Origin of the sequence: Anaerobutyricum hallii DSM 3353 (genome assembly GCF_000173975.1) — a bacterium.
In the GTDB taxonomy this organism is placed as follows: Bacteria; Bacillota; Clostridia; order Lachnospirales; family Lachnospiraceae; genus Anaerobutyricum; species Anaerobutyricum hallii.
In genome coordinates this window covers 1-43,533 of the sequence record NZ_ACEP01000084.1, presented here as the reverse complement: position 1 = coordinate 43,533, position 43,533 = coordinate 1, and the positions used below count along the sequence as shown (strand labels likewise).

37 protein-coding genes are annotated in these 43,533 nt (G+C 38.3%); 5 read left to right on the top strand and 32 right to left on the bottom strand.

Annotated elements, in window-relative coordinates; translation table 11 throughout:
- Positions 1-102: 102 nt before the first annotated feature.
- The 3 genes from nagA to EUBHAL_RS08215 form a co-directional block, all read right to left on the bottom strand.
- A complete protein-coding gene (gene nagA / locus EUBHAL_RS08225; protein WP_005347827.1) occupies positions 103-1,464 on the bottom strand; it encodes an N-acetylglucosamine-6-phosphate deacetylase in 1,362 nt (453 codons plus the stop codon).
- A gap of 242 nt (positions 1,465-1,706) precedes the next feature.
- Positions 1,707-2,540: a MurR/RpiR family transcriptional regulator gene (locus EUBHAL_RS08220; RefSeq protein WP_005347822.1), complete on the bottom strand. Its 834-nt coding sequence runs from the start codon at positions 2,538-2,540 to the stop codon at positions 1,707-1,709.
- Between the two features lie 3 nt (positions 2,541-2,543).
- Positions 2,544-3,233 carry an N-acetylmannosamine-6-phosphate 2-epimerase gene (locus EUBHAL_RS08215; protein WP_044922672.1) on the bottom strand — a complete coding sequence of 230 codons (690 nt, stop codon included), beginning with the start codon at positions 3,231-3,233 and terminating at the stop codon, positions 2,544-2,546.
- Positions 3,234-3,629: 396 nt separating this feature from the next.
- Here EUBHAL_RS08215 and nagB point away from each other — a divergent pair, with 396 nt between their 5' ends.
- A complete protein-coding gene (gene nagB, locus EUBHAL_RS08210; RefSeq protein ID WP_005347820.1) occupies positions 3,630-4,355 on the top strand; it encodes a glucosamine-6-phosphate deaminase in 726 nt (241 codons plus the stop codon).
- Positions 4,356-4,748: 393 nt separating this feature from the next.
- Here nagB and trpS read toward each other — a convergent pair whose 3' ends face one another.
- The 11 genes from trpS to gpr all read right to left on the bottom strand — a co-directional run bounded on the left by trpS (position 4,749) and on the right by gpr (position 19,996).
- Positions 4,749-5,810, bottom strand: coding sequence for a tryptophan--tRNA ligase (gene trpS, locus EUBHAL_RS08205; RefSeq protein ID WP_005347818.1), 1,062 nt, complete (start codon positions 5,808-5,810; stop codon positions 4,749-4,751).
- Positions 5,811-6,299: 489 nt separating this feature from the next.
- Entirely contained in the window at positions 6,300-7,268 is a 969-nt protein-coding gene (gene prmA / locus EUBHAL_RS08200; protein ID WP_005347813.1) for a 50S ribosomal protein L11 methyltransferase, read from the bottom strand.
- 11 nt (positions 7,269-7,279) lie between these two features.
- The gene (dnaJ, locus tag EUBHAL_RS08195; RefSeq protein ID WP_022169587.1) at positions 7,280-8,452 is read right to left on the bottom strand and encodes a molecular chaperone DnaJ; all 1,173 of its coding nucleotides are present in this window, start codon (positions 8,450-8,452) and stop codon (positions 7,280-7,282) included.
- A gap of 178 nt (positions 8,453-8,630) precedes the next feature.
- On the bottom strand, positions 8,631-10,502 hold the full coding sequence (dnaK, locus tag EUBHAL_RS08190; protein ID WP_005347808.1) for a molecular chaperone DnaK: 1,872 nt from the start codon (positions 10,500-10,502) through the stop codon (positions 8,631-8,633).
- Positions 10,503-10,549: 47 nt separating this feature from the next.
- Positions 10,550-11,149, bottom strand: coding sequence for a nucleotide exchange factor GrpE (grpE, locus tag EUBHAL_RS08185; RefSeq protein ID WP_005347806.1), 600 nt, complete (start codon positions 11,147-11,149; stop codon positions 10,550-10,552).
- Between the two features lie 15 nt (positions 11,150-11,164).
- Positions 11,165-12,214 (bottom strand): heat-inducible transcriptional repressor HrcA, encoded by a 1,050-nt coding sequence (gene hrcA, locus EUBHAL_RS08180; RefSeq protein ID WP_005347803.1) that lies wholly within the window; start codon positions 12,212-12,214, stop codon positions 11,165-11,167.
- Positions 12,215-12,393: 179 nt separating this feature from the next.
- Positions 12,394-13,551: a radical SAM family heme chaperone HemW gene (gene hemW / locus EUBHAL_RS08175; protein ID WP_005347800.1), complete on the bottom strand. Its 1,158-nt coding sequence runs from the start codon at positions 13,549-13,551 to the stop codon at positions 12,394-12,396.
- A gap of 556 nt (positions 13,552-14,107) precedes the next feature.
- Complete coding sequence (gene lepA / locus EUBHAL_RS08170; RefSeq protein WP_005347790.1) at positions 14,108-15,922, bottom strand: translation elongation factor 4; 1,815 nt, start codon at positions 15,920-15,922, stop codon at positions 14,108-14,110.
- Between the two features lie 104 nt (positions 15,923-16,026).
- Positions 16,027-17,037 (bottom strand): anthranilate phosphoribosyltransferase, encoded by a 1,011-nt coding sequence (trpD, locus tag EUBHAL_RS08165; RefSeq protein WP_005347784.1) that lies wholly within the window; start codon positions 17,035-17,037, stop codon positions 16,027-16,029.
- Positions 17,038-17,672: 635 nt separating this feature from the next.
- Entirely contained in the window at positions 17,673-18,896 is a 1,224-nt protein-coding gene (gene spoIIP / locus EUBHAL_RS08160; RefSeq protein ID WP_005347780.1) for a stage II sporulation protein P, read from the bottom strand.
- A 161-nt stretch (positions 18,897-19,057) separates the two neighbouring features.
- Positions 19,058-19,996, bottom strand: a complete 939-nt coding sequence (gpr, locus tag EUBHAL_RS08155; protein ID WP_005347777.1) for a GPR endopeptidase — start codon at positions 19,994-19,996, stop codon at positions 19,058-19,060.
- A gap of 246 nt (positions 19,997-20,242) precedes the next feature.
- Here gpr and rpsT point away from each other — a divergent pair, with 246 nt between their 5' ends.
- Positions 20,243-20,506: a 30S ribosomal protein S20 gene (gene rpsT / locus EUBHAL_RS08150; protein ID WP_021906734.1), complete on the top strand. Its 264-nt coding sequence runs from the start codon at positions 20,243-20,245 to the stop codon at positions 20,504-20,506.
- 527 nt (positions 20,507-21,033) lie between these two features.
- Here the strand turns inward: rpsT and holA are convergent.
- From holA to argC, 11 genes are all read right to left on the bottom strand, one after another.
- Positions 21,034-22,017 (bottom strand): DNA polymerase III subunit delta, encoded by a 984-nt coding sequence (holA, locus tag EUBHAL_RS08145; protein ID WP_005347771.1) that lies wholly within the window; start codon positions 22,015-22,017, stop codon positions 21,034-21,036.
- Between the two features lie 68 nt (positions 22,018-22,085).
- Positions 22,086-24,536, bottom strand: coding sequence for a DNA internalization-related competence protein ComEC/Rec2 (locus EUBHAL_RS08140; protein ID WP_005347769.1), 2,451 nt, complete (start codon positions 24,534-24,536; stop codon positions 22,086-22,088).
- 18 nt (positions 24,537-24,554) lie between these two features.
- Positions 24,555-25,553 carry a GerMN domain-containing protein gene (locus EUBHAL_RS08135; protein WP_005347767.1) on the bottom strand — a complete coding sequence of 333 codons (999 nt, stop codon included), beginning with the start codon at positions 25,551-25,553 and terminating at the stop codon, positions 24,555-24,557.
- A gap of 12 nt (positions 25,554-25,565) precedes the next feature.
- Positions 25,566-26,930 carry a sensor histidine kinase gene (locus EUBHAL_RS08130; RefSeq protein WP_005347764.1) on the bottom strand — a complete coding sequence of 455 codons (1,365 nt, stop codon included), beginning with the start codon at positions 26,928-26,930 and terminating at the stop codon, positions 25,566-25,568.
- Positions 26,931-27,009: 79 nt separating this feature from the next.
- Positions 27,010-27,699, bottom strand: coding sequence for a response regulator transcription factor (locus tag EUBHAL_RS08125; protein WP_005347762.1), 690 nt, complete (start codon positions 27,697-27,699; stop codon positions 27,010-27,012).
- A gap of 8 nt (positions 27,700-27,707) precedes the next feature.
- Positions 27,708-28,319: a helix-hairpin-helix domain-containing protein gene (locus tag EUBHAL_RS08120; protein WP_022169340.1), complete on the bottom strand. Its 612-nt coding sequence runs from the start codon at positions 28,317-28,319 to the stop codon at positions 27,708-27,710.
- 141 nt (positions 28,320-28,460) lie between these two features.
- Positions 28,461-28,901, bottom strand: coding sequence for a DMT family transporter (locus EUBHAL_RS08115; RefSeq protein ID WP_005347757.1), 441 nt, complete (start codon positions 28,899-28,901; stop codon positions 28,461-28,463).
- 282 nt (positions 28,902-29,183) lie between these two features.
- Complete coding sequence (locus EUBHAL_RS08110; protein ID WP_005347756.1) at positions 29,184-30,386, bottom strand: aspartate aminotransferase family protein; 1,203 nt, start codon at positions 30,384-30,386, stop codon at positions 29,184-29,186.
- Positions 30,387-30,620: 234 nt separating this feature from the next.
- The gene (gene argB, locus EUBHAL_RS08105) at positions 30,621-31,517 is read right to left on the bottom strand and encodes an acetylglutamate kinase (protein ID WP_242648766.1); all 897 of its coding nucleotides are present in this window, start codon (positions 31,515-31,517) and stop codon (positions 30,621-30,623) included.
- A 197-nt stretch (positions 31,518-31,714) separates the two neighbouring features.
- A complete protein-coding gene (gene argJ / locus EUBHAL_RS08100) occupies positions 31,715-32,941 on the bottom strand; it encodes a bifunctional ornithine acetyltransferase/N-acetylglutamate synthase (RefSeq protein WP_005347754.1) in 1,227 nt (408 codons plus the stop codon).
- Positions 32,942-33,055: 114 nt separating this feature from the next.
- Complete coding sequence (gene argC, locus EUBHAL_RS08095) at positions 33,056-34,096, bottom strand: N-acetyl-gamma-glutamyl-phosphate reductase (protein ID WP_044922665.1); 1,041 nt, start codon at positions 34,094-34,096, stop codon at positions 33,056-33,058.
- A 273-nt stretch (positions 34,097-34,369) separates the two neighbouring features.
- Here argC and EUBHAL_RS08090 point away from each other — a divergent pair, with 273 nt between their 5' ends.
- Together EUBHAL_RS08090 and EUBHAL_RS08085 are read left to right on the top strand one after the other, a co-directional pair.
- Positions 34,370-35,599 (top strand): argininosuccinate synthase, encoded by a 1,230-nt coding sequence (locus tag EUBHAL_RS08090; RefSeq protein ID WP_005347751.1) that lies wholly within the window; start codon positions 34,370-34,372, stop codon positions 35,597-35,599.
- A 321-nt stretch (positions 35,600-35,920) separates the two neighbouring features.
- Entirely contained in the window at positions 35,921-36,769 is an 849-nt protein-coding gene (locus tag EUBHAL_RS08085) for a PD-(D/E)XK nuclease family transposase (RefSeq protein WP_044922648.1), read from the top strand.
- 205 nt (positions 36,770-36,974) lie between these two features.
- Here the strand turns inward: EUBHAL_RS08085 and EUBHAL_RS14835 are convergent, their stop codons facing one another.
- Entirely contained in the window at positions 36,975-40,118 is a 3,144-nt protein-coding gene (locus tag EUBHAL_RS14835) for a leucine-rich repeat protein (RefSeq protein ID WP_135960921.1), read from the bottom strand.
- A gap of 238 nt (positions 40,119-40,356) precedes the next feature.
- On the opposite strand from EUBHAL_RS14835, the gene EUBHAL_RS14830 reads away from it, so the two are divergent.
- A complete protein-coding gene (locus EUBHAL_RS14830) occupies positions 40,357-40,665 on the top strand; it encodes a hypothetical protein (RefSeq protein WP_005347747.1) in 309 nt (102 codons plus the stop codon).
- Between the two features lie 265 nt (positions 40,666-40,930).
- On the opposite strand, the gene EUBHAL_RS08070 is transcribed toward EUBHAL_RS14830, so the two are convergent.
- From EUBHAL_RS08070 to EUBHAL_RS08045, 6 genes are all read right to left on the bottom strand, one after another.
- Entirely contained in the window at positions 40,931-41,338 is a 408-nt protein-coding gene (locus tag EUBHAL_RS08070) for a recombinase family protein (RefSeq protein WP_044922645.1), read from the bottom strand.
- A 147-nt stretch (positions 41,339-41,485) separates the two neighbouring features.
- Positions 41,486-41,764 (bottom strand): DUF4160 domain-containing protein, encoded by a 279-nt coding sequence (locus EUBHAL_RS08065; protein ID WP_005347744.1) that lies wholly within the window; start codon positions 41,762-41,764, stop codon positions 41,486-41,488.
- Positions 41,748-42,020 (bottom strand): hypothetical protein, encoded by a 273-nt coding sequence (locus EUBHAL_RS08060; protein ID WP_005347742.1) that lies wholly within the window; start codon positions 42,018-42,020, stop codon positions 41,748-41,750. Before EUBHAL_RS08060 ends, EUBHAL_RS08065 begins: the two co-directional genes overlap by 17 nt.
- A gap of 134 nt (positions 42,021-42,154) precedes the next feature.
- A complete protein-coding gene (locus EUBHAL_RS15915) occupies positions 42,155-42,292 on the bottom strand; it encodes a hypothetical protein (RefSeq protein WP_167534396.1) in 138 nt (45 codons plus the stop codon).
- Positions 42,293-42,351: 59 nt separating this feature from the next.
- Complete coding sequence (locus EUBHAL_RS14825) at positions 42,352-42,894, bottom strand: helix-turn-helix domain-containing protein (protein WP_005347738.1); 543 nt, start codon at positions 42,892-42,894, stop codon at positions 42,352-42,354.
- 58 nt (positions 42,895-42,952) lie between these two features.
- Positions 42,953-43,360, bottom strand: coding sequence for a putative ABC transporter permease (locus tag EUBHAL_RS08045; protein ID WP_005347736.1), 408 nt, complete (start codon positions 43,358-43,360; stop codon positions 42,953-42,955).
- Between the last annotated feature and the right edge of the window lie 173 nt (positions 43,361-43,533).

Genomic DNA, 43,533 nt, shown 5'->3' with positions numbered 1-43,533 from the left:
ACTTTTAATGTCGGCCTTTTCATAGAAGACGATTTCTCGTAGCGACTAAAGTCACAAATATAGGATATCGTATCTCTTCGCGGGCGTCTGTCTCTTAATGAATTAAATAGTAACCCCATCTTTAATTACTGTTTTTAGGGTGAGGTTTTTGTCCAGGAGGAGGATATCTGCTTTTTTCCCCACGCTGATAGATCCTCTTTCATCATAGATTCCAAGGCTGATTGCCGGATTTTTTGTGGCACAAGCTATGGCTGTTTCTAATGGAATCCCCATTTTTGTTATAGCTGTACGCATGCAGTCTGCAAGATTTGTGACGGAACCCGCTAGTGCACCATCTGAAACTAGAGTTGCCCGGTTGCCTCTTACTTTTACATCCAGTCCGCCTAATGTATACTGTCCGTCTGGCATTCCGGTTGCTCTCATGCTGTCACTGATAAATATCATTCGGTTCGCACCCATCATTTTAAATGCAGCACGCACCATTGATGGATGAATGTGTACACCATCACAGATAATTTCTGCCATTACATGTTCACTGTCAGATACTGCACCAACAACACCTGGTTCTCTATGGGTAAATGCAGGCATGGCATTAAATAAATGTACAGCATGATTGGCTCCGGCATCAAATGCTGCTTTTGCTGATTCGTAATCGGCATTTGTGTGAGCTAAAGAAATATTGACTTTATCTTTCATATTTTTAATGAAAGAAATTGTATTTTCATTTTCTTCTGGTGCAATTCCTATGAATTTTACAAGATTATCAGAAGCATCTAAAAATTTCTGAGCAATCTTTTCATTACATGGAATAATGTTACGTTCGTCCTGTGCACCTTTTTTCACAGGGCTGATAAACGGGCCTTCCATATTGATTCCAACAAAATCTGCTCTCTTTTTATTTTTTACCTTTGCCGAAACTACAGTGGCCTTTAAAGCGTCACAAGCTTCATCTGTTATATTCTGCTGTTTTGCTTCCATATTTTGTGCTTGTTCATCTTCGTCTTTCATTTTCTCACCGATACAGACAAAATCCTCTTCATATTCTTTTTTATAAGCAGCCGCTGTTTTTAAAATATTTTCAAGTTCTGCTACTGGCAGAGTCATTGTTGCAGGGGCAATCGCTGTTACACCGACACTTACCTCGTATTCTGCTATACGGCGAATCGCTTCTTTATCCCCGTCGCAAAAATCATCTCCCACACAGCCATGAAAATGCAGATCAATAAGACCAGGAATTGCATAAGCGCCCTTTCCGTCTAATACATTGTCTATATCATTCTTGGCAGAATAATCTTGTACTGAACATTGAGCTGCGGTATGTTCGGTTTCCATATTCATTTTTTTGAATATATTTTCTTTTTCTGCTTCGGTATAGATTTCTGTGATTTTATCTCCCTGTGTAATAATTCCGCCTGAAACAAAAGTACCTGCTTCAGTATAGATTTTTACATTATCAATTATCATTGTTATATTGTCTCTCTCTTTCTCTGCTATCTATTTTTTCAATATATATTCTTTTGCATTTAATATCTATATCTATCCGGAAACTACAAGTTCTATTTATTTTTATCAATCTATATTTCCACTTCTATAATTTTCATTGCTTACCCTTATCAAGACATATTTTTCATATACACTCTGATTCTTTTAAACCTTCTCATTACCAAACAAATAACATATTGAAAAAAGCATCTGTTTTCTATTACTTATTCTGCCTTTTCTGTGTAGGTCTCCTCTAAAGCTTGCACTGTCCGATCATGTAATATCTTTTTCTTCGTCTTATCCTGTTCTACATAATAAGAATAAATGATATCAATCATGATAAGAATCGGAAACTGAGGCGAGATTACATTTCCATGATTCAAATGACGCAAAGAGGGAATCAGCAAGACTTCTGTACAGAATTCTTTATAATCGTCTCTATTATTCGCAGTAAATAAAACAGTTTTCGCCCCTCGCTTTTTTGCCTCTTTTAACAGGAAAATGACTTCTTCTTTCTGACCTCCGATACTGAATCCGAATACAAGACTGTTTTCATTTTGAAATACTGCCTGCATACGCATTAAATCTGTATCTGTAATTGAATCTACATCTACACCGATACGCATAAAACGGATTTCCATTTCTCTTGCCGCAAGACCAGAACTTCCCTTTCCACATACAATTACTTTCTTAGTTGCATTTAGATAATTTCCAATTCTTTCGATTTGTTTTTCATCCACAAGACTGTACGAGCGATTTAATAATTCTTGATAAGCATTCAAAATCATCAATGTATTGCCTGTCATAAATTCTTTCTTTTCGACAAAGCTTTCTTCATACTGGTAAATAAATTCTCTATAGCCCCGATATCCACACTTCTGGGCAAATCGTGACAGAGAAGCTTCTGAAACAAAAAGCTTTGCTGCCACCGACTTTGCAGAAAAATTGATTTTCTTTTGATTATTTATAAAAAAATCTGCAATTGTCTTTTCTACCATTGTGAACTTATTATAGTTTGATTCTATGACCGGAATAACTGACTTAATATAATATTCCATCTCTTACTTTTCAATCGCTTCTACAAAAGATTTTGTGATAAGCTGTGGTCTTGTGATAATCGAACCAACGACAACACTGTATGCACCCAGTTCCAGTACTCTTCTGGCTTTTTCTGGTGTATTAATATTTCCTTCTGCAATTACTTTGTGATTTACTTTAGAAACAATTTCTCTTAAAATTTCAAAATCATTTTCTTCGATCTTATCTCCTTCACTCTGTTTCGTATATCCGACCATTGTTGTTCCAATAAAATCAAAGCCCAGTTCATCTGCGTGAAGCGCTTCTTCTATAGTAGAACAATCTGCCATAAAAAGCTGTTCTGGATATTTTTTCTTTACCTCATGGAAAAATTCATCCAAAGTCTTTCCTTCTGGTCTTGTAGAAATGGTTGCATCCATTGCTATAATCTCCGGTTTTACTCCCATTAATTCATCGATTTCCTTCATGGTAGGTGTGATGTAAATCTCACTATCCTCGTAATCTCTCTTCACGATACCGATAATCGGAAGATCTACCTGTGTCTGAATCTCCGCAATATCTTCCTTAGTATTCGCACGGATTCCACTGGCTCCACCAATCTTTGCGGCTAATGCCATTCTTCCCATAATAAAAGGGGAATGTAACGGCTCGCTTGGAAGTGCCTGACAGGATACGATTAACTTTCCTTTTAAATTTTCGATTTTTTCATTTATGCTCATCATTTTTCCTCCATTGATAAATTATTACTATTTAATTGATTAAGAACAGACGAATCATTGAATAGTATAAGCCTTTTTGAAATCATTTTCAATTTTTTTTCTTTCTTTTGAAAGTACTTTTAAATTAAACGTCTTTTTTGTGTCTCTTTTCAACAAAATCTGAAAGTAGCTCCCGTATCCTTCTATTCTATTGATTTTTACTTTTTTCCGGGTATACTAAAGGCACGAAGAGACAAAAACAAAAATAATTTATGGTAAAGAAGCGATTACGGTTTTTGTTTTCTTATATCTGAATAAATAGATAAGATGCCAGTAAACATTTCTTTTGTACTATGTACTTTAAAATAATCACTGACTGGCGGAATAAAATATAAAAGTGAGGTATATATTATGAGAATTTACAAAGCAACCGATTATAACGATATGAGTAGAAAAGCTGCAAACATTATTTCCGCACAGATTATTATGAAACCAGACTGTGTTCTTGGTTTAGCTACTGGTTCTTCTCCAGTAGGAACTTACAAACAGTTAATCGAATGGTACAATAAAAATGATCTTGATTTTTCTGAAGTAACAAGTATCAATCTTGATGAATATAAAGGATTAAGCCCGGAAGATCCACAGAGTTACCGCTACTTCATGAACACACATTTATTTGATCATGTAAATATTGATAAAAATCGTACTTTCGTTCCAGATGGACTTGCAACTGACCCAGAAAAAGCTTGTGCAGAGTACAATGCAAACATTATTAAACAGGGTGGTATTGACTTACAGCTTCTTGGAATCGGAAGAAACGGACATATTGGTTTTAATGAACCAGGTACAGTATTTAAGAAAGAAACGCACTGTGTAGATCTTACAGAAAGTACAATCGAAGCTAATAAACGTTTCTTTGCCTCTGAAGCAGACGTTCCTCGTCAGGCATATTCTCTTGGAATTAAGAATATTATGCAGGCCAGAAAAATTCTTGTTATCGTAAGCGGAAAAGATAAGGCAGATGCTTTATACAATGCTGTTCATGGAGAAATCACTCCAGCAGTTCCAGCTTCTATTCTGCAGCTTCATAATGATGTGACAATCGTTGCGGATGCAGATGCATTAAATAACTTCTGATTTGTAGAGTTTGAAAAATAAACAGACGAACCCTCCTCCCCTGTAATCTATAAAAATGCTTCGTTTCACTGCGTCCAAGCTGCTCATCCGCAACTTGAACTTGCTCTAAGGCGCATTTTTATAGATTACAGGGGAGGAGGGTTCTGTGTATTTCAGTCCTACAAATCAGTTGAAAAAAATCTGGGAATGGGGACAGAAGAAATAGGAATTCTGATTTTGTACCAGCATCCACAGTCAGCCCACAAAGAGAACCTATCCCCTATATTTGTGGCCTCGGAGCAAGGTTTGGATACGAGCGCGTGTAAGCGAGTATTCAAACCGCCGCGACTAAAGTCACAAATATAGGGGATAGGCTCTCTTTGCGGGCGTCTGTTTCGCTCTACAAATCAGGATTTAATTTAAAGCAAAATCTCCATCGAAGTAATTAATTTTCATTGCCTCGCGGACATCATTCAATGTCTCTGCTGCTTTCTTTTCAGCAACTTCAGAACCAGCCTGTAAGATATCATAAACATCTGGAATACGCTGTTCCCACATCTTTCTTCTCTCACGAATCGGTCCAAGTTCCGCTTCTAATACTTTGTTCAAGAACTTCTTCACCTTAACATCACCAAGTCCACCTCTCTGATAATGTTCTTTTAATTCATCAAGGTTCTGGTAATCCGGAAGAAATTCTGCGAAGTATTCATCTTTACAGAACGCATCTAAATAAATGAATACAGGATTACCTTCTACCTTACCTGGGTCCTGTACACGAAGATGGTTTGGATCGGTAAACATGGACATAACTTTTTTCTTTACTACATCTGCCTCATCAGAAAGATAAATACAGTTTCCAAGAGATTTACTCATCTTAGCCTTTCCATCAATACCAGGAAGACGAAGACAAGCTTTGTTAGATGGAAGAACAATCTGTGGATCTGTTAAAGTCTCACCGTAAACACTGTTAAACTTATGAACAATTTCCTTACACTGCTCAATCATCGGCATCTGGTCTTCTCCTACTGGAACTGTTGTTGCGCGGAACGCAGTGATATCTGCTGCCTGACTGATTGGATAACAGAAGAATCCTACAGGAATACTCGCCTCAAAGTTTCTCATTTTAATCTCAGACTTAACGGTTGGATTTCTCTGCACACGGGCAACTGTAACAAGGTTCATATAATAAAATGTAAGTTCCGTAAGTTCTGGAACCATTGACTGAATGAAAATGGTTGACTTTTCCGGGTCAATTCCACATGCTAAGTAGTCTAATGCTACCTGAATAATGTTCTGACGTACTTTTTCCGGATGCTCTGCATTATCAGTAAGTGCCTGTGCATCTGCAATCATAATATAAATCTCATCATAGTCTCCAGAGTTCTGTAATCTGACTCTCTCTGATAATGAACCTACATAGTGTCCTACATGAAGACGGCCCGTTGGACGGTCACCAGTTAAAATTACTTTTTTCATTCTTTATCTATTTCTCCTTAATATATTTTTCGCTTTTCCTACCAAGATATTATATAACCCAATTCAAAAAGCGTCAACCGTTCCGCCCTTTTTCTTTCATGTTTCTTTCGTTAAAGAAATGTGACTTTAAGACACTATTATCCATCAAGAAATCATCCTAAAATAAATAAAAGGAACAATTCCCACATAACCCCGAGGAAATGGAGCGTGGTATTATGAAAAAATAAAATAAAGAGGCAGTTCCGTTTTTTTCCTGGGTTTCGCTCGCTAACAGCTCGAAAAATCAGGTGGAGAAGATTTGAAGAATAAGACAGAGGGGATTGAATATCCAGAAAATGAAATTCTGACTTTGCTCCAGCAGCCAAAAAACAACTTCCAAAGAGGGATACTATTCTATATCTGTGACTCTATCTTCGCAGTGATAGAGTCACAGATATAGAATAGTATCTCTCTTTGGAAGTGGCTCCTTTGCCTGCGGCAAATCAAAAATTATCTTTTTGGTTTTGCCGTAATGCTTACCCAGTCTTTCATATGATTAATTTCAAGAATTTCAAAATTATTTGCCAGCATTGCTTCCTTTACAGCTTCTTCCATTGTGTTGATGATTCCGGAAGTGATAAAGATACCATCTTCTTTTAATAATGGAGTTACAATTCCAGAAAGTGGAATAATAACATCCGCAAGGATATTGGCAACTACTACATCGTAACGTTTTCCATTATTTTTCTCATAGAAACGGTATGCCTCGTCCTGATCAAGGATATTTACCTGCTGTACTTCTGCCTGGCCTGCAACACCATTGATTGCAAAGTTCTCATCTGTCGCACGAATCGCATTTGGATCAATATCTGTTGCCATCGCATGATGTGCGCCTAATTTTAATCCAATGATAGAAAGGATTCCGCTTCCTGTTCCAACATCAAGGAGTTCTGTATCTTTCTTGATATACTTTTTAAGCTGAGAAATACAAAGCTTTGTTGTCTCATGAGAACCGCTTCCAAATGCAGTACCCGGGTCAATCTCTACAACGATATCATCATCTTTTTTATCAGTAAGCGTCTCCCAGGTTGGCTTAATCACGATATTATCATCAAGACGGAATGGTTTAAAGAATACCTTCCAGTTATTAATCCAGTCCTCTTCTTCCGTTACGCCAAGCGTAATCTCGCCGCTTCCCACCGGCAAAAATGCTGATAACTCTTCAATCTTAGCCTTTACCTTCGCAATTACCGCCTGTAAATCTTCCTTTTCATCCACATAGCAGGAAATACGAGCCTTTCCATCATCTGGTGCGATTTCGTCTGGAAGAAGGTCTACATACATAATCTTTCTGTCTTCCTCAGATAACGGCACATGATCCTCAATCTCAACACCTTCCATTCCCATCTCGGAAAGTTCATAGCTTAACATATCTTCTGCTGCAGTTGTTGTTTCAATAGTGAGTTTATTCCACTTCATAAGCTTTCCTCCTACTTCTTAAAGAAACCTTTTTTCTTATGTTTTTCGTGCTTTTCGTGCGGAGCTTCTTCTTTCTTTTCGGAAGGGGCAACTTCTCCCATTGCTTCCTGGAATTTGCGGAGGGCTTCTTTCTGGGCTGCGTTCAGTTTTTCTGGAACCTGAACAACAAACTTGACGATATGTGTTCCACGGATGTTTTTATTTCTAAGGGTAGGAACACCTTTTCCTTTCAGACGGATGGTTGTATCTGTCTGTGTTCCTGGTTTTAAAGTGTACTCGTAAGGACCATCTACGGTGTCAATCTTAATCGTTCCACCAAGTGCTGCCTGTGCAAATGTAACCGGTTCTGTAGAGTAGATATCGTATTCCTGTCTCTGGAACTTCGGATGACGGGATACAGTTACGTTAACAAGTAAGTCTCCTCTTGGGCCGCCGTTGATACCTGGCTCACCTTTTTCACGGATTCTTACACTCTGGCCGTTGTCGATACCTGCTGGAATCGGCACTTTGATTCTCTTACGAACTTTGATGTATCCTGTACCAGAACAATCAGTACATTTATTACGGATAATCTGACCGCTTCCGTTACAGTCTGGACAAGTCTGGACGTTACGAACCGTTCCAAACATGGACTGCTGTGTGAATACAACCTGACCGGTTCCTTTACATTTTGGACAGGTTTCTGGACTTGTTCCTGGTTTTGCTCCGCTTCCGTTACAAGTCTTACATTCTTCTTTTAAAGTAATCTCTAATTCTTTTTCTACACCACGGATGGCATCATCAAATGTGATACGGACACCGGCACGAAGGTTTGCACCCTGTCTTGGACCATTTCTTCTGGCATCGCCGCCTCTTCTGCCACCGCCGAAGAAATCACCAAAAATATCTCCAAAGATATCTCCCATATCTCCGCCGAAATCGAATCCGCCAAAGCCGCCAGCTCCACCGCCGCCCTGTTCAAAGGCTGCGTGACCGAACTGGTCATATTTACTTTTCTTTTCCGGGTCACTAAGTACTTCATAAGCTTCGGCTGCTTCTTTAAACTTTTCCTCTGCCTCTTTATCTCCAGGATTCATATCTGGATGGTACTTCTTTGCAACCTTTCGATATGCACGCTTAATCTCCGCCTCTGACGCATTCTTATCTACGCCCAAGACTTCATAATAATCTCTTTTTTCTGCCATTTTTTCCTCCAGCCTGATGTACTCTATCATTCATAAAACAAAAGTACTACGAATGATACAATATACCAGGGACTTCCTAATAAACAAATTTCCCCTTTCTCCCCCACCTGCTAAAGGTGAGGGTAAGAAAGAGGAATATTTAGATTTTAAACAGTGTCAATAAACACGCTTTATTAGTCTACACTTCTTTGTAGTCTGCGTCAACTACATCATCTGAATTATAAGTTGCATTTGGATCAGCACCGGCACCAGCCTGTGGTCCAGGACCTGCCTGACCTGCTGCTCCGCCAGCCTGCTCATACATCTTAGCAAATAAGGACTGTGCATCTTTCATTAACTGCTCTTTACCTTCGTTAAGAGCTGCTACATCTGCTTCAGAAATGTTATCTGGAGTTGTACGGTCAAGGACTTCTTTTAATTTAGCGATGTCTGCCTCAACAGTAGCTTTTTCAGAAGCATCAATCTTATCTCCTGCTTCTTCCATAGCTTTCTCTGTCTGGAATACCATGTTGTCTGCATCGTTTCTTGCATCAATGCCTTCTTTTCTCTTCTTATCCTGAGCTTCGTATTCTGCAGCTTCTTTTACAGCTTTATCAATATCTTCATCAGACATATTAGATCCTGCTGTAATTGTGATGTGCTGTTCTTTTCCTGTTCCTAAGTCTTTTGCAGATACATTTACAATACCGTTTGCATCAATATCGAATGTTACTTCAATCTGAGGTACACCTCTTCTTGCTGGTGGGATACCATCTAAGCGGAACTGTCCAAGAGTCTTGTTATCTCTTGCGAACTGTCTCTCACCCTGTACAACGTGGATATCAACGGCTGTCTGATTATCCTCTGCCGTGGAGAAGATCTGGCTCTTCTTTGTAGGGATTGTTGTGTTACGCTCGATTAACTTCGTAGCAACACCACCCATTGTTTCGATAGATAAGGATAATGGAGTTACATCAAGAAGGAGGATGTCACCGGCACCTGCATCACCTGCTAACTTACCACCCTGGATAGAAGCACCGATTGCTACACATTCATCTGGGTTGATTCCCTTGAATGGCTCTTTACCTGTTAACTGTTTTACTTTATCCTGTACAGCAGGGATTCTTGTAGAACCACCAACTAATAATACTTTACTTAACTCAGAAGCGTTAAGACCTGCATCGTTTAATGCTTTAGAAACAGGTGTTGCTGTTCTTTCTACTAAATGAGCTGTTAATTCGTTGAATTTCGCTCTTGTTAAGTTCATTTCAAAATGTTTTGGTCCCTCAGCAGTTGCTGTGATGAAAGGAAGATTGATGTTTGTTGTTGTAGAGGAAGAAAGCTCTTTCTTTGCTTTTTCAGCAGCTTCTTTAAATCTCTGCATTGCCATCTTATCTGTAGATAAATCTACACCTTCTTTTGCTTTGAAATCATCTAACATATACTGTGTGATTACGTTATCGAAATCATCTCCACCTAAACGGTTATCTCCGGCTGTGGATAATACTTCGATGACACCGTCACCAATCTCGATGATAGATACATCAAATGTACCACCACCTAAGTCATATACCATGATTCTCTGCTCATTCTCGTTATCAAGACCATAGGAAAGAGCTGCTGCTGTAGGCTCATTAATGATACGCTTTACGTCAAGACCTGCAATCTTACCAGCATCTTTTGTTGCCTGTCTCTGAGCATCGTTGAAGTATGCTGGAACAGTGATAACTGCTTCTGTTACTTTCTCACCTAAGTAGTTCTCTGCATCAGATTTTAACTTCTGTAAAATCATTGCGGAAATCTCCTGTGGAGAATACTTTTTATCATCAATTGTTACTTTATAATCTGTACCCATTTCACGTTTGATTGATGAAATAGTCTTGTCAGCATTTGTTACTGCCTGACGCTTTGCCGGCTCACCGACAACTCTTTCACCAGTCTTTGTGAAAGCTACTACGGAAGGAGTTGTTCTCATTCCTTCTGCATTTGTGATAACAACAGGTTTTCCACCTTCCATTACTGCTACACATGAGTTTGTTGTACCTAAATCAATACCGATTATTTTACCCATAATTATTTCCTCCTGTATTCTGTCAAATTCGTATATCTAAAATATGACTAATTAACTACTTTTACCATGCTGTGACGAAGAACTCCATCTTTGTACATATATCCTTTCTGGAATTCTTCGGATACAAGGTTCTCACCCATCTCTTCATTCTCTTCATGCATTACTGCATTATGAAAATCCGGATTAAATTCCTTTCCTACAGCATCCATCGGTTTTACACCGATTTCTTCAAGTACGGTAATCATCTGCTGATAAATTTTGATAAATCCCTGAGCAAATGCCCCTTCCTTCTCTTCTTCTGAAAGAGCATCCAAACCTCTTTCAAAATTATCAACAACCGGAAGTAACTTTGCAAGAACCTCTTTCGCTCCTACATCATACATATGGCTCTGCTCTTTTGCATTTCTCTTTCTGGCATTCTCAAATTCTGCCATCAGACGCTGATATTTATCTGTCATCTCTGCTGCTTTTTCTTCACTCTTTTTTAATTCGATTTCAAGAGCGGCTGCAGACTTCTTTTTCTTTTTCGTCTTGGTTTCTTTTGTTTCTTGAGTTTCCGTTCCTTCCTCCGTCGTTGTTTCTTCTGGAGTCTCTCCCTTCGCCTCTTCTACGATACTTTCGTCGGATACTTTCTTTTCTTCTTCCACTTAAGTACCACCTTTCTATGATTTATTATTAAAAATCTCATCTAAATCATCGGTTAGATTTCTGAGAGTATTTACAACCTTTCGGTAATCCATTCGTTTGGGACCGATAATTCCGACCGTTCCTGTTCCGCCTTCCTTCAATTCGTAAGTGGCAGTTACGATACTGCAATCCCTTAAAGACTGTACCTGCGTCTCATTACCAATGTAAACCTGTATACCATGCTTCTCTTCCTGATTCACCGTATCATCGACAAGCTTTACAAGCTGCTTCTTCTCAACTAATGTGTCAAGAAGTGCTGTCGTATGCTCTGGATTGGAAAGTTCAGGATACTTGAGCATATTGGTTGCTCCGCTGGTATAAATCTCTAAATTATCTGCTTCGTGAATTGCCTCTACAATCCCATTAAAAACTCCTTCTAAAATGTCTGCATGCATTCCTGCCTGCACCTTCATCGTGTGAACTAACTCAATGTTAATATCATTCAGTGTTAGTCCCTGAAGGAAAGAGTTCAACAAAATGTTAAGCTTTAGAATCTCGTCATTGCCAAGAGGTTCATCCATATTCATGAGCACGTTCTTAACCGTATCATTGCCAACCACGATAACGACCAGAAGTCTTCGTGAATCCACCATAGAAAGTTGAATAAACTTAAGCTTTGACTCCTTAATCTGTGGTGCGGAAATCAATGTAGCATAGTTCGTATTTGCTGCAAGAACATCTGCGACATTCTTAAGAACCTCCTCCATGCGATCCATCTTATTAATCAAATCCTGATGTTCCTTCTCCCTCTCGGTCTCCCGTGTTCGAATTTCATCATTCTCTTCCATAAGACAGTTTACATAGTAACGATAGCCTAAATCTGAAGGAATCCTTCCGGCAGAAGTATGTGGCTGGAGGATATAACCAAGCTCTTCAAGATCCGCCATCTCATTACGAATCGTTGCTGAACTTAAATGTAAATCAGAATCTTTGGCAATCGTTCTGCTTCCGACCGGATCTCCAGTCTCTAAGTAAGTAGATATAATTGCTTTTAAAATTTTCATCTTACGTTCATCCAGTTCCATCTCTTACTCCCTTCCTTCTTAGTTATTAGCACTCATCAATATTGAGTGCTAATATCTACATTCATTAAGTTATCACTATCTTCAATCCTTGTCAAGTATATTTTAAAATTTTTCCTGAACTTTTTTTTACAGAGCGTACAGATTGCCAGAATGATTTTTCAAACACTTTCTAAATTCCTTTACAGCATAAAATCACAGAAAATGTAATCACTCACATCAATCCCTGCATCCGTAAGCCGAAGCATTTTCCCATCAGCTGTCCATTCCAATAAATCCATTTCTTCATATTTAGCAATAACTTTTCCATATATATCTTTAAGACCCACCCTAAAGCGCTCTTTAAACTCTCTCTCTGAAATTCCTGCTCTTTTTCTCAGTCCCAGAAACATAAACTCTTCTATCTCATCTTTTTCGCTTAACACAGTATAATCTTCCCGCATCATAAATGGAACATACGGCTTTTTCTGATATTCTTCTAAATTCTTCTCATTAGAAAAACGAGTCCCTTCAAAATAAGAAGAAGCACCAAGTCCAAATCCAAGATACGGTATTCCACTCCAATATCCAAGATTATGAATACATTCTTTTCCCTTTCTCGCATAATTTGAAATCTCATACCGCTCGTAGCCATTCTCTGCTAAAACCTCTTTCGTGAGCTGATACATTTCCCTGTCTGTCTCTTCATCAGGAATCTTCTTCTGAATCTCCTCCGATTCACCAAACGGTGTTCCTTCCTCCAAAATGAGACTGTAGGCAGAAATATGTTCTGGCTGCAATGCCATCACCTTTTCCAGCGTCCTTCTATAGATACTTACCGTCTGCCCCGGCAGTCCACTCATCAAATCTACATTAATATTCTCAAACCCCGCTTTTCTCGCCAGCTCATAACTCTTCAAAAATTCTTCCCATGTATGAATTCTTCCCAATAAATGAAGACAGGCGTCATCTGCACTCTGTAACCCCATACTGAAACGATTCACTCCTGCTTTTTTATAAGAAAAAACATTCTCCTTCGTAAGCGTTCCCGGATTCGTCTCCATTGTAATTTCTGCTTCTTCCATTATAAAAAATGCATTCCGTACCGCCAGCATAATCCTCTCTATCTGCTTTCCGGAAAGAAGCGACGGTGTACCGCCTCCTATAAAGATACTTCGCACTGCATATGCGTCTTTATCTAAAAGTTTACCTGTCTGCTCTATTTCATTTATCAAAGACTGTACATAAATCTCCCGTCTCTCCTCATTTGAAGGGAATGAAAGAAAATCACAGTAGTTACACTTTTTTATGCAAAATGGAATGTGAATATATAATTCCAAATCGGTTTTGCTTGCACACATAATTTTTCCTTTCTATCCTGATTTGTAGAGCGAAACAGACGCCAGCAAAGAGAGCCTATTCCCTATATTTGTGACTTTAGTCGCGGCAGTTTGAATACTCGCTTTATATGCTCGTATCCAAACCTTGCTCCGAGGCCACAAATATAGGGAATAGGCTCTCTTTGGAAGCTGTTTGCTGGCTGCCCATGCAAATTCAGGATTTATTTTGAGAAAGATTTGAGGGAGGCTTCAACAGGTTGTGACTTTTTGAGGAATTGAAAAAAATAGTGACCATAAATAACTATACGATTATGGCACTGATTCAAGTGTCAATCCTATAGAATTTCATTTCCCAGAACTTTACATTTCCTGTCCTCTTCCCCAAATCTCTCCAACTGATTTTCTGAGCTGCCAACGCATAGAACTCCTGAAGCTAAATAAAGCATATTTGTGGCCTCGGAGCAAAGTTTGGATGTGAGTGCTGTAAGCGAACATTCAAACCGCCGCGACTAAAGTCACAAATATGCTTTATTTAGCTTCAGGAGTTCGTCTGCTTTGCAGCCTCACAAATCAGAATTTAGTCTTCATCCAATTTGAGAACGCTCATAAACGCCTTCTGTGGTATCTCTACGTTACCAACCTGTCGCATTCTCTTCTTTCCTTCCTTCTGTTTTTCAAGAAGCTTCTTCTTACGGGAAATATCACCGCCGTAACATTTCGCAAGTACGTCTTTGCGAACAGCTTTTACGGTTTCACGAGCGATAATCTTGCTTCCGATGGCTGCCTGAATTGGAATCTCGAATAAATGTCTTGGAATTTCTTCTTTTAATTTCTCACAAATCTTTCTTGCACGTTCGTAAGCTGTGGAAGAATGCACAATGAAAGAAAGAGCATCCACGGTCTCACGGTTAATAAGAATATCTAACTTCACAAGGTCGGACTGCTGGTAACCTTTCATCTCATAGTCAAAGGAGGCATAGCCTCTGGAACGGGATTTTAAAGCATCGAAGAAGTCGTAGATAATCTCGTTAAGTGGCAGTTCGTATTTAAGGAGCGCTCTCGTTTCTTCCATATACTCCATAGAAATATAGGTTCCGCGGCGTTCCTGACAAAGTGTCATGATAGCACCAACATATTCTTTGGTTACCATGATTTCCGCGGATACGATTGGTTCTTCCATATATTCAATGGTGGATGGATCTGGAAGGTTTGTCGGGTTTGTTAAGTCAAATACTGTTCCATCCGTCTGGTGTACTTTGTAAATAACACTCGGTGCAGTCGTTACTAAGTCAAGGTTATATTCTCTTTCTAATCGTTCCTGAATAATCTCTAAATGTAAAAGGCCTAAGAATCCACAACGAAAACCGAAACCTAATGCAACCGAAGTTTCCGGCTCATACTGGAGTGCTGCATCATTAAGCTGTAATTTTTCTAAAGCATCTCTTAAATCCGGATATTTGGCTCCATCTGCCGGATAGATTCCACAAAATACCATAGAGTTTACCTTTTTATAACCTGGCAGGGGTTCTGCACATGGATTATCGGCATCTGTAACGGTATCACCCACACGGGTATCTTTTACATTTTTAAGGCTGGCTGTAATATATCCAACCATGCCGGCAGAAAGCTCATCACACGGGAAGAACTGGCCTGCACCAAAGGTTCCAACCTCAACAACTTCTGCTTTCGCACCAGTTGCCATCATCAGCATATTTGTACCTTTTTTAATGGTTCCTTCCATGATACGTGCAAAAATGATAACTCCTTTATAAGAATCATATACACTATCGAAAATGAGTGCCTGTAATGGATTCTCCGGGCTTCCACCTGGTGCAGGAATCTTTTTTACAATCTGCTCTAAGACCTGTTCGATATTAATTCCGTTTTTCGCAGAAATCTTTGGCGCATCCTGCGCTTCGATTCCGATAACATCCTCTATCTCTTCTACAACACGATCCGGGTCTGCACTTGGAAGATCAATCTTGTTGATAACTGGCATAATCTCAAGGTCATGGTCTAATGCCAAATATACGTTTGCAAGTGTCTGTGCTTCGATTCCCTGTGCCGCATCCACGACAAGTACCGCTCCCTCACAGGCAGCAAGACTTCGGCTTACCTCGTAGTTAAAATCGACGTGACCTGGTGTATCGATTAAGTTGAATATATACTCTTCTCCGTCCTCAGCATGATATACAATACGTACCGCCTGAGACTTAATTGTAATTCCACGTTCTCTCTCTAAATCCATGTTGTCAAGAACCTGGTTCTGCATCTCTCTATCTGTCAGCAATCCTGTCTTTTCGATAATACGGTCTGCTAAAGTTGATTTTCCATGGTCAATATGTGCTATAATACAAAAATTTCTTATTTTACTCTGGTCAATTCCAGCCAAGGCAGTTTCCTCCTATTTTATAATATGTACTCTCAGAATCTTTTTGTGCTTGATCTAATTCTATCTGTCCTATTCTATCATGAGTTCTCTGCCTTTGCAATTTTTTATTCCTGATTTGATAACTTAATAAATTCATCCAGTCTTGCCTTTGCTTTTCCACTGTCAATGATCTCAGAGGCAAGCTTCACAGCATCTTCTAAAGTATCTGCTTTTCCTGCAACATAGAAAGCTGCTCCGGCATTCATTAAAACCGCTTCTCTTCTTGGACCCTTTTCACCATTTAAGATTGACAGGGTAATCTTTGCATTTTCTTCCGGCGTACCACCGACCAATTCTTCTTTATCACATTTCTTAAATCCAAACTGTTCTGGTTCAATCTCATAAGAACGGAACTTTCCATCTTTAATTTCACAGACACTTGTCCTGGCACTCATGGAAATCTCATCAAGACAATCCTGTCCGTATACAACCATTGCATTTTTTACTCCAAGATTGGAAAGTACTCTTGCGAGAGGTTCTACCAGTTTTTCATCATACACGCCCATAACCTGCATATTGGCACCAGCCGGATTGGAAAGTGGGCCTAAAATATTAAATACAGTACGGATTCCTAATTCTTTTCGTACATTTGCCACATAGCGCATCGCTGTGTGGTATTTCTGTGCAAAAAGGAAACAGATATTGATATCTTTTAACATCTGTGCGCTTTGTGCTGGTGAAACGGTAATATTTACTCCAAGTGCCTCTAACACATCTGCCGCACCACATTTACTGGAAGCCGCTCTGTTTCCATGCTTTGCAACCGGAACTCCTCCAGCGGAAATGACAAGTGCAGAAGTTGTAGAAATATTAAAGGAATTAGAACGATCTCCACCGGTTCCTACAATTTCTAACACATCCATATCATTAAGAAGTCTTGTACAATGCTCTCTCATTCCTGCTGCAGAAGCAGTAATCTCGTCAATTGTCTCACCTTTCATGGCAAGTGCAGTAAGATAGGCACTTTTTTGAATATCATTTGCCTCGCCGCTCATAATCTCGTCCATGACAGCCTGTGCCATCTCATAACTTAAATCTTCTTTTTTGCTTAATTTGATAATTGCTTCTTTAATCATAACTTATGCCTCCATCTTTGTACTTTCGTTGTTGTCATGTGGATTCTTTTTGATGGAATTAATGTAGGAAATGCGAAACTATTTCATAAGAATATATCCTGTGAAATAAAAAACCCGTCCATGACAACGTATTACTACTTTGTCAAGGACGGGTGTATTATCAAAATGTTATTCTTTCACATCCGCGGTGCCACCTTGATTCACAAAATGTGCGCTCTGAAGGATACCATCATATCCCTGGCAACTGACGTATGCCCTCACGTCACAGTGTACTAAATTCCTGAAACTTTCTGAATCTTGTTCTAAATCCTATATGTTAAAGAAGATTCCTGTTAGTTAACAAAAACTTTCATAAAACCTTTGACTGTGCCCTCCACGGTCCATTTAATAATCTGCGTTTAACCCGGCTCTCACCTGCCCGGACTCTCTGTATATGCACAACTATTTTTATCTCCGCTTCAACGGTTTGATTTGAAAAATCAAATTTTCTGATATTATTAAAACATAAACCTTATCGTTTGTCAATTTATTTTTTGTAATTGCAAATTATCTGTTCAAAATTCTATACAGCACAGTCTCGTGTTCAAAAAAGAAACAACAAAAATATAATTTTACTTGTAGTTCTACATATATTTTTAATTCTTTTTATAAGATTTTTCCCCAGATAAGAGCCGATATAGCATCTCAGCTAATGGTTTCATTGCATTTTTCGCTTCCTCCACTGTATTGTTCTGTGCTCCTACCTCCACAAGCATCGCTCTTTTTGCCAAATGAAGGTTATAACGATAGCCTTTTATATAGATTCTTCGTGTCAGATCTGGATAATATTTTCCACATAAAAGCTGCATCTGCAGGCTGAATGCCAGATTTGCCTCCTTGTTTGGATTATAAAGATAACCGATATCCCCCTTACTTGCAAGGCGGCTGACTCCATTAAAAAACATAATCTGTGCTGCAGACTTTCCATTGATTTTTGTGCGAAGGTGTATATTATTTTCTACAGAATCCCTGTGCAGGTCAATCACTACTTTTACCGAAGGATTTTTCCTAAGTGCCGCCTCCACACTATCACCTGCAAAGTTATAAGCGGCATTGCGGTCAAGCTGTCCGTCTACCATATCATAAACAGATTTGTCATGTACCGTTTTTATTCCGTAGACATTTTCCAGTTCTTTTGTCAGAGCAGTTCCTACTTCAATCACAGAACCTTCTTTTCCATTTACCTTTTTGTACGTTTCACTTCCGTGTGTATGGTAAATAAGAACCAGTGGCTCCTCCTTTCCTAATTTTGCAGACAAATCCATTGTCACAAGCTTTGTTCCATTTAAATCCTGTTTTGTCATAGATGTTGTCTCATCCACAATATAAAAATGTTCCAGCAAAAAAGAATAACTTGCCAGTTCTTTTATTGTATAGGATCTTCCCGTTCCCATCTGCTTCATTTTTCCAGGATCTTTTTTCTTTTCTTCTACAGACTGATCATCCGATTCTGTAAAATAATCCGGCACCGTATCACTGTATTTTGCCTTATAGTACTCCTTTCCTTTCCAGTAATCAAGCGCAAATCTTTGAATTGGGAAAAGCTCCTCCTGCATTCCATTTCGAAAAAAAGGAAGGAGCATTCCCTTTCCCCCCTCGTATGTATCGTATCCAAGAATTGGCGTCAATTCATACTGCCCTTTTCTTATACTATTTTCAAAGAAATCATGAAACACCTCCGTGTGCACTGGAATATATTGCCATAAAGAGAGTGTTCTCCGCTTTACCTTTCCACTTCCTCCCGATAAAAATAAGCCCCATAACAAAATAAAAAGAACAAACAATAAACCTTCTATTACCTTTAAATTTCTCTCTTGCATAATCCCTCCCAAGAAAATAGCTTATAGCAATTTTCCAAATAACTTATTAGCAAAAACAATTCCCTTTTCCTGATCACATAATTGATTGCATGATTATACAAACGCTCAAGATAATTCTTATAATATAAGCTTATGCCTGTCCTTTTTATTTATGATTTGATTTAGAAAATCCTCCCTGCAACAAACTGATTAATCCCTTCCGAAAGCGTGTAACTAATTCGCTTTACTGCCTCATCAATTTCCTTCGGTGTCACAAAAAGTTCCCATAACTTTTCATCTAAAATTTCCCCTAAAAAATGATACTTTTCCTTTTCCGGCCACGAACAAAAGATATCTTCCATTCCCTCGCCCTGAGAAGCACAAAAAGCTTCCATAATATCACAAGCCAATGACGGGATGGAAATTACGGTTGGAACACCTATCGCAATCACTGGAATCCCCATCGTTTTTTCCGTAATCTCATTCCGATGATTTCCAACACCCGACCCTGGCGCAATTCCCGTATTACTAATCTGTATTGTCCTGTTAAGCCTTTCCGAACTCTTCGCCGCTAACGCATCAATCACTACCAGCGCATCTGGGTGAATCTTTTTCACAATCCCCTCAACAATCTCCCCTGTTTCCATTCCTGTCTGTGCCATAACTCCCGGTGCAAGTGCGGCAACCGCCGGACATCCCTCTATCTCTTTCCATCCAGTCAGATGTCTTGTTATAAAAAGGTTTTTAATCACAAGCGGACCAAGGGCATCCGGGGTCACCTCCCCATTTCCAAGTCCAATAAATAAAAGCTTTCTTTTTCCTGAAAGCAGGGACTGCAGCCGCTTTGCAAGACATTCGCTCATTTCCTCATGAAAGCTTCCATCATTCCCTGCCATATTTTCCCCTTCAAGTGTCACATAGATTCCCCGTGGTTTTCCAAGCTGTTTCTCCCCCTCCTCACTGTCAATCTCAATCACTGTTTCCTGCAGTCCCCGCTCTCCGATACGCTCCTGCTGAATTTTGATTCCGTCAAAGGCCTGCTGCTCTTCTAGGGATTCTTCAAGCTCGTCTTTTAGTTCCAATGCTAAGTCTGTATGAGAAAAAGAACGTTGTATATTCATAAGAGTCCCTCCCTTTTCATTATCATCAAGTATTATGTTACAAAAATAACTTTAATATACATAGCCATACTAATTTTAATATATCTAAAAAATTTTTTCCTTAAAAATTTTCATTTTCCACTTGACAAATAGCCCAAAAATCAATAAAATATAATAGTATGTTTACATTAGATTGTCCGTGTCCGAAATAATGCAAAACAATATAAACATAAAAATTATAAGTAATAATATTTGGAGGTGTACAGATTGGCTAACATCAAATCTGCAAAAAAAAGAATTTTAGTTATCGAAACAAAGACATTAAGGAACAAATCTATTAAATCTAAAGTAAAAACTTGTATCAAGAACGTAGAAGTTGCTGTAGCAAAGGGTGACAAAGAAGCTGCACAGGCTGCTTTAACAGTTGCTATTTCTGAAATCAGCAAAGCTACTTCTAAAGGAATTTTCCATAAGAACACAGCAGCAAGAAAAGTTTCCCGTCTTACAAAAGCGGTTAACGGAATTGCTTAATTAGAATAAAACGTTTATCTCCGAAAAGAGCGGCTGCTTTTCGGAGATTTTTTGTTTTAGGTAAACCAGACGAACAAAAGCCCTCCCATACTCCCTATTTATGACTTTAGTCGCGGCGTGTTGAATGTTCGCTTAAATGCGCTCGCATCCAACACTTGCTCCGAGGTCACAAATAGGGAGTATAGGAGGGCTTTTGTTCTGTCTTTGGCTGCCTATATAAAATAAAAATCTCTCGTTGGGGGATTTGGGGATTCTCCAGGGGGATGTGATTTTTCAAAAGAACTATGCTAACTGCATAATATGTTACAAAGTGGAGAGTAATTTTGCTAAAATTACAATTCCTAAATTCTGAGTTGCTGCAGCAGCCAAAGTCAGCCCGCAAAGAGAGGCTATCCCCTATATTTGTGGCCTCGGAGCAAGGTTTGGATGTGAGCGGTTAAGCGAACATTCAAACCGCCGCGACTAAAGTCACAAATATAGGGGATAGCCTCTCTTTGCGGGTGTCTCCTGCCTGCGGCAGCTCAGGATTAAAGCATTAGTCTGCAAATCAAACTCTCCACTCCTATTTGATCATTAATTCGTCCGGTTTTTATTTCTTCTTCTATCTGGATGCATTCTTCGATGCATTTTTCCAACATTTTTTCTCCATATCCCCTAAGCTGCTGTTCATTTTTGCGAATGGCAAAGCGTGGGATTCCGGCGGTTTTAGCAATGGCATCGTCCGGTTTGCGGAGTCCTCGCATGTTAGCAATGATATGCAGGATTCGGTACTGGCGTACAATTAAAAATAAAATGTGCATTGGGGGTTCTTTTAGAAGAATGAGGTCATTGTAATAACTAAGAGCTGCTGCCTTATTTTTACGGGCGATGGCATCTACTAAGTCAAAAATCTTGTCCTGTACTTCTCCAGAAGCCACGGCATCAATGTCTGCCTGGGTGATTTCCTCGCGGTCTCCAGCGTAGGCAATGAGTTTATCAATCTCATTTTTTATCTGAAACATATCATCTCCTGTTTTTTGCAGGAAATATCGGGCATTATTCTCACGTATCTGCTTCTTTTCTTTGCCAAGTAAAGCAGCAATCCAGCGGAGAAGAACTTTTTCTGTCTGATTTTTCTTTAAAAATTCTCCAACATAACCATTCTTTTTTATCCATTTATACACTTTTGAACGCTTATCTACTTCTGGCTCACAGATAATAATACAAGTTGTCTCCGGCATATTTTCCATAATGCTTACAAATTCGTCTTTTCCTGTTTTTAGGATTCCTGTTCCGTCCAAAAGAAGAAGTCGCTTCTCACTGAAAAACGGATAGGTAAATGCAAGTTCCTGCAAAGTATTTAAATCTATTTTACCGTCTGTAAAAGCGGCATAGTTCATCGTATCTCCTTCTTTTATCATCGCATTTTTCAGCATATGTTTTGCCTGAAGGACAAGATACGGCTCATCTCCTGTCAGAAGATAAACTTTATGAAAAGACTTTTCTTTTATCTGTTTTGTTAGTTCTTTCATGATACACTCTCCGATTCTATGTGTGATTATTAAAGCAGGAAACTGCTTGCATACACAGCTATAAATAATTATCCTCTTTTAAAATAATTTATTTTATATTTCTGGCCATCACTTTCGATTATAATTGCTCCACCCCACAGTGTTCCATAAATATCCGCTCCATTTTTCTGAAGTTTCTTTATTGTCTCCTTATGCGGATGTCCATATAGATTATTCTTTCCGGCAGATATAATCGCCTTTTGCGGCTGGAATTCTTCCAAGAAACTTTTTGTTGTAGAATTTTTAGAGCCATGATGTGCCACTTTTAAAATATTTACACTCGGCATGCTTTCTTCTCCTCTGTCTGGCTCTAATAGAGATTCCTGTTCTCCATTTAAATCTCCTGTAAATAACATGGTAAATTTATCATAAGTAAGATACAATACCAGAGAACCACTATTGGTATCTTCTGCCTCCCATCCCTTTTGGGGATGCAGACAGCGCAGATGAATTGTACCAAAATTCAGTTGATCTGCTCTGCTTATTTTTAAGAAGGAATATCCTTTTTTCTTCCCAGCCTTTCGTATAGTGTTACTGCTATTCATAGCTTTTGTATCTGGCAAAACGATATGCTTTATTGGATAATTCTGCTCAAACAACTCTCTTATTCCAGAAATATGATCTTCATCTGTATGAGTTATTATAACATAGTCTAAATGGTCTGTCCCATAGTATTTAAGTGCCGGTACCAGCGTATACTCCGCAATATTTTTCTTAGAAGTACTGCCACCATCAATCAACATACTTTCTCCTGTTGGCATTTTTATGAAAATACATTCTCCCTGTCCCACGTCAAGCATTGTGATCTTAAGAGCTGGTACAGTGAAAAAACATCTTCCTGCTATCAGGAAAAGACAAAAAATCACACTGAAACCCTTCTGACGATAATACCATAAAAAGAAAAAACTAATCTCAATGAAATACAAAAACAGAATTTCCCACCAGGGAGGGCATCCTGTTACAATCACAGCCCCTGGAATCTGCTTCACCAATCGAAAAATCATCTCAAAAGTCCGCAGCAATACTACCGCAGGAATGCATCCTAAAAAAGCCGACACATAGCTAAAAAAGCCAAGCAGCCCTCCTAAAACTGCGCTAATCAATAGCGGACTCATTGCCGGAATAACAAACATATTCAGCAAAATACTATAAGGACTCCACTGATAAAAAAAGCGTAGTAACAAAGGAGTTATACTCATAGAAATGACGATATTTGCAAAAAAGGCCTGCCGGATTATTTTCCTTCTGGGACTCTCTGTAGGAAATTCCCCTGCTACAAGTCTGTTTTGGCTGCGCTTTTCCCAAAGTTCTTTTGCAATAGGCAAAATTATCCCGATAGAAAATATGGATGCAAAAGAAATCACACATCCGCTTTCTAAAAGTCTCCAGGGGTGTTCCAGCAACATTAGTATTCCCGCCAGGCTCATTGAAGAAATCATATCATATTCTGCACCAAAATATTGTGCCAGCAAAAAGCAAAAAAACATGACTGCAGCTCGGAAAACGGAATTGCCAAATCCCGTCATAACCGCATAAAAAAACAAAATCCCACTTCCAACCATGCAGGAAAATGCATAACTGCGGCCCTTTTTTCTAAGAAACCGAAACAACATTCCCCCAACGATAGAAACGTGAAGACCGGAAACAGCTAAGAGATGCGCCATGCCATTTTCTTCATACAAATGTTTCTGTTCCTTTGAAAGATCTGTCTTATCCCCAAGAAATATCGCTTTTAACAATGCATATTCTGTATCAGATAGGATATGTCTGTATATCGCATCTATCTTTTCTCTGACGTTCCCTGCTATTCGATGCAAAGACAACGGGCTTTCTCTCTTTCTTGTAAGATTTTCTCCAAAAAACTGATAACGGATACCTACAGAATAATAATATATTTTTGTATTAAATTCTCCTGGATTTATCTGTTCTTCTATTGCTTTTAACTTTCCTGTACAAGTAATAAAATCTCCTGGGTAAATCTTTCCTTTTGATACGGGAATCTTTACAAGGCGACATTTTCCCGGCAGTTTTTTTGTTTGTCTCAAATTGCTTTTTATACTACTTATACTACATTTTTTCAAATTCTTTTTTATTTTGTCTTTTAAATAGCTTTCATTTACTACAAAAGAATTCTCCCTCACTGTAATCTGGTACTCCCCTTCAGCATTCTGTCTGACATATTCCACCTGCCCAATCAGAGTGCCGGTCAATGTTTTTTTAGAAAGTATCCGGTCAATCTCATTAAAATAGCTGGCTCTAAAAAACGCAATACCTCCCATAAGAAAAAAGAACCAGCACAACACTTCATATATGAAGAAAAGGCTCTGTTCCCTTCTGACTTTTCGATAAAATATAAAACAAAATATCATAAAAATCAAAAGAAACAAAGCCATCACAAAAAAACCGATTCTGTCTAAAAAAATGGCTGCTGCCTCTCCAAGCACGAGTCCTATAAAAAACAGAAATAATGGTCTTCTCACTTATTCTCCTTTATTCAGTTATTTACACAAAGAAAAATCACTTGTCAGTAATGCATCAAAATTCTCAAACTCATTTAATTTGCTTATCTTTTTTCCATCAATCGTAAACTGTACCTGATATGCAGTATCTAAATCTGTAAGACTGTTTACCATCGCATAAACGGTGACCTTTTCCTTTACATTCACTGCTGCCTTTTCCACCTCACTACTCAAGTCGACATAGCAGATGTTATTAAGAATTTGCGTCTGATTCACATAAAAATCTGATGGAAGCGGGCTCTTTAAATTCTTTTTTGAAGCAGGCGGATTCTTTAAAGCAAGCAAAACCTGGGTCTCTAACGGAACATTATCTGTTACTGTAAGTTCTGTTAAATACGGAATCAACTTGTCTCCTGTTTCATTCGTATAATACATCTTTACTTTCTTTTTAGCGGAATAAATATCTGCCTGACCATCATCAGTCAAAATTGTAGAGGCCTCCATCAGCCCCACAGGCATTTTGTCATTGTCTAAAAGACTCGAACCATTCACAGAAAACAGTACCCCATCAATGCCTTGAATCTGAAGCAGCGACTTTACAACCGATGTTCTAAGCAGCACTTCCTGCGTATGGGACAGTTGAATGTAACCAGCTCCAAAATCAATCGTTGCCTTTCCTCTGCTGACACTAACATCATTAATAACAACTCCGTCAAAAATAGATGCCTTATACTTATTGGTATTATTATTCTCTGTATCAGAAAGTTTATAGAGTACTTCATTCGCCATTTCTTTCAGATCATCCGAATGCTGCAGCTTGCATGAAACCTTCTTAAAGCCATCTTCCTGTGCATTTAGGTAGTATAAATTTATCGTATTGTTCTTTTTCCTGTCTGTCTCTTCTTTCGTAACCTGTTCCTGATTCTCTGTTTTTTCCTGCTTTTCCTGCGCAGACTTTGTACTTTTATCACAGCCACATAAAACAGTAAGGCTTAGCAGACTTACAAGAAAGATAACATAAGGTATTCTCTTTTTCATAGCATCTGCCTCCTAACTAATGTAATTCAGAGGAATACGGATAATAAAGGTGGCTCCTTCTCCCTCTTTACTGTGAACACGAATCGAACCTTTATGCATTAGCACAACATTCCTTGTGATAGCCAATCCAAGACCAGTTCCTCCGGTCTCTCTTGAACGCGCCTTATCCACACGATAGAAACGCTCAAAAATCTGTTCCTGGCAATCCTCTGGTATTCCGCATCCAGTATCCTTTACACGAATATAGAAAAACTTGTGGTCTGCATTCAAAGATACATCTACCTTACCGTCATCATGATTATACTTCACTGCATTCTCAATCAGGTTGTTACAGGCAAGAGAAAGCTTTACTTCATCTACTTCTGCTACAACTTCTCTCATCGTTTCCAAACGAATCTTAATACCTCTCTTCTCTGCGATTGGAGAAATCCTCTTCAATAATACTTCTAACAAGTCATTGATTTTTACAGAAGTAATATTTAAATCTGCCTGTGTCTTGTCCATCTTCACTAAAGTGAGCAAATCCGTAATAATCTGATTCTCACGATCAATTTCATGGACAATATCATTCATAAACTCTTCATAAAGCTCAACAGGGACATCCGGCTGCATAAGCAGGGAGTCTGCCAGAATCTTCATGGAAGTAATCGGCGTCTTTAACTCATGAGATACATTAGAGACGAATTCCTGTCTTGTATTCTCTAACTCTTTATAACGATTGATAATCTTGTTAAAAGAGGAAGATAAATTATAAAATTCTCTGAAATTCTCCTGTCCAAGCCCCTCCTCCTGATGTCCTGCCGCAATAATATCAAGCTCATTCTGCATTCTTCTGAAATTATTGCGGATAAGTAAGGCAACAAGCACACTAAATATCAACGTTATAATAAAAAATATACCGACAAGATTATCTCTCTGATCATAAAGATATTCGGACATCTCATTACAGTTTTGTAACGAAACCATCGCAATGATCAGTCCTCTTACATCAGACTTATCATTATTTTTATCTTGAATAGGTGTAATAACCTGAAGATATTGCTTTCCTATATAACGATAAGCAACCTCTTCTCCCTTCATCGCATGAATTGTCTCTTTTGTCACAAGATACTTCCCACAATTTCGGTTATATGTATCTGCAAGTATCTTAAAACGACTGTCTACAAGCAAAATACGACCCTCTAAATTATTGGCAAGCTGTTCTACTTCAAAGACATTTTCACCTGCTTCATCCGAAAGGCTGCTCATATTATAGTTGCGAAATCCGTTCATTACTATTTGATCAGAAAGTACGGCACATTGTTTTTGTGTGTACCGCACTCTTTGATCAATCGCTTTTTTTTCATAATAATTGATCTGACTGGAAACTCCCACCACCAAAAAAACATTAATCAGAAGGAACGTAAATACACCAACTACCTGATATAATGAAATGTAATGGGAAATTCCTTTTATATTAATCTTGGAAATAGTATCCTACCCCCCACTTTGTATGAATATAAAGAGGCTCACCTGGATTCTTTTCAATTTTTTCACGAAGTCTCCGGATATGTACATCTACTGTACGAACATCTCCTGGATAATCATATCCCCATACAATATTGAGCAGATTTTCTCTGCTGTATACTTTATTTGGATGGAAAGAAAGAAGCTCAAGCAAATCATATTCCTTAGCCGTAAGTTTTACTTCCTTATCTTCTACAAATACTCTTCTGCTGTCACAGTCTATCTTAAGCCCATTCTTCTCAAATATTTTTTTCTTCTCATCTTCTGTCGCTCTCTTAGAACTTCTGCGCATGATGGCCTTGATTCTGGCTTTTACTTCTAAAATATTAAATGGCTTTGTAATATAGTCATCTGCACCATACTCTAATCCGAGAATCTTATCCATGTCATCACCCTTTGCCGTGAGCATGATGATTGGCATATTGGAAAACTCCCGAATCCTCTGACAAACTTCAAAACCATCCATCTTTGGAAGCATTACGTCAAGCAGAACAATATCATATTCTGTCTTTTTGGCCATTTCAAGGGCTTCTTCCCCATCATAAGCACAGTCAACTTCCATATCATCCTGTACAAGAGAAAACTTAATTCCCTTTACAATCAGACGTTCATCATCGACAACCAGCACTTTTTTTCCCATAACACACCTCAGTTAACTGTAATTAAATCTTTTATTCGATTAAAAATGCCATCACCTATCCCTGCGGCATCTTTAATTCCTTCTATGGAAGTAAAGGAACCCTTTTCTTCCCGGCATGCAATAACCGCATCTGCTCTTGACTCTCCAATACCTGGCAGGGTCATTAGTTCCTCTTTTGATGCCGTATTGATATTTACCGTATCTTCTTTCTGGGAAGCTGACAAATCTTTTCCTAAAGACTGCTCTTCATTGAGCGCTTCCTTCGCCTCATCTTTAGAAGGGATGTACACTTGCATTCCATCCTGAAGAACTTCTGCCAAATTCCATGCTGTCTGATTCGCTTTCTCTGAAAAACCTCCGGCGGCATCAATCGCCTCCTGCGTTCTTGCACCGAAATGTAAACGATATACCCCTGGCTTCTTCACACATCCACAAACGTGAACATAAATTTCTGTCTCTCTTGCCTGCTCTGTGTCCTCTTTCTGATCCGCCTTTATCACTACAGTAGAATCTGTACTTTCTTCCTCTCTTACCGGAACAGAAAAAGAACATCCTGCCAAAATAATCATTACGATTCCAAGTGCTACGCTAATCAACCTTCTCATTACACACTGTCTCAAACCAGGTACTCTCCTCCTTATCGAAACAGTTTCGGAATAACTTTATACTCCGCAGAAAATGTTGCCTTTGCATATAGTCCATAGTCTTATTAATAATACCGAATATCTAAAAAAAACACAAGAGGGTAAGACGATTTTCTTTTACCCTCTGGCTTTGAAAATAAATATACCTGCAAGAAATAATCCAGTTCCTAACAATTTCATCCAGTCAAGCCCTGTTTTTTCCACTCCAAAAATACCAAACACTTCAATAAGGTAGGCTACAATAAGCTGCGCTGCTACAATTAGCATAACTGCCTTTGCCGGTCCAAGTGTGGACATCCCTGCAATTACAGTAAAGGTAATAAATGCCCCAATAACTCCGCCTAGTAAATAATATTTAGGTTCCACTGCGAAAATCTCCATCGGAGGATGTTTTTTTCTTTCTTTAAAAAACCAGATAACAAGGCAAAGAAGAAATCCTGTAAACTGCACAAAAGAATTGGTCAGCCATGTTCCTGTCTGTTTCGTCACCTCTGTATTAAAAACCCCCTGAATGCTCATCAGGGCACCGGAAACTAATGCTACAATAAATCCAAACATAAAAAACCTCCATACGCTTCTCTTTATTCTAATTTTTAATGTACTTCTAAAATCTTCTCACAAAATTAAGTACAAAAGATTTCGAGGCTGCATTCTGTTAATATAGAGATTAGTATGGAGGTTCTTTTTATTTTTATACTGTTTTTATCGTATTTACTATATGAAACCAATCACTTCCAAACAAGCCATCAAACCACAGTAAAATATACTTAATGGCTCATCCTTATATTCTGCTTTCTGCCATATAATTTTTCAGACATTTACAAGTATGGCTGCATAATTTTACTGAAGTCCGTTCTCTTTCATTGCCTCTGTAAGGATAGCAATCATTTCATCCACATCTTTCTTCTCAATAACAAGTGGTGGAACAAAACGAATGATATTGGCTCCTGCTGAAATGATAACAAGACCTTTTTTCAGTGCTGTAACAATCAGATCACCAACTGGTCCTTCAAATTCAAGTCCCTGCATTAAGCCAACGCCACGATGGTCTTTTACTGTGGCAAACTGATTCTTTACTTCCTCAAGCTTTTCGTATAAGTATGTACCCACTTCATTCACATGAGCCACAATATCTTTTTCCTCAAACTGACGGAACACTTCACATACGGCTGCTGTTGCAAATGGGTTACCACCGTAAGTTGTTCCATGATCCCCTGGAACTAATGCGTGAGAAGCCTTTTCATTTGTCACAAATGCGCCAACTGGAACACCACAGCCAAGTGCCTTTGCTAATGCCATTACATCTGGTTTTACTCCGTAAAGATCATGTGCATATAAAGATCCGCATCTTCCCATACCACACTGTACTTCGTCAAAGATGAGCAGGATATCTTTCTCATCACAAAGCTTTCTAAGTCCTTCTAAGAACTCTTTCTTTGCCGGATAGATTCCGCCCTCACCCTGTACAACTTCGCAGATAATACCACAGGTCTTGTCTGTGATTTTAGATTTTACATCTTCAAGATCATTAAAATCTGCAAATACGGCACGCATCTCTACTGGAACAAAACCATCTTGATAGTGTGCATTACCAGTCACAGATAACGCTCCCTGACTTCTTCCGTGGAAAGAATGGTTCATGGCGATAAATTCATAATCTTTTGAAGAATCCTTTAAGTAAGCATATTTTCTTGCTACTTTTAATGCTCCTTCAATCGCCTCTGTTCCACTGTTTGTAAAGAATACTTTTGACATTCCAGAAGTCTTTACGATTTTCTCTGCCGCATCAATCGCTGGCTGATTATAATACAGATTGGAAGTATGTAAAATCTTATCAATCTGATTTTTTAACGCATCATTATACTCTTTATTATTATACCCTAATGCAAATACGGCGATACCTGCTGCAAAGTCAAGGTATCTTTTTCCATCCATGTCATAAAGGCTGACTCCGTCACCTTTTTCAAATACGACTGGATAACGATTATAAGTCTTTAAAATATAATCTTCTCCCTTTTGCATGTATTCCTGCATTTTTGTCATTTTTCTTCACTCCTTGCTTCGTTAACTACAAACTTCAACTTTCAAGAATGTCCGGCATTCTTGCTGCTATATATGCTATCTGAGTTTTTCAGTGCTTGATTTTGTGAGAAAATTTTCGTCAGTTGTTCATAAATTTCTGAGGTGTACGCGGAACGTACGTTGATGAAATTCAGGTGAAACTGGTGGAAAATTGACCACAAAAGTGAGTGCTGAAAAACTCAGATAGTACAGTACCTAAAAAAGAGGTTCTTTTAAAATAGCGGTACCAATACCCTTTTCTGTAAAGAACTCCAGAAGCAGACAGTGTGCTACACGACCATCTAAAATATGTACTCTGGAAACGCCCTGTTCAATCGCATCAATACAGTTATTCAGTTTTGGAAGCATTCCGCCACCAACAACACCGTTTTCGATAAATTCTTTTGCTGTCTTAATATCCATCTCGGAAATTAATGTCTTTTTGTTAGCAGGGTCAATAAATACTCCTTCGATATCTGTAAGGAATACAAGCTTTTCTGCATCCATTGCCTTTGCAACACCACAGGCAGCATCATCTGCGTTGATGTTATAAGCATTGAATTCATCATCAAGACCGATCGGAGCGATTACAGGAATAAAGTCGTTGTCCATTAATGTATTTAACAGGTCTATATTAACAGAAGCAACTTCTCCTACAAATCCAATATCTTTTCCATCTGGCATCTTTTTATTGACACGAATCATGTTTCCGTCTTTACCACAAAGACCTACAGCATTGACACCCATCTTCTGCATCAGGCCGACAAGCTCTTTGTTTACTTTATTTAAAACCATCTCTGCAATGTTCATTGTCTCTTTATCTGTCACACGCAGACCGTTATAAAATTCTGGTTCTTTTCCACTTAATTTTACCCATTTGCTGATTTCTTTTCCTCCACCGTGAACGATAATCGGACGCATACCAACCAGCTTCAGTAATGCTACGTCTTTAATAACGTTCATCTTTAACTGGGCATCGAGCATGGCACTTCCACCATACTTTACAATGATGGTTGCCCCGTTAAAACGGCGGATATATGGTAACGCTTCAATCAGCGTATTGGCTTTTGTCATTATTTCATCTACATTCTTGTTAATTTCCATTTCTGCCATATTTATAATTATCTCCTTTATTGTCTTATGTCTTCTGGAAATCTTTTTGACCCTATTCTTGTAAGAAGACTTTTTGTCATCCAAATTTTTAGTTGCACGCGATACATACATTAACAAAATTCAGGAGCAAGTGACAAAAAAATCAGCCACAAAAGTAAGGAGGATAAAGATTTTGAAAATATAGTTTTCTTTATGAACTATGAACGATAGTCCGCGTTAATCGTTACATATTCGTAAGTAAGGTCACAGCCCCATGCAGTTGCCTTTTCTTCACCAGCATGAATATCAAGAATTGCCTTTACTGGATTTGCGGAAAGAATCTGTGTTGCCTTTTCCTCGCTGTAATCCGTTGCAATACCATCTTTTACAATTGCAAGGCTTCCCTCTTCACTTTCTAATACAATATCTACTTTTTCCGGATCAAATGTTACTCCGCTGTATCCCATCGCACAAAGGATTCTTCCCCAGTTGGCATCCTTTCCAAATACGGCTGCCTTTGTTAAAGTAGAACATACAACAGACTTACTGATAATCTTTGCATCTTCCTTTGTAGCTGCTCCATTACAGGTAACTTCAAAAAGACGAGTACATCCCTCACCATCTCCTGCAATCTGTTTTGCCAGATATTCCATAACGTAAGCGAGGGCTGCCTTAAATTCCTTACCGTCCTCATCCTCTTCTGTAATAACAGGGTTTTCTGCCAGACCGTTACAAAGAACAAGACAGGTGTCATTGGTAGAAGTATCTCCATCTACAGAAATCATATTAAAGGTATCTTCTACGATTTCACTTAAGAACTGCTGTAAAAGCTTCTGGTCAATTGCCGCATCACTTGTAATAAAGGAAAGCATTGTTCCCATATTTGGATGAATCATACCGGCACCTTTACACATACCACCGATTGTTACTGTTTTGCCACCTAAAGTACATTCTACAGCAATTTCTTTTTTATGAGTATCTGTTGTCATGATGGCTGTTGCTGCATTCTCACCCGCTTCTTTTCCTGAATCAAGTTCTGGAACTAACATCTCAATTCCCTTTTCCACAACATCCATTACAAGCTGTGCTCCGATTACTCCGGTAGAAGCAACAAGTACATGTTCTGGAGCAATACTAAGAAGTTCTCCTGCCTTTTCTGCCTCTTTTTTACAATTAGAAAGACCTTCTTCTCCTGTACAGGCATTAGCGATGCCACTGTTTACAACAACTGCCTGTGCCTTTCCTTCTTTATATACAACATCTTTATCCCAGAAAACCGGTGCTGCTTTTACAACATTCTTTGTAAATGTTCCGGCACATACAGCTTCCTTTTCAGAACAAATCATTGCCATATCTTTATTAGTCTTTCCTGCCTTGATTCCGGCGCGAAGACCTGCTGCTTTATAGCCTTTTGCGGCGGTAACGCCACCTTCGATTACTTTCATAAACAAACCTCCTGATTCAGAATACTTCTACTTTTCTTTATACGATTCTACTTTACAATTCCTACCTGCATTTTGATGGTAAATCACATAATACTTATATTATATAAATATTATTTATGGGAACACAGGAGGCATTAATAATCCTTCTGTCTCTGGTAAACCAAATAATAAGTTCATATTCTGTACAGCCTGTCCTGCTGCACCTTTTACAAGGTTATCCATCGCACCCATCATAATAACACGGTGAGTTCTCTCGTCTACCTTTACATTAACATCAACATAGTTGCTGCCCTCTACCCAGCGGGTTTCAGGGCATACACCTGCATTTAAAAAACGAACAAACTGTTCCTCTTTATAAGCATCCTCATAAATTTTACGGATTTCTTCTTCTGTAACATCTTTTACAAGATTGGCGTAAGCAGTTACTAAAATACCTCTGTTCATAGGAACAAGATGCGGTGTAAAGTTAATAACCGCTTCCTGACCAGATGCATAGGATAACTGTTCCTCAATCTCTGGAGTGTGACGGTGAGTTGCTACGCCGTATGCCTTAATACTTTCATTTACCTCACAGTAAAGGTTTGCAACCTTTGCTCCTCTTCCGGCTCCGGAAGTACCTGACTTCGCATCTACGATAACAGACTTCATATCAATAAGTCCTGCTTTTGCTAATGGATAAATAGACAGAAAAGAACAAGTTGGATAACATCCAGGGTTTGCAATCAGGCGCGCCTTCTTAATCTTCTCTCTGTTCACCTCACAAAGTCCGTAAACAGCTTCTTTAATAAACTGTGGGCTTTGGTGCTTGATTCCGTACCACTTCTCATATGTATCTACATCTTTAATACGGAAGTCTGCGCTTAAATCAATAACCTTTACCTTAGATAATACATTCTCGCTAACTAAGGAAGAACAAAGTCCCTGTGGAGTTGCTGTAAATATCACATCAACTTCCTCACAAAGCTGTTCTAAATCTTCTCCCTTGCAAATGTCCGGCACAAGCTGGAACATATTCTGAAATACACTCGCATATGCCTGATCTATGTAACTTCTTGAACCATACCACTTAATCTCTACATCTTTATGTCCAAGTAAAATGCGGACAAGTTCCTGTCCCGCATACCCTGTAGAACCGATAATACCTGCTCTTATCATTTCTCTCATCCTTTCTGTGCTCATCTCTTATTTTCTATATAAATAGGGATATAATTTCAATTTTCTATTATCCCACAAACCTTTCCAGAAAACAAGAGTTATAATTTTTCACATATTTATTCGAAATTATTCATAATTATACAATCAAACTGCGATTTATGCAAGTATTAATTAATATTTATTAATAATATTTTAAAAAAACTCTTGCAATTCCCTGTAGAATGACGTATAGTATATGAGACAAATGACGAAAAATTTAGGAGGATATATAGAATGAGTAAAGAAAAAGTAGTTTTAGCCTATTCAGGTGGTCTTGACACTACCGCAATCATCCCTTGGTTAAAAGAAACATATGATTTTGACGTAGTATGCTGCTGCGTTGACTGTGGACAGGGCGAGGAGCTTGATGGATTAGAAGAACGTGCCCTCTACTCCGGTGCTTCTAAATTATATATTGAAGATATCACCGATGATTTCTGTGAGAACTACATCATGCCATGTGTACAGGCAGATGCTGTATATGAGAACAAATACCTTCTTGGAACTTCCATGGCTCGTCCGGGAATCGCTGCCAAGTTAGTAGAAGTTGCCCGTAAAGAGAACGCTGTTGCTATCTGCCACGGTGCTACTGGTAAAGGTAACGACCAGATTCGTTTCGAACTTGGTATCAAAGCTTTAGCTCCTGACTTAAAGATCATCGCTCCATGGCGTGATGACAAATGGCAGATGGATTCTCGTGAAGCAGAGATTGAATACTGTAAAGCACATGATATTCACCTTCCATTCTCTGTAGATAACAGCTACAGCCGCGACCGTAACTTATGGCATATCAGCCACGAAGGTCTTGAACTTGAAGATCCTGCATGTGAGCCAAACTACGACCATTTATTAGTATTAGGTGTTTCTCCTGAGAAAGCTCCAGATGAACCAGAATACCTTACAATGACATTTGAAGCTGGTGTTCCTAAGACAATCAACGGCGAAGAGATGAAGGTTGCTGACATTATCCGTAAGTTAAATGAATTAGGCGGCAAACATGGTATCGGTATCGTTGATATCGTTGAGAACCGTGTTGTAGGTATGAAGTCCCGTGGTGTTTATGAGACTCCAGGCGGAACAATCCTTATGGAAGCTCACAGACAGTTAGAGGAACTCGTACTCGACCGTGACACTATGGCAGTAAAGAAAGATATGGGTAACAAGCTTGCTCAGGTTGTATACGAAGGAAAATGGTTCACACCACTTCGCGAGGCAATCCAGGCATTCGTAGAGTCCACACAGAAATATGTAACCGGTGAAGTTAAGTTCAAACTTTACAAAGGTAACATCATCAAAGCCGGAACAACTTCTCCATATAGTCTTTACAGTGAGACACTTGCTTCCTTTACAACTGGTGACCAGTATGACCACCATGATGCGGAAGGATTCATCACTTTATTTGGACTTCCATTAAAAGTTCGTGCAATGAGAATGCAGGAATTAGAGAAAAACCACAGTAAATAATAAATTCTGAGTTGCCGCAGGCAGGAGACGCCCACTGAAAGGGATTGCCTAAGACAGACGAACCGTGGAAAAGGCCACTATAGAAAATGGACAAATAGTCGCGGACGCACAAAATGCTCAGCCGCATTTTTGCTGCTCCGATAGTCCATTTTCTATAGTGGCCTTTTTCACGGGTCTGTTTTCTGGCTAACTTTTTCAGTGGGCGTCTACCTTGCCTGCGGCAAACCAGAATTTTTGCAAAACCATTGACTTTTCTGTTAAATTATGTATATTATATAAGTGAAGAATCTTTCAACATATATCAGAATGGAGGTAGCGCATATGCCAGATTCTACGATGTTACAATCAGAAGATTTGCAGGAACGCTACGAAAGATATAAAGCTAAGATAAAGAACTTTACGATAATGAATGATATCTTCATGCGGAATGTATTGAAGAAAAAGGAATGTACAGAATACATCTTACAGGTTATTATGGAAGATAAAGGGATTACGGTTATAGACCAGGCTTTACAGAAGGATTATAAAAACTTGCAGGGGCGTTCTGCCACTTTAGACTGTGTGGCAAAGGCTGCCAGCAACAGACAGTTTAATGTGGAGATTCAGGGTGATAATGAAGGGGCTTCCCCTAAGAGGGCTCGATACCACTGCGGTTTATTGGATATGAATATCCTGAATCCCGGAGAATCTTTTGATGCTCTTCCGGACACCTATGTCATATTTATTACCAGAAATGATATATTAGGCTTTCATTTACCAATCTATCATATTGATAAAGAAGTCATCGAAACCAAAGAGCCATTCGATGACGGACAACATATCATCTACGTGAACGCAAGCAGAAGAGATTCTACAGAATTGGGGCACCTGATGCATGATCTGCACTGTAAAGATGCCAGTGAAATGTATAGCGATATCCTGTCTACAAGAGTACGGGAATTAAAAGAATCTGAGAAGGGAGTGGAGGAAATGTGTAAAGAATTAGAAGAAATTTATAATGAAGGGGAACAATCCGGTGTACAAAAAGGTATACAAAAGGGTGAATTAAAAAAAGCAAGAGAGACTGTCTTTGCCCTTCTTGAAATGGGTATGCCTTTAGAACAGATTACAAAAGCAGTAAAAATCCCACTGACAACTGTTCAAAGCTGGATTGCGGAAACAAAATTCTAATTTGCCAGTGCAACTGACGGGGAGATAAACAGACGCCCCAGCCATAGCACAGCCCATCGAAAGCAGAGAATCTATAAAATTGTGACTTGGAGCAAGCTCTTAATACGAGCACGGTAAGCGAGTATTAAGAGTGCAGGGATACGGAACAACTTTATAGATTCTCTGCTTTCGATGGGCGTCTATCTTGCCTGCGGCAAAATAGAATTTATTTTTTTATCTTGATTTTTACGCTCTGTTTTTTGCCACTTCCATCCGTTGCCATAGCGGTAATCTTAACACTTTTGCCCTTGGCGGTTTTCTTCGTTTTCACAATTCCCTTGGCATTTACTGTGGCATACTTTGTATTGCTAGATGTCCAGCGAAGCTTTGTATTCGCCTTCTTGGTGGCGGTGACTTTGGCTTTTAATTTTAGTTTTTTGCCTGCCTTTACGGATTTGCTTCCTGTAATCTTGACTTTCTTTACGATTCCTTTCATCGATGTGATCTGCCAGGAGGCGGACTTTCTGCTGCCATCAGTTGCGGTTGCTGTAATGGTTACCTTTTTACCGCCTGTGTTTTTCTTTAAGGTAACTACGCCGCCCTGTGTTACGGTGGCAACCTTTGTATTACTGGATTTCCATGTTAGCTTCTTGTTGGAGGCATTGGCTGGTAAAACGGTTGGTTTTAGTGTGACTTTTTTACCTGAAGCAATCTGTTTGGAGATGGCGGAGAGGGTAATCTTCTGTATTTTTTTGTTGCTGGTACCTGGCTTAACAACTGCTGTCTTTTTTTGTTTGATTACGAAATTGCACAATTGGACACCCTCATAATCTCCGATTCCTGCAATCCATATATTTCCCTTTCCCGGTTTGATATTATTATTATATTCTAATTCATAATCCGTATCAGCCTTTAACAAGAGACCTTTATATCTCACTTCCACTGCCGGTCTTATCTCTTGCCCTGTTTCTGTATGCTCTTTTTTGTAAGAGACACTGGCTTCCCCGATATCCTTTTTCTTTGCAACAGAATAAATAACTTTAAACACATTGGTTTCACCTAATATTTGTTTGATATTGGTTTCTACTGGTGTATAACCGGCGATTTCCGGAATGGATAACGTGATAGTTTCGCCGGTAGTGCCGCTTCCTGTCACATTTTCATGTATCTTCTCTCCACATGTATCCTGATAGAGAACAGTGTACTCGCATTGTTCCGATCGAACCTGTACTGTTGTTTTTGTCTTAACACCATTATAATATAAAACAACTTCGTTCCTGCCAATTTGCTTTGCGGTAAAATCTCCGGTAAATCCTTCTTTGATGTCCTTTGTTGTTCCATCCACATAGGTTACTGTTAATTCTAAGCCGGTAAGATCAATTGGTTCTGACATAGCATATTCTGTCTTATCCATATTTTTCTTTACAGATATAGCTGTCACCGTCTTTTCTCTTCCAGTGAATGTATTTCCGTTTTGTTCTGCATAATTATGTGCCTGTGAGTCAGCAGCTGCTTCTATAGATATATTATCTCCAAAGGCATTTTCATTAATAGTATTTACAGTATCCGGAACATTGATTATACTTAAATCTTCGCAACCAGCAAATACATTTGTTTCAATTGTTTTTAATCCATTTTCTAAAAATACCTGTTTTAATGCAGTACAGTCCTGGAACGCTCCCTCTTTAATCGTAGTTACTGTATCTGGAATAGTAACCGCAAACGCTTCTGTTTTATTATCAAATAAGTCTGTATTGACAGCCTCTACCTCGTATCCATCCACTTCTGATGGAATATCCAGACAATAACTATCTTCATTCTCCATTGCCATAACATTTAGTGCAAATGGAGAACTTACTCTTGCACTTCTACCTGTACCTGGATTCACTTTAGTGATTGTTGCTTTATCTCCAGACAATGTATATGAATACGAAGCATTTGCATTTTGCAGACAGGACTGGATGTAGTTCTTATATGTCAGTTTCGATTCATATTTCTTAATATCCTTTTTTAATTTCTTATAATAAGAATCAGAGCCAGAATAATCCTCCATATATCCCGGTGTTTGGAGCATACACGAAAGATACAGTTCAAACGCATCCTGATAATTGTTTTTGAGTGTTGCCGTATTATATACATTGTTAGCTATATTCAATCGCTGATTGCTTACTGCAAGCTTCAACCAGCTCTGATCAAGTAATGCATACTGTACTTTCAGATAATCCTGTACATCAATCACTCCAGCTTTTTTAAGAATAAAATTCAAGCCAGTATAAATAAGATCAACTACCGCAACCGTTACCGATGCTGTCGTTCCTGCTCCTGTTACCTTCGCTGTAATCCATCCGATAGCATCGGTGATTCCACTGGTATCAAGCATTTCTAATGCAAAATTTACTGCATCCTGTCTTTTTATTTTTTCGTAATTAATCTTTAATCCCTGATAAACAGTGCTATCCTTATCCACCAGTGACATATAATGTTTTTGTGTATCTTCTGTTGTGATACGAAGAATCTCTATTGATACAGCAACCTGATAAGCTGAAATTGCTTTTCCAGACGTTTTAAATACTGAGGATACTTTTTTCATTACCTCTGATGATTTTAATATCTTTTTTAAATCCTGCTCTACTTTCAGATCATCACCATAGGAAAAAATAGCATTAATCGCTTTGGCAAATTCTTCAATGTCCTCATCTTCAGCAACCCATTTCAGCGTATCCCCGACTTTACCAGAACCCTTTTTTAACAGGCTCACAACCTTTTTGCTCTTGCTCAGAGAATCGGTTGCCTCATCATATACATTGGCACAATAATCTGAATATTCTTTTGCATGATTGACATAATCTAATGCCAGTGCAGACTGCACTTTTTCTGCCTGAATATTTTTATTGAAAGCCTTACTAACAAGAGATTCTCCGATTCTCTTTAACTGACCTGATATCCCATCGCTCATAACTGTTCTCGCTGCAATTGATATATCGTCCCATTTACAGTTTCTACTTACATCTGACATATCCGTCCATAACGTTTCAAACATTTTATTGTATGTTGTATTATTCAGATATTTGCAATATTCTGGCGTAAAAAGCATATCTTCTGTTACTTTCGTTGGTGTAGTGGTAGTCTCTCCTTCTGGCTTTCCCGGATTCACAGGATTATCACTGCCGCTCTCCCCGGACTTCATCACATCCGAGCATACCGTTCCGGCGTAGGAATAGAGATTGGAAGATGAGAGATTCAAATGCAAAGCGGGCCGCACACCGCCAATATAATAGCTGACATAATTGCCATACCTGTAGACCCAGCCATCATTACTCACTTCGGCCGCATTATAGCTATAGTAGCCCGGCGAGCGGAGCCACCACACAATCTTATCCCTTATATCTTCTCAGGTCACTCCGTGCCCAGACAGTTATCATCCTGTTTACTTCGTAAGCCTGTGTCGATATCTGTTCATATTGTTTCGGTAAAATACACTGATTTTCTCTTGCATAATAAAGAAGATTACTATATAGTAAAGTAAATTTATGGAATTAAAGGATGATTGATTACAGATTTTCATGACTGGAAAGGCGATCTGGAACTTTTAAATTTTAAATATTATAATGATAGGCATTGCAGAAAATATTCCTGCCAAAGAAGAAAGCTATGAATTACATCGCCTGTTAGCAACTATTTTGTCATCGAATTTAGAAGCGAACGAGAAACTGGATATAATGGAAAGGGAATACCATATCCTCCTGGAAGATGATATAAGAGAGGAAGTGGAAGAAATGTGCAACTTAAGTCAGGGCATTAAAGAAAAAGCATATCAAGGTGGTTATGAATTAGGACATGAAAGTGGCTATGCAGAAATCATTTTTAAAATGTATGAATCAGGTCTGCCAATAGAACATCTGCTATTACAAAATTGAGTGAAGATAAGATAAAACAACTATTAAAAGGTGTTTCTGAGAATGTCTGATTAAGGTAAAATCACAAAATCAAAGTTCTGTGCTATGGATTTAACAGACCAAAAAATCTTTTACAATAAATTTCAGCTATGCTCCAGCCATAGCACAGCCCACTGAAAATTTAGACAAAAAACAAAACCGTGAAAAGTCCGGCTTAGTTAACCGCTTTCAGCGGGCATCTGTCCAGACCATCTGTTTTCCTCGTCAACTCCGTTGACAATGCAATTTATAAATTATTTTTCTTAATATAGATGTCTATATATTTCATGGCGTCTCTTCCATGATCTGCTGTCAAGAATTCCATTCCCTGTGAGCGAACATATTTATAGAACTTAATTAAAAGCTCTTCATTGATCGTAATGTTATTCAGCCCATAACACATAACTACATCTAACTCTTTTTTCTCTATTGCTTCCATAATACGGCGGAAACTTGGTCTGTCCGTATTCTCTGAATCATATTGTCCAAAATCTGTATAATGAAGGAACTCACAGTTCTCTTTTCCATAGATTTCTTCTGCTACTTCATGGCATTTTTCATAGGATTCTACCATCTCTTGGATAAAATGTCTGTAACACAGTTTACAGGCTCCTCTATAATACTGATAATGATAAATACCTATTCTCTTTTTCATTTTCATTCCACCCCGTCCATTTATAATAAAAAATATAATTATTATTTATTATAAAACAGCAGGTAATCTAATATAGATACAGATTCACACAAAATCTGGGAAATATGTGGAGTGAGATAAAGTAACAGACAAAGCCCAAGAATTATGTTAACAAAAATATTTTATTTCACCAAAACGGTTAATCCATTCGTTTATGATATCATCACTGTTTGCAGCTATCATCCGCATTAATTTTTTTAATATTCTTTCAGGAATCTGTGAATTATTATTAGAAAGAATTACATTCCCAGTGCTGGTAATCCAAATTTTTGTTGCAGTGGATTTAGCTCGCCCTTCAGATATATGGACATGAATAGGTTCTAACGGATCACCTTCATTAGACCAAAAATAAATACTGTATGGTCCAATTCTAAGAAGTTGCGGCATTTAAAACGCCCCCTTCTTGCGAAAACTCTATAATAAGATGAGCATTTTTACGAATCAACTGTTTAAAATAGGATATTTCTGTATCACTATATCCTTCAATATTTTCCCATTTATAGGCTGGCAACCAACATGTTGCATTATGGAATCCACCTACTTCATCTGGAGTTTCAATATACACTTTTACACTACCATCTGCCTTCATCTCAGAATGAGTGATTTCCGTATCATCATTCAGCGTCATAAAAGGATACATCATAAATATCCCTCCCTTCTATCTGTTATATTTATTGTAATATAAGTAATAATACATTGCAACAACTCAAATCTAAATCCCGATTGAACAACATCGCGACGTGATGGCTTAGGAAAGCTATGGCACAACGATGTTGCTCAATCAGATTTTTTGCTATTGTTTTCTTCTTCCCATTCTTCCTTCCTCATTTTTGACTGTATAATTGCCACACCAACTACTATGATAAATCCAATAATTATTTCCAGACCTATTGCAATACTTTCTCCAATGCTCATACCTTGAAATATATTCATTCTTTCCTTTGATACTATTGGAAATATCACCCACAAGAATCCTACAGCCACTTCGATTCCCTGTATTCATTTATTTGAATTACGCAATTTTCTTTCTGGCATTTTTTCATCAAGATAACACATACAGAAAAAACTACTGCTGCCAAGATCCAGTAAATTATATTTATTCTATTAATAGAAGGCCATTTTTCAGATAATTGAAATGGCAGCATGAGCAATTCCAAGCTCACAAATTCGAGAATATAGATTACTATCTGTACTCCATAAAGCTGTTTTTCATCAAGGGAAGCAAGTAACATTTTTTCTGTTTCTTTTTTATATTCTTTTTCCTGTATTTTTTCTCCCGCAAAGAATTCGCCAATACTTATATTCAATTCTTTGCAAAGAGATTCTATAATTCCTACATCTGGTATAGATCGTCCATTTTCCCACTTTGAAACCGCCCGGTCTGTTACTCCTAATTTTTCTGCCAGTTCTTTTTGTGTCAAATTTAGATCCTTTCGATTTTGTGCTATGAACCTTCCTACTTTTATTGGCTCAACCATATTTTCACGCTCCCATAAAATAATAATCTTTATTTCCAAATTTCTCCTTAGAAATCATGTTTTTGATATAGATATCCTAACATATTTATGGTAAAAATCAGAATTTAAAAAGCGCCTCCCTTATGACATCATCCATCCAAATACACAATGGAGTGGCAAAAAACCATATGATAAGAAACGGAATACAAATCTGTCCCCGATAATTAAAAGGGACCTTTGAGTAATCCCATACATTAAGCTTCAAATAAATATTCACAATAACTCCAGTCAAATATTCATAAGAAATGATAATAAGACTCCCCAATATCATCTGAAAAAGAAAAGAGGGATGCCATTTTTTCCCTTCATTTAACAAACCAATAGTATAAAAAGACAGACCTCCGCAAATAATCATAGATACATGAGAATATCCCCGATATAAAATCTCAAAATTAAAATATGCCATTCCTCCAAAACTAATAAGAAATAATGGCTGCGCTATTTTTGTTATTACAAAATCTTTCATTCTCCGCCGCTCCTAAAACACAATATTTATTGTGGATAGTATTTGACTACGGAGTTTTTTCTATACTTTTATTATTTTACTTTTTTAAATTTCACTGGTCGACATTTTTTTGCATAATAATCATCTTTCTCTGCCTGCTTTTTACTAATTCTTTTTTTAGAAATGACTCATTT

Bases quoted from the DNA above. Each gene is read 5' to 3' on its own strand.
- EUBHAL_RS08110 (WP_005347756.1), bottom strand. From the start codon at position 30,386: ATGACAAAAATGCAGGAATACATGCAAAAGGGAGAAGATTATATTTTA.
- EUBHAL_RS08065 (WP_005347744.1), bottom strand. From the start codon at position 41,764: ATGCCGCAACTTCTTAGAATTGGACCATACAGTATTTATTTTTGGTCT.
- EUBHAL_RS08085 (WP_044922648.1), top strand. From the start codon at position 35,921: ATGCCAGATTCTACGATGTTACAATCAGAAGATTTGCAGGAACGCTAC.
- prmA (WP_005347813.1), bottom strand. From the start codon at position 7,268: ATGAAGTGGAATAAACTCACTATTGAAACAACAACTGCAGCAGAAGAT.
- EUBHAL_RS08135 (WP_005347767.1), bottom strand. From the start codon at position 25,553: ATGAAAAAGAGAATACCTTATGTTATCTTTCTTGTAAGTCTGCTAAGC.
- argJ (WP_005347754.1), bottom strand. From the start codon at position 32,941: ATGAAAGTAATCGAAGGTGGCGTTACCGCCGCAAAAGGCTATAAAGCA.
- nagA (WP_005347827.1), bottom strand. From the start codon at position 1,464: ATGATAATTGATAATGTAAAAATCTATACTGAAGCAGGTACTTTTGTT.
- argB (WP_242648766.1), bottom strand. From the start codon at position 31,517: ATGGCAGAAATGGAAATTAACAAGAATGTAGATGAAATAATGACAAAA.
- gpr (WP_005347777.1), bottom strand. From the start codon at position 19,996: ATGAATATACAACGTTCTTTTTCTCATACAGACTTAGCATTGGAACTA.
- argC (WP_044922665.1), bottom strand. From the start codon at position 34,096: ATGATAAGAGCAGGTATTATCGGTTCTACAGGGTATGCGGGACAGGAA.
- holA (WP_005347771.1), bottom strand. From the start codon at position 22,017: ATGAAAGAACTAACAAAACAGATAAAAGAAAAGTCTTTTCATAAAGTT.
- EUBHAL_RS08060 (WP_005347742.1), bottom strand. From the start codon at position 42,020: ATGATGTATCCTTTTATGACGCTGAATGATGATACGGAAATCACTCAT.
- spoIIP (WP_005347780.1), bottom strand. From the start codon at position 18,896: ATGCAAGAGAGAAATTTAAAGGTAATAGAAGGTTTATTGTTTGTTCTT.
- hemW (WP_005347800.1), bottom strand. From the start codon at position 13,551: ATGTGTGCAAGCAAAACCGATTTGGAATTATATATTCACATTCCATTT.
- trpD (WP_005347784.1), bottom strand. From the start codon at position 17,037: ATGATTAAAGAAGCAATTATCAAATTAAGCAAAAAAGAAGATTTAAGT.
- EUBHAL_RS14830 (WP_005347747.1), top strand. From the start codon at position 40,357: ATGATAGGCATTGCAGAAAATATTCCTGCCAAAGAAGAAAGCTATGAA.
- dnaJ (WP_022169587.1), bottom strand. From the start codon at position 8,452: ATGGCAGAAAAAAGAGATTATTATGAAGTCTTGGGCGTAGATAAGAAT.
- EUBHAL_RS08090 (WP_005347751.1), top strand. From the start codon at position 34,370: ATGAGTAAAGAAAAAGTAGTTTTAGCCTATTCAGGTGGTCTTGACACT.
- EUBHAL_RS08070 (WP_044922645.1), bottom strand. From the start codon at position 41,338: ATGAAAAAGAGAATAGGTATTTATCATTATCAGTATTATAGAGGAGCC.
- EUBHAL_RS08045 (WP_005347736.1), bottom strand. From the start codon at position 43,360: ATGAAAGATTTTGTAATAACAAAAATAGCGCAGCCATTATTTCTTATT.
- nagB (WP_005347820.1), top strand. From the start codon at position 3,630: ATGAGAATTTACAAAGCAACCGATTATAACGATATGAGTAGAAAAGCT.
- EUBHAL_RS15915 (WP_167534396.1), bottom strand. From the start codon at position 42,292: ATGAGCATTGGAGAAAGTATTGCAATAGGTCTGGAAATAATTATTGGA.
- EUBHAL_RS08220 (WP_005347822.1), bottom strand. From the start codon at position 2,540: ATGGAATATTATATTAAGTCAGTTATTCCGGTCATAGAATCAAACTAT.
- EUBHAL_RS08115 (WP_005347757.1), bottom strand. From the start codon at position 28,901: ATGTTTGGATTTATTGTAGCATTAGTTTCCGGTGCCCTGATGAGCATT.
- trpS (WP_005347818.1), bottom strand. From the start codon at position 5,810: ATGAAAAAAGTAATTTTAACTGGTGACCGTCCAACGGGCCGTCTTCAT.
- EUBHAL_RS08125 (WP_005347762.1), bottom strand. From the start codon at position 27,699: ATGGGAAAAAAAGTGCTGGTTGTCGATGATGAACGTCTGATTGTAAAG.
- dnaK (WP_005347808.1), bottom strand. From the start codon at position 10,502: ATGGGTAAAATAATCGGTATTGATTTAGGTACAACAAACTCATGTGTA.
- hrcA (WP_005347803.1), bottom strand. From the start codon at position 12,214: ATGGAACTGGATGAACGTAAGATGAAAATTTTAAAAGCAATTATATCT.